We start from the raw sequence: 57,671 nt of genomic DNA on the forward strand, positions 1-57,671 counted from the left end.
AGACAGTATTGATCTGACAGCGGATAGTGTAAATAATGCTGCCGGAGCTATCCGGACAAACCGCCAGTTAAAGGCACAGATTGGCAGCAGCCTGAATAATCAGGGCGGAGAATTCGGCAGTGGCGGAGATGTGTTGCTCAATAGTGAAGGCGAAAGTCATCTGGCTGTTGATAACAGTGAAGGCGGAAAAATCATAGCCGGTAAAGATGCCTATCTGAATACAGAAAGTATTAAAAATAATAATAAAGGGATAATAAGTAGTGAGAATCTGAATCTGAAAGCAGCACGTGCAGAAAATACGGCAGGGGGTATTATTCAGTCTGGTAAACAGTTAAAGGCGCAGATTGACGAAAAGCTGGATAATACGGGAGGAAATATTGCAAGTAATGAAGAGTTACTGCTGAATGCTGATGGGCTGAGCAATCTGGTATTGAATAACAGCGCAAATGGTAAGATTCAGGCCGGTAAAGGGGTAGTTATTCATGCATCAACACTGGATAACAGCAATAATGGCAGTATAGATGCAGACAGTATCGATCTGACAGCAGACAGTATTGATAACACTGCTGGTAACATCCGTGCCAATAAGCAGCTAAATGCACAAATCAATCAGAAACTGCTTAATCAGTATGGACAAATCAGTAGCGCAGACAATGTAAATATTCATGATCAGCTGCATAATACTTTGGAAATTGATAATACCAATAACGGTAAAATTCTTGCTGGAAATGATTTAAATTTACAGGCCAAAAAACTGGATTATGCCAGTACTGACGATGCTGGTATAGCTGCCGGTCATGATGCATCTATAGATTTAACAGATGATTTTAATATTAACGGGAATATAAGTGCTAATGCTGGTCTGAAATTGCATAGTAATGGTAAAATAATTAATAATCATAATGTTATCGGTGATAGTGTTATTATTGATGCCAGCCGGATAGATAATCAGGCAGCCGGTACTATTCAGAGTAATAAGCATACAGAATTAAATGTGCAGGACAGTGTAATTAACCGAGGTCTGATAAACAGTAATGGTCTGACTCTGATTCAGGCTGGAAACCTTGTAGATAACGTTGGTACCGGACGCATTTACGGAGACCATGTGGCGATAGGTACCGGCAGTCTGTTAAATCGAGAAGAAATAACAGGTAATGAAACTAAGGCAGCAATTATTGCTGCACGCCAGCAGCTGGATATAGGTGCCAGAGATATAGTCAATAAGGAGCAGGGCTATTTACTCAGTGAAGGTGATCTTGCTATTGGCGGAAAGCTGGACAAACAATATCATGCTACCGGAATGGCCGATAGTCTGATAAACAGCAGTGCGCGTATTGAGGCAAAAGGTAATGGAAATATTGCTGTAAATGAATTACGTAATCTGAATAATCATTTTACTCTTGAAGAGTATCTGGCAAATCCTGAGCAGCATATTCAACAGTATTTATTCCCCGGTCAGACAGAGAAATGGACAGAGGGAGTGGACGGGCATTACAATGAAAGAAAGAAGAAAAATGAACATTCTGAATTTTATTTTAATGATGGTCGTCCTATGGCCAGAGAGGAAAAAACTGGTATCACATGGTGGGATTTTAACCGCAAAACTTATAAACAGCGTGTCAGTGAAAGCAGACCGGGTGAAATTATTATTGGCGGTAATTTAAATATAAGCGGCAGCCATTGGGAAAATAATAACAGCCGGATTCTGGTAGGCGGTAGTCTGATTGGTGCAGATTCTTTACAGTTGGATAATATTGAAAGTAAAGGTCAGCAGCGTGTGGTTGATACCGGTACATTAGGCGGATATAAAAAAAGTAAAAGTGGTAGCTGGCCGAACAGGCGTACTGAATATAAGCGTAAAGTAAGAGGTCAGATAAACGAGACCACAATCACGACTATTGATCTTGAACAACCTGTTAGCATTATCCAGCAACATATGAAAGTTGATTCTACAGACAATACCATTATTGGGGTAAACAATAATACCGGTAACATAGAGAATGCAGGAAGTGTATATACGGGTAGTTCATCTATTGGCAGTTCCAATAGTAAGCATACAGATACAGTCAATGTTACGAGCAATAATTCAGTTAAAGATAATGTCAATGCTGATAAGACAGGCAGTAACGATTACAATATGTCAGCTAATAATCAGCCTGTAGATGATAATAAGACTGATAGTGCAAAGGTTCCCAGTATTAAAACACTTACCAGTCTGAATAATAAATTACCTAATAATAGTTTGTATCATATTGATCCGGATAATAAAGGTTATCTGGTTGAAACCGATCCGGCATTTACCAATAAAAATAAATGGCTTAGTAGCAACTATATGTTAGAAGCGCTGGGTCAGGATCCGGAAAAAATACAGAAGCGCTTAGGGGATGGTTATTACGAACAAAGACTGATTAATGAACAAATAGATCAGTTAACCGGTTATCGCCGCCTTGCAGGATATGACAGTGATGAAGATGAATATAAGGCATTAATGGATGCTGGTGTAAGCATGGCGAAAACCATGGGACTGGTACCGGGAATCGCTCTGAGTGCCGATCAGGTAGCACGCCTGACCAGTGATATTGTCTGGATGGTAAGTCAGACTGTTACTATGCCTGATGGAAGTCAGCAAACTGTACTGGTCCCGCAGGTATATCTGATGGTGCGTGACGGAGATTTAAATACTGCCGGTGCATTAATCAGTGCTAATAATATCAGTCTGCATACTAATAAGGATATTAATAATCAGGGTACAGTGGCCGGTCGCAGAATTGTAGATCTGGGTGCACATAATCTTAGTAATAGTGGTCTGATCAGCGGGCAAAATGTGCTGCTTAATGCAACTGACAATATTGATATTAATGGCGGTACCGTTCAGGCACAGAATTTTCTTGGTCTGCAGGCAAAACATATAAATGTTAACACTACCACGGCAACTCACGGTGATGAGCGCAATGGCGGTACCGTGATTGATCGGGTGGCAGGACTGTATGTAACAGGCAATAAAAATGGGATTCTGGCAGTTAATAGTGTAGAGGATCTGAATTTTCATGGTGCCAATATTGTGAATACAGCAACCAACGGTCTGACTCAGCTGGCCAGCAGCAACGGAAGTGTCAATCTGGGTACGGTTCAGACTGCAAGTCACACCGGTTATGGTGAACTCAGTGCCAGGAACCATCTGGCACTGGATCATAAAGATGAAAGAGGAACTCAAGTTATTGCCGGAGGTGATGTTACATTATTTTCTGGCAATACTGTTAATATCCGGCAGAGTGATATTAACAGTACTAATGGTGATATTAATATTTATGGTAATAAAGGGGTTAATATTACCGAGGGCAGAGCAAAAACAGATCTGGATGAGGCTCATTACAATAAAACAAGAGGAACTTTTTCCACTAAAAAAAGTATAGATAAATATCAGAAACATAATGATGAAGCAGTAAGCAGTAATATTACCGGTAGCAATATCCGTATTGGTAGTGAACAGGATATTAATATCCGCGGCAGCAATGTTATTGCAGATAATCAGACTTTATTACATGCCGGTCGTGATATTAATATCGAGGCAGCTGAGAATCAGTATCAGGTACAGGAATATCATGCCAGAAAAAAATCCGGTCTGATGGGTAGTGGCGGGTTTGGTTTCTCTATTGGCAGTCAGAAACAAACCGATGACATTGCCGGAAATTCCCTTATTCATAGCGGCAGCAATGTTGGCAGTCTGAAAGGTGATACGATTATTGTTGCCGGTAATCGTTATACGCAAAGTGGCAGTACAGTTTCTTCCCCTGGAGGTAATGTTGCTGTTGTAGCTAAACAAATAAATGTGCAGGCAGCTCAGGATCAGTACAGCACCGATTATGTGCATACTATGAAGCAAAGTGGTATTACAGTAGGTGTAAACATACCTGTAGTTGGTGCTATTCAAAAAGCCGGAACTGCAATTGAGCGTACAAATAAAAGCAAAAATGATCGTATCAATGCTATGGCTGCCTTTAATGCCGGTATGGACACATATAAAGCAGGTAGTGCTGTTGCGGATATTGCCAATAATCCCCAAAATGCTATGAATGCTAATGTCGGTATAACAGTTGGTCAGCAGAAGCTTCGTATGGAGAGTCACACGAAAGATACTGTAGCCTCTGCTAGCCGCATTAATGCTGGTGGAACAGTCAATTTACTGGCAACGGGCGCAGGCAAAGACTCTAATATCAACATCATCGGATCAGATGTGGCAGGCAGCAGAGGCACACACTTACAAGCAGATAACGAAATTAACCTGCTTGCAGCAGAACAAAGCCACAGCGAACGCAGCAGTAATAAATCCAGCGGCTGGAATGCTGGGGTGGCTATCAGCTATGGCTCTGGTGGTGCATCTCTGGGTGTTACAGCCGGGGGCAATCTGGGTAAAGGCCATGGTAACGGAGACGAAACCAGCTACCGTAACAGCCATGTCGGCAGCAGCAGCGGGAGTACCAGTCTCAGTAGTGGCGGTGCTACCAACATCATAGGTGCACAGGTAATCGGAAAAGGCGTAAGTATAGATGCAGCCGAGCTGAACATAGCCAGTCTGCAGGACAAAGCCAAATATGACAGTAAACAGCAGAATATCAGCGGGCAGGTTACTGTAGGCTACGGTGCATCGGGATCGGCCAGCTATAGCAAGAGCAAAATCAAGGCCGATTATGCCAGTGTCACTGAACAAAGCGGTATAATAGCTGGAGATGACGGCTATCAGATTAAAGTCAAAGGCAATACAGATCTGAAAGGGGCCATCATAACTTCTGCCAGTTCCGCAGAAGCAGCAGGTAAAAACAGCCTGATTACCGGCAGTCTTACCAGCAGTGACATCAAAAATCACAGCGATTACAGTGGTAGCAGCATTGGTATTGATGTCAGTGGCAGTATAAGTGCATCTAAACCAGAGCGAAGTCAGTCAGACAAAAAAGATAATACCAATAATAAAGATAGTAATAACAATAACACTAATTCCGATAAGAAGTGGTCTGACAGTAATAACACCTCACTTGGACTTGGTCATGATAGTGATCACGACAGTAGTACTACTCATAGTGGTATCAATACCAGCAATATCATCATTACAGATGAAACAGCGCAGCAGCAGAAAAATGGTAAAACCGTAGCAGAAGCCATAGCAGCTATTCATACTGACACCAGCAGCGAAGATTATGCTGGTAAGGCTGGCTATTTGGCCAACAACTTTGACAAGGAAAAAGTGCTTAATGAATTAAATATTCAGGTAGAAGTTACTAAAGAATTCCGTCAGAACAGCCTTGGATTAATTAACTCTTATATCGATTCCAGACAGGCAGAGCTGAGGAAAAAAATCAAAGAAGAAACATCAGAAGAAAATAAAACAGAACTGTATAAAGAGATTTATAAACTGCAATATCAGCGGCGTTTACTGGAAACAGTAGTCAATATACTGGCCGCTGATCCAACTGCTGCCATTACTCAGGGTACTTTACAGCTGGCAGCCACTAAGTTACGTGAAGAAAGTCTGGCCAATTCCAGAAAATCGCCTGGAATAGTAATTAACAAGGAAACTGGAGAAGTAATGAATAATGTTTCCTATGATAGTGGATATTTTGATGGTGTTAAGCTTGGTGGGGTACGATTGCATTTAGATATTATCTGTGGCAGCGATAATGGACGTTGTGAAACAGATGATATGAACAATCTGAAAAAAGATGAACATGGTAATTATATATTTAAAGGAGATTCTAAGTATCCGACGTTTGCTGATCTAATGAAGGATACAACAGAGGTGGGTGGTATGTTTGGTCTTACCGGCGGCTTCCAGCCGGTGCAAGGTGGCTGGTATCTGCCCGGGCTGACGATTCCGTATAATAAGGGTGATTTCTCTGATGATTTGATAGAATCCTTTGCCGGAACACATGATTATCTTGGCGGACAGATATGGGGCTGGTATGGGGATGACGGAAACACTTCACGCAACCGTAATCCGTTTCAGAATATAGCATCAGATACGACAACATATGTAGCAATACCCGCCTCAGCACCGGCTGCTTTGGCTGATTTTCTGAATTCAGATATGTTTCAGTTATTATACAAATTAGGAAAATAACAATGAAATTTAAAAGATTTGTTATGTTTCCGGGGCTATCAGAAGATAGATGCTATTGGTCATACCAATGTACAACAACAGGAATCTGATGTGATCTGTGGTGTAAGAGATTTAAGGAGCGATAATCTGGATTTAAAAATTCTGTATCGTGATATGACAGAAAATCGAGTTACACCACGTCAGCATGGTTTATAATTTGCTGATATGTAAAAAAATTCTGAAAAATTGTACAAATAAGGAAAGGCTATCCGGATTTTGTAATTAAAAAACATTTCCGATAAACTAACTGAGCATGATTATTGAAAGGATATCAATGAACAGATGCGAGGCTGAGAAAAAAGACAGTAATGATGCCTCGCATAACCATAATGAATTTTAGAATGCTGAAGGATTAAAAAAAGTATGCTAGAAATTTAGCAAAAAGATAATGCATGCAGTTTGTTACAGAAAGCCCTCGGTACAGGAGTAGCAGCTACGGTCTGTAATTATAGTAAAGTGATTCGGATCTCGGATTACCACAAAACTATATATGGCAATACAGTAGTAGCTTCTAATCCAGATATTTACCGTGACTAAGAACCGTCTTTAGAAATGTAGCAGAATAAAATCTGTAATCAGCCTACGGTAATTTGTATGTTGCTGTTAATAATTCGGCTTTAGAAGTTATCTCCGGCCGGATAACGCAAAAAATAATCAGAACCATGCAGATACTGATTCATGAAATCAATGGCAAACGCTATTTTGCATTTGAAGAAAAGCAACTTATGCAGAAATGAATCGCTAAAATCTGTTTACTTATATTTGTCGGTATCGGCGTATGTCTGAGCGATTGCCGTGTAATAAACTTGCAGAATAGTGAATATGCAGAGAGAGCAGTAATAAAACAATTTAAATGATGAACAACATGTTTGTTCTGTGTATGAAAAACGCGGAATACCTACATATGCAACTTACTTTGTAATGCAACAGCAACAATTGAAATTTTAGTTCAAAACAAAAGGTAAAAATTAATAATGTAAGTATTGATAGTCTGATATATCAGTCCTGAATTTAATTTAATTATTTATTCAGAAAATAGTTGAAATTTATAATTCATGGTAGTTTTACAGGATAATATTTTGATCATTATTAAAAATAGCTAAGAATAAAAGTTAAATGACTGAGGAAATTAAAAGAAACTCTATTAAAATAATAACTGTTTTGCGTAAATAAAATAAGAATATTGACATTAAAGCTAATAATATTCTTATATCATAAAAATAAGCTAAGATGATATAATTTAACCTATATGAATATTTTGATAAATTTAAAAAATAAATAAGCTTATTCGGCAATTTGTTTCAACAATTTATTCAATCGTCCTGTGGCATTTTTATAAGGGGAGGAGGTATTAAACTGAATCATGCGTCCGCGTGTGTATTTTTCATGCCAGGGTGAGCCATACAGCTCTTCATTACTAAAGCTATCAATAAGTGAAATCAGATTCTTTTTGTTGGTCTCCAGAAGAGAGAGTAGCTGTTTGAAGTCGGTGATGTCCTGATAATCACGATAAAATTTCTGTGCCAGTAATCCCAGTTGATTCCATTTATATCCTGCTTCCGGAAAGGCAATTTTCTGCCCTGACTGTTCCTGTTTATGCCATGACAGTACCAGTTCTCCCCAGCCAATTAAATAAGACACAAGCTGTGCAGCACTCATCATTGTACCTTTAGCATGGCCTTCCATCAGAGGCAGATAGGCTTTCTGTTCAGGTACAGCAGCCAGCTTTTTGGTCAGTAGTGTATAGTTTTTGTTAATTGCTTCAATTAGTTCCTGTTTAGATTCAGGTATTGCCATTTGGTTCTCCCTACCTTCAGACATTAACTATATGAACTTTGTCGTACAGCATAACATATTTTGTGGCAGATAAATGGAAGTGCTATGGTGATTCGGAAAATAAAACTACGGCAAAAGGCAGCTTATTTAGACAATCATTCTTATGCTCACTGTTATTTTTATTAAATTTTTTATTTATTTATGTATCTATTGGTTAAATAAATATTAAAAATATTTTGATTTAATTTTTGCTTGTTTATGGTCAATAAATTCGATTGTATTAGATGTTTTAATCCTGCGTTTGTGCAGGTATTGATACCTGCTGATTGATGTTTTTATTTATGGGGTTGGTGAAAACAGATGAGTAGGAAAATACCTGAACTGGTGTGCCCGGCAGGTAATTTACCGGCGCTGAAAATGGCAGTAGACCATGGAGCGGATACGGTTTATATGGGGCTGAAGGATGCAACTAATGCACGCAATTTTGCCGGTCTGAATTTTGACTATAAGTCAGCCGCTGAGGGAATTGCTTATGCACATCAGTACGGGCGTAAGGTGCTGATGGCAATTAATACTTATGCACAGGCCGGCGATGTACTGAAATGGCAGCAGGCTGTGGATACAGCGGCTGAGCTGGGCGTGGATGCGGTTATTCTGGCTGATCTGGGGATGCTGGCTTACGCGCGAAAAACACATCCTCAGCTGGCATTGCATATGTCGGTACAGGGGTCGGCTACGAATTATGAGGCGATTAATCTGGCTCAGGAGCTGTTTGGTATTAAACGAGTGGTATTGCCGCGGGTGCTGACTTTATCTCAGGTGGAACAGGTAATTAAACATACTTCTGTGGAAATTGAGGTGTTTGGGTTTGGCAGTTTGTGTGTGATGGTAGAGGGACGCTGTCTGCTTTCAAGTTATGTAACGGGGGAGTCGCCTAATACTTTCGGTGTGTGTTCACCGGCAAAATATGTTCGCTGGGAGCAGCATAACAACGGAATGGATGCACGGCTGAATAATATTCTGATTGACCGGTATGGTGTGGATGAGCCGGCCGGTTATCCGACTTTATGCAAAGGGCGGTTTCAGGTAAATCAGGAAACGTATTATGCACTGGAAGAACCAACCAGCCTGAATGTTATAGAAATTTTGCCGCAATTGCTGGAAATCGGTGTGGCGGCGATTAAGGTGGAAGGCAGGCAGCGCAGTCCGGCCTATACAGCTCAGGTCACTAAGGTATTACGGCAGGCTCTGGATATGGCAATACAAAGTCCGGAACAGTTTAGTGTTAATCCGTTGTGGCAGCAGGCACTGGCCAAAGTCTCAGAAGGCCAGCAGGTAACGCTGGGTGCTTATAACCGGCCGTGGAAATGATAAGGGAATGTAGATGATGCAACAGGGTAAACTGGCTTTATCGTTAGGGCCGATTCTGTTTTTCTGGCATAAGCAGCAGATTGTGGATTTTTACCGGCAGATGGCTGAGCAGCCACTAAAAACGGTTTATATGGGTGAAACGGTATGTTCCCGCCGGCAGGAGCTGAAAGTAGCCGACTGGATTGATTTGGCTCATGATGTGGCTACCAGCGGGCATGAGGTGATTTTATCATCACAGGTGCTGCTGGAGAGTGAATCTGATTTAAAGCGGCTGCGTAAACTGACAGAACAAGCTGATTTTCAGGTAGAGGCTAATGATCTTGCTGCGGTGAGGCTGCTGCATGCAAAGGGAATTCCTTTTGTTGCGGGGCAGGCACTAAATATTTATAACGAGCAGACGCTGGCATTGATGCAGTCGCTGGGGGCATATCGCTGGATTGCTCCGGTTGAGCTGGGCGCAGACCGGCTGGCCAAGATGATTGCGGCAGTGCCGGATATGACCTGTGAGGTATTTGGCTGGGGAAAATTGCCATTGGCTTATTCTTCGCGCTGTTTTACCGCACGGCATTACAATCTGAAAAAAGACAGTTGTGAATTCAAATGTCTGGAACATGCTGATGGTCTGCTGCTGAATACACGCGAAAAACAGGCTTTTCTGACTATTAACGGGATTCAGACAATGTCTGCCGGCTATCACTCTTTACTCGCCAGTTATCAGCAGCTGATGGCTATTGGTGTGAAGTATTTAAGAATTTCTCCGCAAAAAGAGTATATGGCGGAAGTGATTGAATTGCATCAGCAGGTTCTGGACGGAGCAAAAAAGGCAACTTCTGCTTTATCTGAGCTTAAAATGCATGCAGGTGATGTACTGGTGGATGGTTACTGGCATGGTAAAGCCGGAATTAATCAATGCGAAGGGATGATACATGCAGGTGCCTGATAAAGTAATGCCGGTATTTTTGAAAAAGATAATTTCAGTACTGCCGGCAAAACCACCGGCATGGGTATTGGTTAATACCTTAAATCAGTTACTCAGAAGAGAGATATTACTAGCTGATATGTCTTTGCTGGCCGGACGTCATTTCCGGATTGTGGTATCAGATTTGGGGCTGGATTTATGTTTCAGTGCCAGTAACGAGCGTTTTATGGCTGCTGGTACCGCTGATGTGGTGGATTTGTGTCTGAGTGCCAATACCGCCGATTTTATGAAGATGCTGTTGCGCCAGGAAGATCCGGATACGCTGTTTTTCAATCGCCGGCTGAAAATCGAGGGTGATACAGAGCTGGGATTGGTGGTAAAAAATCTGCTCGACAGTATTGACTGGTCGACTGTTCCTGTTATGAAGTCACTGGTAGGGCAGTAGCTACAGGCGGTGATTCAGGAACTGTTACAGCAGCCGGTATCTGGTTATGATACCGGCTTTTTAAACAGGCTGTTATTAATCTAAAGGACGGCGGCAGGCAATCATGTAATTGACATCCAGACTGTCGGTAAGGTGATAGCGTCTGGTTAACGGGTTGTAGGTAAAGCCACTGCTACCCAGCCATTCCAGACCAGCCTGACGACACAGGCGTGCCAGTTCTGCCGGCGTGATGAATTTGCGGTGATCATGGGTGCCGTGCGGCATCAGTTGCAAGATGTATTCTGCTGCAATGATGGCTTGCATATATGATTTGATATTGCGGTTGATAGTGGAAAAACAAACTACGCCGCCAGGTTCAACTAATTGTGCGCAGGCATGCACTACACTGCCCGGATCGGGTACATGTTCCAGCATCTCCATACAGGTAACTGCTCCGAAGCCGGCCGGCATTTCTGCAGCTAAGTCTTCTACACTGACCATACGGTAGCTTACGTTGCCGACATGTTCCTGCATAGCATGTAACTGGGCGATTTTCAGGGATTTTTTGGCTAAATCGATACCAGTAACGCTACTGGCACCGGCTTTTGCCATGGCTTCGCTCAGAATTCCGCCGCCGCAGCCTACATCCAGTACATCTTTACCGGCCAGGCGGGCATAACTATCAATAAAACTGAGCCGCAAGGGATTAATGTCATGCAGAGGTTTAAACTCGCTCTCTTTATCCCACCACTTATGTGCCAGCTGGCTGAATTTGTCGATTTCGCCGGCATCGACGTTGGCGGGTGCGGCCGGCAGACTGGTTTGTTGCTCTACTGGAGTATTCATAATTGTTATTCCTTTGTTGCAGTGGATTTAACCCACAAGGCGATGATGTTGTTTTTTTCGCGCGGACGGGCGCCAGACCAGATTTCATGCCATTCAGGCGGCGGAGTGGTTTTGGAGTCTCTGCTGATTAGACGATAGTTACAGTGCGGATTATCCGGCAGCAGAGGAATCCAGCTATATTGCTGCCATGCAATACGCATGCTAAAGCTATTCTGGTTAACGCTGATGCAGTCATGCATATTAATAAAAGCCTGTTGTTGTTCTTCGCTCAGACTGTTTTGCATTTGTTGGACAACCGGCCGGGCGGATTTGGCTGCATCCAGCCATGGTAAGAACAGAGTAAGCAGCAGTGACCACACCAGTAATACGCCGGCAGCCCAGTTAGTGACTGCCTGTCTGCCGCGGATATGCTGGCGGGTAATGGCCCACAGCCATAATGGTGTCAGTACGCAGGCAACAATTACCGGAAAGTAGTTTACATCGTAGCGGTAGTACGGGCTGAAATAAACTGCCCGTTCGGCCAGTTTGGCCGGCCAGCCGTAATTCATGGCAATAAAGCCCAGCCAGAGAAATACAGCCAGAAAGCCGAAAGCCATAATGCCGAACCAGTTGAGAAATGCTATGGCGTTGCGACGCAGGGCATCCAGCTGTGCTGCTCCTAATACAGCCAGCGGTGGCAGGAGAAATACTAATAAATCCTGATATTGCTGTGGCAGCAGAGCAAATACAAGCAGAGACAGGCTCAGCCAGATAATACCGAGAATACCCCAGCGCAGATTGTTCAGTTTGCAGCGTGTGGCTGTCCAGATGGCTAATGGCCATGCAGGGAAAGCAAACCAGATAAGATTTTTCAGGTAATACCCAAGTGAGAAATGTGCCTCAAAATGGCGGAAACCGCCGAATGGTGCGAGGGCATGGTATTGCCACCACAAATTGAATATATTGGCAGCAGTCTGATGTAAGGCCAGTGGCCAGATCAGCATCAGCGGTAAAGCACAGAGCAGGGAGATGAGTAATACCAGATGGTAGCGCCGGCTTTGCCATTTCGAATGCAGCAGCAGGCTGAATGCAATCAGAATCAGCAATAGCGGCCAGAGTAAACTGCCGGTTAAAGACAGAACTGCCAGACCGCCGCCAAGCATCATGCTGGCCATCATAATACGCCGTTCCGCCAGCGCAAAACCATACCAGCACATGGATGCACCAAGACAGAGAATCATGCTGTCGTTAATAAAGTGTGCCGGTATCAGCAGACCAGTACATCCTAATAAAATCAGTACCGCAATCCGGCCGTAGCCTCGCCCGAGAAATTCGCGCGCAGAACCGCCAATACAGGAAAACGTGAGTACTATGAGGATAACATTGGTAAGACGGGTGGCTTCATAGACATCCATCCGTTTCGGGCTGAATAAATGCTGACATAAGGCAGCCAGCCATGTATATAAGGGAGAAGCTTCCCAGTTTATGTCACCAAAAATAGTCGGAACTGCCCAGTTTGAAGTTTGCCACTGACTGACGGTAGTAAACAGATAAGGTTCACCCGGTGTCCATAAATCATGATGCAGTACACCCGGCCACAGCCACACAAATACCAGTAACAGCAGCAGCCATGAACGTTTTTTGTTCATGTGAGGTGAACTGCCGGATTTTGCGGGGGTATAGGTAAGCATGAGATTCTGACTGCAATAAATGATAAATCAACGGGCTTAATGTTAGCTGAAAATGCAGCAGGCAGCCAGTTGTGGCTGCCTGTAGTCTGTATGATTAATGTAAATACCGGTTTTAATCGATATGTTTGCTGAGATTCACCTGGTCGAGAGGTACTTTACGAGTATGGTAGCGTAACTTGTGATACAGATAGAATGCTGCGAATACCGGCAGCCCCATATAGGTGATGGCAAAGCGCTGCCATTTAAAATCACCATGCAATAGTAACTGGCTGTCCTGTCCGATTATCACCAGAATACACAGTAAAAGCGCCAAAATGGGACCGAACGGGAACCATTTGGCACGATAAACCAGAGAATTCACATCATTACCCTGCCGCACAAAAGCACGCCGGAAACGATAGTGACTGATGGCAATACCCAGCCAGGCAATAAAACCGGTAAGACCGGATGCCGCAACAATGTATTCGTATGCACCTTCATCGACACTTTCCAGCAGGAAAATAGCCAGTACGACAATTGCTGTTGCCAGCAGTGCCAGCACAGGTACACCGCGACGGTTTACTTCAGCAAAGGTGCGGTGAGCCATGCCGTCTTTACCCATTGCATACAACATACGGGTAGATGCATAAAGACCGGAATTGCCAGCAGAAAGAATAGAAGTCAGAATCACAGTGTTCATTATGGCTGCGGCAAAAGCCAGACCGGCACGCTCAAATACCAGTGTAAAGGGCGATTTTGCAACCTGATCCACATCTGCACCAAGCAGAGCATCGCTGTTATAAGGAATAAGCAGACCAATTACCAGCATGGCCAGAATATAAAAAATCAGAATGCGCCAGAAAACCTGTTTGATTGCTTTGGGAATACTTTCCTGCGGGTTTTCTGACTCACCGGCAGTAATACCGATAAGTTCTGTTCCCTGAAATGAGAAACCGGCAATCAGAAATACACCGAGTACGGTAAAAAATCCGCCCGACCAGCCATGTCCGAGAATCGGTGCATCGCCGATAGTGAAATTACTTAAGCCTATATACTGGCCGCCAAGAATACCGAAAATAGTCAGTACACCCACGCCCAGAAACACAATTACCGTAACTACTTTAATCAGAGCAAACCAGTATTCTGATTCGCCGTAGGCTCGTACAGATAAAATATTCAGCAGAAACACGAGAGCAAAAAACAGTAGGCTCCAGCTCCATGCCGGCATAAAGCGCAATGGTTCCCAGTAGGTAATGACCAGTGAAGCTATGGAAATGTCGGCTGCAACGGTAATCACCCAGTTAAACCAGTAGTTCCAGCCCAGTGCAAATCCCAGTGACGGATCCACAAAACGGGCGGCATAGGTAGAGAAGGAACCGGAGGTAGGCAGATAAGTTGCCATTTCCCCGAGCGAGGTCATCAGGAAATACACCATAACCCCAATAGCCATATAGGCGAGCAGTGCTCCTCCCGGCCCGGCATCGTGAATGGCACTGCCGCTGGCCATGAATAATCCCGTACCAATACTGCCGCCAATGGCAATCATTGATAGATGGCGGGTTTTCAGATGGCGTTTAACTTGATTGGAAGAGGAGTTGGCGTCTGTCATTCTGGTATTGAGTAAATAATCTCTGGTATACATGAATGTATGGCAGTATCCGGCATACATTCATTACTCTGATACCGGCATAATGATGCAACGGCACCATCTGAAACAATGTCCAGTGTGCTATACCAAAGTGGATTGCAGATTAATGTATAAACAGCATTTGCCGGAGTTATTATCCTTTTTGCATATACTGTTTTGCTGTAAAAACGTTCATTATAACAAATGTATTGTTGACTGGCAGGATTATTCAGCGATTGCGTTTAGCAGGGCAGTATTTACCACTATTTAACATGATGAGATTTTCCGGCCAGCGCAATGCGGCCAGATGCATCCGGCTGTCTGCCGGTAAGATGGCATTTTTGCGCTCACGCCAGCGGGCACCTATGGAAAAATCCACACAGAATACCTGTTGCTGCTTACCCAGCCAGTGAGTTGGTGGTTCCGGAAACAGATCTTTGCGATGTTCAGCCACGCCTGCTGTGCCATACCAGCTGCGCCAGTAATGCCCAATAATTACCGCCACCGGATCAGTATATTGCTGCCACCACGGTTTTCTTATTGTAAATCGCCAGCGGCCGTTTATATAAAATGGTTGCTGAGTTAAAGCCTGAATACCGCTGGTCAGTGCACGTATGGGATTATGGCAGCTACGTAATAAATCATAATGAGCAACACCGGGCTGAAATGGCATGGTGTAGTTTTCATCTTCCAGTTCTGTTTTTAGCTGCTGTGTTTCCTGTATATAAGATTCGTACCATTCAGTCTGACGAAAATCATCAAAAAAACGGTTCTCCCAGTAGTGATACTGTTTAATCAGAGATTTTTCACCACAATGAATCAGTTTATCAATGCTTTCCGGTAGCCATGCGGCATGTACAATGCGTAAATCGTCGCGTTGCAGAATCAATGGCCATTGTGCCATGGTTTCCTGTAGTTGCCTGCGCTTGTCTTTCGGATAATGCTGCCATGGTGCAAAACGTGTTTCGTCCTGCGGACGGTTGTCAAAATACCAGCCCGAACCGTCTTTAGGATCATCAATCAATAAATTCAGTTCATGATTGCCAATAATGGTAAATGCATTTTCAGCTGCGACTGCTTTAATTACCCAGTCGAGTACAGCCGGACTATCCGGTCCGCGATCACATAAGTCGCCGACAAATACCAGTTTTCTGCCATGTTTATGCTGTCCGTTCTCATCATAACCGAGAAAGTGCAATAATTGCTGTAAAGCTTCCCACTCGCCATGCACATCACCAATAACATCCAGTGCAGTACTGGCAGGAAGAGGACGGATAAATGAACATGAATCAGAATACATATATGTGGCCTGTTAAACAGACCTGACAGCTGTCTGTAGGGATATTTCTTTGTTATAAAACAAAATTTAATGCACCAAAGTTATTAAACATAGCACAAAAATTTTACGTATGCCAAATTTACTGCAATTAATCTCTCATTTTATGTGATTATTACCAGTATGAATAAAAATATGAATAAAATATTTAATTTCATATGGTTGCTTTTTAGAAATAGGCGGAGAATAATTTTTATGTTATATGGGTATAGATTGCTTTTGCCAAACTGTCTGATTTGGGCTAAAATCTGCCACTCTTAATATTTATCAGCATCCATAGCTCAGTTGGAAGAGTGTCGGTTTCCGAAGCCGGAGGTCACAGGTTCGATCCCTGTTGGGTGCACCAGAATTTTTTTAAGGGCTTTTAGTTTTACTAAAAGCCCTTAAATTTTATGTGTATCAATTATTTTTGTTGATAAAGATATTTGATTTTAAATAACCTGTTACATTCTTTAATCATCAAATTATAATTGTTGCTATCATAATGTATTCATAATTATCTATCATATTGTTACAAAGACATTGAGTAATACATTCTGAACCATTTGCCTTACTGGAAAAAATTTATTAATTATTTAATTTAATATCAATAAAAGTTCAAACTGTTTTGGATAAAAAATTCTGATGGTATTTGATTTGTATAAATAGAGAGATTTTTCATGCTAGTGTCAAAAAAAGCCCAGGGGCATTTGATTGCGTTGTTTACGATATTTATCTGGGGGACAACCTATATTTCCACCAAGGTTTTACTGGCTGAATTCAAACCTATAGAAATTCTATTTTTCCGATTTATGCTGGGTTACTTTACTCTGTGGATTCTTGCTCCTCATTTTTTGAGCTGGCAGGGCATCAGGAAAGAGCTTTTGTTTATGGCTGCCGGTTTTTGTGGAGTCACCTGCTATTTTTTATGTGAGAATATTGCATTAACTTATACAACAGCTTCTAACGTGGGGGTAATCGCCAGTCTGGCTCCGGTATTTACCGCCATTTTAGCGATGTTCTTTTTAAAAGCAGAAACACCTTCTCTGCGTTTTTATATTGGCTGTCTGCTGGCAGTTTTTGGTGTGGTCTTAATTAGTTTTAATGGTACGTTTGTTCTTTCTCTGAATCCGCTCGGTGATTTTCTGGCAGTTGTAGCCTGTCTGTTCTGGGCTGGCTATTCGATTTTAACTAAAAAAAGCAGCAGTTTTGATTGCAATATTATTTTACTGACCAGACGCTTCTTTTTTTATGGCTTGATTCTGATGTTGCCTGCATTGTATTTATTTAATTTTGAATGGGGACTGGTACGTTTTTACAAGCCGGTTAATATGCTTAATATCCTGTTTCTAGGAGTAGGTGCTTCTGCAATCTGCTTTGTTTCATGGAATTATGCAGTTAAGTTAGTCGGGGCTGTTAAAATCAGTATTTATATTTATTTAGTACCTGTTATTACAATAATCAGTGCAGTAATTATTTTGAAAGAACCATTTAACTTAATTGCTGCTGTGGGTGCATTGCTGACACTAAGTGGTGTGGTATTGTCACAGGGTAAGAGAAGTAAAAAGCAGTAATTACTATGTATTCTGATAATAATTAGAATTTTACTGTGCCAAAAAAAGCTCCGTGAATTAAGGAGCTTTTCAATTTAAATTGTCAATGCTGATAATTAATAGGTTGGTACACTTGCATCTACTTCATGTGACCATGCATTGATACCGCCGTTGAGATTATAGAGATTTTCAAAGCCGGCTTCCTGCAGATATAAAGCTACCTGCATGCTGCGCATACCAAGGTGGCAATATAAGACGATGGGTTTATCATCCGGTAATTCATTCTGGCGTAACGGAATCATATTCATCGGAATATGTATAGAGCCGGGTATGGCTGCATACTGAACTTCATTATCTTCCCGAACGTCGAGTAAGACAAAATCCTGATTTTGCTGTTGCCATTGCTGTAATTGAACAGCGTTCAATGTTTGGATACTCATATTATAAACTGATGTATGTAATGTCATTTATGGTTCAAATTATAGAAACTGATTTATTTCTCAGATTCTATTCGTACGTATTCAACCATAAAATTGGATAAGTTATCTATCTTAATATATTCTCTTACTATAGTAAGAGTAATTTAAGCTTTTAGATTATTACGATTATATTGCTTAATCAAAAATCTTCCGTTTGTTTTTTGTCTTAAACTGAGTCAGCATTCATAATTTAAAGCTCTTGCTAAAATGGTGATAAAAAATCTTCATTTAAAAGTTTCTGACAAACCATCTTGAAACTCCATCATGGTTTTATCTCTTTTCAGTTTATTCTGTCTGACTTTTTAGTATGTCCTATTTCTAATAAGAAATTCACTGTCTCAGTATGTGGTTTTAGAGGAAAGTAATGCCTATACCGTGCTAATTACGACAATGTTTTGTTAAATGGCATATATATAATCACTATACTTTGTTCTAGTGATGGTTGATAGTAATCAGACGATAACTGAAAGAGGATAAAACCTAAGTAGGTTTTGGTTTGATACATGAAATGTAATATTGACTAGTGCTTTATCTAGCAGGTAAAAGTCTGGCGGGCAGGATGGTAAACGCAATGTGTTCTCATAATTATCATTTGAGATACACACTATGCTTTGGAAAAGAGACTTACACTTGCATCCCGACAGTGTAATTAAAATAGAATCAACAAATTGATTGCCTTAAATGCAGGTTTGTGCTGCTTTTTTGTCGTTTACTCTTGCAGATTATTGCTGGTGGTATTAAGGCAATCACAAAGATTATTTGGGCTGCCACTTGCCATCTTTACCTTTATGGTAAGTTTTTTCTACTGCCGCCCACGCAACTTTATATGCAATGGTTTCGGCATCGCTGTTATCGCGGCGTTTTTTCGGATCCTGATATTCCTGAATTGCGTGATTAAAAGCTTCTTTGAAAATATCCTGTGCATGTTCAGGTAATGCCTGTTTTACTGCTGCCGGTAAATCTGCGCGGGTTTGATAAGGCATGATTCTGCTCCTGAAGATAAAATTATTTTAAATATTACCAGAGCAATGAAATAAGTATTCGAAATTTTGGAATATCTTTTTTATTTTACAGTTTTTAAAACAAAGTGTTGCCGTTTTTCAATATACCGGCTTATGGTTGCCGAGATTGCTATTCAAAGTAGTATCAGGCAAAAAGATAAAAAATAAATTTATCTGTTAAATACTGATATTCATTAAAGTTTGCGGATGATTATTGATAACCTGTTAAGTGTATATTGTCTTAAAAAAGAATTTTCTGATAGCAGCACAATTTTCAAAATGATAAATTGCGCTGCTTATTTTGAATTAAAGTTTGTTCAGAATTTAAACTGACTTGGTGCAGGTATTTCTAAGCTATGTAGAGCCGGTGCTACAGTTTCAAATAATACAGTTTCTCTAAGCTGATTATTCTGGCGTTCAAATAAAATAGCACGCATTACCGGCGCTTCACCGATAATAGCAACCATGCGACCATCCTCTGCCAGCTGATCCAGTAATAAATCAGGTAGTTTTGGTAATGAACCGCCAACATAAATGGCACTGAATGGTGCGCCGGGGAGTTTGTCCGCCAAGCCATCACAGGTTTTATAGCTGATATTAGTATAGTCCATATCACTAAGTATTAACTGGGCGCGCTGTTGTTGTTCAGCATCAATATCAACACTGATTACTTTACCGGCCATTTTTGCCAGTATGGCTGTAGCATAGCCGGAACCTGTGCCGATTTCTACTACAGTGTCCGTCAGATTAAGTTTCAGTGCCTGAATCATTCTGGCTACGACTTTGGGTTCAAGCATTTTGCCACCGTTAGCCAGCCCAAGTGACTGATCTGTATAGGCTACTTCCTGCTGCTGAGGCAGAACAAAACGTTCACGCGGAATGTCGGACAGGACATCCAGTAAATCAAAATCTAATACGTCCCAAGGACGGATTTGCTGCTCAACCATGTTATAGCGGGCGGTATTGAAATCCATGTCTGCTCCGAAATGCTGATACCCGCCGGGCGGGTGGAATAGTAAGTAGGTTTAGAAAGCAATATGCTCTGTTATTAGGCTATTGTATACGAATATAGTTTAAGTGAATTATAAAACTATTTACGGTGCGGCAGTAGGGTATTGGTGAATCAATTCTGCTGTTCAGATTACAGGTAGTCAGACAGAATCATGTCTGATGCTTTTTCTGGCATGGAAAAAAATCATACGGCTATTTATTCAATACGATATAAGATAATTGTTTTTAATTTGTTTTAATCTGTTTTTTGGGGCAGATAAGTAGATTTCCTTATGGCTGTTTTCTATTATTTTCTTTCTATTAAAGATATAAGGCCGAAAATATCTTTAATAGATTTAATCAGCCTTAAGTGAAAATGTATTTACAATATAAATAGAGATGAAATGTTGAGAGTATGAATGCTTACCAACTCTTACCGGCATGCTCTTTTGCTTTGAGCTCGTTCTCTTTTTGCATTTTGTATTGCGTTTGAGACTGTACGAAGTATTTTCCATACTCTTTTGAGTTACCTTCATCTTTGGCCTTCATGGCCATTGCATAATATTGGTCACCTTGCTTTTTATTATTTTCAGCCCGTTTTTTGAACATATCCGATTGATTTTCATAAAATGCCATATTTAACTTCTCCTATCTTCTTTTGTTTTTTCAATAATATCTGCCATTGAGTTTCTAATTTCGTTACCAGTACTTTTTAATTTACCGATCCTCCCTTTAAACTCATTTTTATCTCGCCTAAAGCTTTTAAATAATGAACGAATGTAAAGTATGATCCCAAAAAGAATAAATCTGGTCAACAGTATTATTTTGATGAAGTTGTGACAATATTTACCTTGGGTTAAATGTATATAGTTGCAGTTAAACATGTGCTTAATTCTGAGTAATGACAAGGCACAAATGGTAATTTTCCGTTACAATGCCGCCATTTTAAAGCTGAAGCTAATTTATGGCATGAATAATAGCTTTCTGTCATAGCCATACGCTCAGGTTTGGCATGTTATTTGTCTTAAGGGAAAATATATGTGGCAGCAAAAGTGGGTAATAGGTAATTGGAAAATGAATGGCAGTAATGCAGCTAACCGCACGCTGCTGCAAGGATTACTTCAACCTGTAAACGTGGCTGCGGCACAGGTATATTGTGGTATTGCCGCCCCGAATGTTTATCTTGCCGGTATCAAAGAATTTGCTGCCAATACAGCACTGGCTGTAGGCGCGGAAGATGTCAGCCGGTTTGCTGTTAATGGTGCTTTTACCGGTGAAGTAAGTGCACAGATGCTGGCTGATGTCGGAGCACAGTTTGTGCTGGTCGGACACTCTGAGCGCAGACAGTATTTTCAGGAAGATAATACTATTCTGCTGGAAAAGATGCAGAACAGTATTGCAGCAGGATTGCTGCCTATTTTGTGTGTAGGCGAAACACTTGCCGAACGGGAAGCCGGACAGGAAGAGCAGGTAGTAGCTGCACAGTTGTCTTTGCTGGCAGAGGCAGATCTGAGTGAAATAGCGGTGGCATATGAGCCGGTATGGGCTATAGGGACGGGGAAAGTTCCGGTTACAGAACAGATTGCCGCCATGCATGAGTTAATTTACCGGCAAATCTTGTCTTTATGTGGTAAAGATGTTAAAATCCGCGTCCTTTATGGCGGTAGTGTCAATGCGGGCAACGCGGCTGAAATTCTGGCTGTGTCACATGTTGACGGTGCTTTGGTTGGCGGTGCCTCATTGCAGGCTGACAGTTTTGCCGCTATTATTCAGGCTGCATATGCGCCTGCTTGATAAAAGTTGATATCATGGAAGCATTTAAAACCCTTATTTTAATCGTGAATATTTTCGCGGCGCTGAGTGTTATTGTGCTGGTGCTGATGCAGCAGGGCAAAGGTGCTGATGCGGGCGCAGCATTTGGTTCCGGTAGTGCTCAGGGTGTTTTTGGTGCAGCCGGCAATGCAAATTTCCTCAGTCGCAGCACAGCAATTGCTGCTACTGTATTCTTTGTTACCTGTTTAGCTTTAGGCTATATTTCCACACACCGGCACAGCGGGCTGGATTTTAGTAATGTGAAACCGAAGCAACAGGTAGTAGTACCGGCAGCCACACCTGCCAGTGCGCCAGCCGTACCGGCAAAACCGGCACAAAAACCGCTGATACCGGAATAAACAGTTTTTACAGTTAATTGCCGACATGGTGAAATTGGTAGACACGCCATCTTGAGGGGGTGGTGACCTCAGGTCGTACGAGTTCGAGTCTCGTTGTCGGCACCATATAAAAATTAACAATTTATATTTTGTACATCGTATATACGAATGTGTGTTGCTAGTAAAAAGCATAATGAAATTATATTGTTGATTTTGCTAAAATAATAGGGCAGCCTGTCTGGGCTGCCCTATTTGTTTATATTTATATCTGTATACCGTCTGATTCGTCTGGCCAGATAAACAGTCTGCTATATCAGAAGTGTTATATGGATTAAAAGATATAAATTATTGGAAAAATAAAGATGACAGATGCTGATCCTTTTGTGCATTTTGAAGACCTGGATAGTGAACTAACTCAGACTTTTATTCACAAGGCAGATGCAGCTGCTCAGGCTGAGTTTGCATCGAGTGATGAATATACAGCGGTGCGTGATGATATTGTGACTATGTTGCAGGATGAGCAGCAAATTCCTTTTTGTCAGGAACACCGTGCACGTATGTATCATTTTTATCAGTCAGCGGAATTTCCGAAGGGTGTGTACAGGGTATGTTCTGCGGCCAGTTATCGTGCAGGCTTGCCTGAATGGGAAATTTTGTTTTCAGTAGCTGATTTTGATTCTCTGCTTAACGATGATGTGTACTTACAGGGAGTGGCTCATTATGTGCAGGCACCGGAGCATGTATTAATCAGTCTGAGTGCGGGCGGATCTGATGCTGCTTATACAATTGAATTTAATCTGGCTGAGCGTAAAGTTGTCGAAGGCGGTTTTCATTTTCCGCTCAGTAAAAGCATTATTAGCTGGCGTGATACTGAAAGCGTATGGGTATGTCCGGCCTGGGATGAGCGGCAGTTAACGCAGGCGGGTTATCCCAGACAAGTGTGGCTGATGCGCCGCGGACAATCTTTTGCAGAAGCACTGCCGATACTGGAAATGGCCGCAGAAGGCATGATGGTTAATGCCTGGCGTTATCTGGATAGTCAGGGCGCACCGATTGATTTACTTGAAGCAGCAGAAGGGTTTTATCACAAACAGTATTATCAGGTACTGGCTGATTTTAGTGTTAAACCGCTGGGATTGCCGGATGATTGTGAATTGATGGGTTATCTGTACGGGCAATTGCTGGTGCAGTTACGCAGTGACTGGCAGCGGGCAAATAAATCCTATCCGGCAGGCAGTCTGGTGGCAGTGAAGTTGAATAAAGGTGAGCTTGGTGCGGCTGAGCTGATTTTTTTACCAACTGAAACTCAGGCTATTGAAAATATTGAAACTACACGACGGTTTGTGCTGGTGTCCATACTGGATAATGTGCATAGCCGCTTGCTGGCATGGCATTTTGCAGATAGCCGCTGGCAGGAAATTACTTTGCCGAATTTGCCGGAAGGTGCACTGGAAATTACTGATCAGCCGTGGGGCGGTGATGTGGTGTATCTGGCTATCAGTAATTTTCTTGAGCCTCTGACTTTATATACGCTGGATATACATCTGGGTGAGTTGTGTGTTATGCGCCGCCAGCCACGGCAATTTAATCCGCAAGGAATGCAGGTACGGCAATTTAATGCAGTTGCAGCTGATGGCACATTTATTCCTTATTTTCATGTTGGTAAACAAATCGGTGAGGATACGCCAACAATTGTTTATGTGTATGGTGGTTTCTCTATGCCGCAACTGCCGTATTATCTGGGCAGTATTGGTAGGCACTGGCTGGCCAGAGGCTATGCTTTTGTGCTGGCAAATGTCCGTGGCGGAGGTGAATTCGGACCATTATGGCATCAGGCTGCTCAAGGGATTAATAAACATATCAGTGTTGGTGATTTGCTGGCTGTGCTGCATGATTTATATAAACATCATCGAGCTGTGGCGGCACATACAGCGATACAGGGCGGCAGTAACGGCGGTCTGGTGGTAGCATCTGCTTTCTGCCGTGAGCCGCAGAGTATGGGGGCAATGGTGTGCGAAGTGCCACTGACAGATATGTTGCGTTACCCTTATCTTTCAGCAGGTTCTTCGTGGATTGATGAATACGGAAATCCTGAAAATTCTCTGGAAAGACCGGCATTAAAGCTGCTTTCTCCTTATCATAATTTGGGTGATTTGCAACACTATCCGCCGGCATTGATTACTACTAACCGGCACGATGATCGTGTGCATCCGGCACATGCACTGAAATTCTATGCGCGTCTGCGGCAGCTGAAGCAGAGGGTATGGCTGGCAGCACCTGATACTGGCGGGCATGCCGGTGGCGGAACACAGGAAAATACAGCAGCGGAGCTGGCTCTGATTATGAATTTTTTATATAAAACTATTGTTAATAATGATTCAATATAAATCATATTGCTTGTCGCAAAAAATCAGGCTGTGCTAATATGGCTGCCGCTTGCTGTTAAATTTGCACTTGGGTGATAAGTAAAAGTGCGGTGAAAATCACTGAAAACCACGGAAAAGACGGCAAAAAACAATTTAAATGGAAAACTCTATTTTTATTAGGTACAATAATATCAACAACTAAAAAAGTTGATTTATTCAATTAACCCTGTCCGCACTTACTGCCGGGCAAAGAAAAGAAAGATCAGTCAATGGATAATAATATCGAACAACGTGTGAAAAAGATTGTTGCAGAACAATTAGGCGTGAGTGAAGCTGAAGTAAAAAATGAATCTTCTTTCCAGGAAGATCTGGGTGCTGACTCACTGGACACCGTTGAATTGGTAATGGCTCTGGAAGAAGCTTTTGGTTGCGAAATTCCGGACGAAGAAGCTGAAAAAATTACTACCGTACAACAAGCTATCGACTTTGTTGGCGCTCACTTGAATTAATTCCGTGTAGTGTTGGTCAAATTCAAATTCCTCTGTCGAAATAAGGCGCTTTTTTCGTCTGATTCGGTAGAGGTTTTTTTCTTACGAGCAAAATTATGAGTAAAAAAAGAGTAGTCATTACCGGCCTGGGTCAGGTATCTCCTGTGGGTAATGATGTAACCACAGCATGGCAAAATCTACTTGCAGGTAAAAGCGGCATTGGCACTATTACCCATTTTGATGCTTCGTCTTTAGTTTGCCAGATTGCCGGTGAAGTTAAGAATTTTGATGTAACTCAGTACATCAGCGCAAAAGAAGCACGCAGAATGGATTCGTTTATTCATTTTGGTGTAGCTGCTGCGATGCAGGCAATTGCAGATGCTGGGCTGGATGACATACCAGGGCTGGATAAAACCCGGGTAGGGGTGAATATCGGTGCCGGTATCGGTGGATTACCTGCGATTGAAGCAACAGCACGGACTGTTGTGGAACACGGGGCACGTAAAATTAATCCGTTTTTCATTCCCAGTTCTCTGATTAATCTGATTTCCGGTCATGTTACTATTCTTAAAGGCTATCAGGGACCGAGCTATGGCATGGTTTCAGCCTGTACCACCGGTGCGCACAGTATTGGTGATTCTGCCCGTCTGATTAAGTATGGTGATGCGGACATTATGATAGCCGGCGGGGCAGAGGCGGCTATTTGTGAGCTGGGTGTAGGTGGTTTTGCTGCAATGAAAGCATTATCAACCCGCAATGATGATCCGGCTACAGCATCCAGACCATGGGACAAACAGCGTGACGGTTTTGTGATGGGTGAAGGTGCCGGGGTAATGGTGCTGGAGGAATATGAGCATGCACGTAAACGCGGTGCCAGAATCTATGCTGAACTAGTGGGTTTTGGTATGAGTTCAGATGCATATCATATTACTGCGCCCAATACTGAGGGACCGGCACTGGGTGTGACCCGTGCTCTGAAAGACGGTGGTTTAAATCCTGAAGATATTGATTATGTGAATGCTCATGGTACATCGACCCCGCTGGGTGATGTAAATGAAACCAATGCATTAAAACTGGCTTTGGGTGAGCATGCTAAAAAACTGGTTGTGAATTCAACTAAATCCATGACCGGACATCTGCTGGGCGGTGCCGGCGGTGTGGAAGCGGTATATACAGTAATGGCTATTCATACCCAAAAATCTCCGCCAACAATCAATATCTTTGAACAGGATATTGAAGCGGGATGTGATCTGGATTATTGCGCCAATGAGGCGCGTGATTTGCCGATTCGTGCAGCTATTTCCAATTCGTTTGGTTTTGGTGGTACGAATGGTTCACTGGCGTTTAAACGCTTTGAGGATTAATCATTTTTAAATGTATTTTATGAGCACAGGTTGTCTGACAACAGGCAGCCTGTGTTTTTCTATTCATGCAGCTATGATTGAATTGAGCGGATTGATACCCGAACGCTCTTTGCAGACTGGTGCATGATGTGAATCAGCTGTATTCTGCTAATTTGGTACGGTATTTCAGGCAGCCTGAGTCTGAGTTTTTGGATACAATATGTTTCGTTAAAGCTGTTTGTGCCGGTAATGAATGAAATGTTGTCTTTGTAAGTTGTCTGGCTTCTGAACGTATTGAGAAACAGGGCAGTTATTTGCTGATAGTTTGTTAAAGGGAATATTTGACATGAATATTGGTGTGCTGGGTGCCGGAGCGTGGGGAACGGCTCTTGCCATTCACTTTTCTCTGCATGCACACAAGGTCTGGTTATGGACACACAATATCCGGCATGTGCAGCAATTACAGCAGGAGCGGGTAAACAAACGGTATTTGCCTGATTTTGTTCTGCCAGAAAATCTTTCTGCTGTTGATGCATTTGCGCCGGCAGATTTAATCATTATTGCCACACCGGTATCTGCTTTGCGGGAAAGTGCCCGGAAGCTGGTTGAGGCCGGTATGGGTAAAGTACCTGTTATTGCAGCCTGTAAAGGATTTGAACAGCAAACCGGCTTGTTACCGCAACAGGTACTGGCAGAGGTTATGCCCGAGAATAACTGCATCGGTGTGCTGTCCGGACCAAGTTTTGCACAGGAACTGGCTCAGCAGTTACCTTGTGCTGTTACGCTGGCATCGGAAAATTTTGCCTGGATTCAGTCCCTGGCGGCTGCACTGAATAATACTGTTTTGCGTTTATATGCGAATGCTGATGTGATCGGGGCGGCAGTAGGCGGGGCGGTAAAGAATGTCATGGCTATTGCAACGGGGATTGCAGATGGTCTGCACTACGGGATTAATGCCAGAGTGGCATTAATGACACGGGGTATGGCAGAAATATCGCGTCTGAATCATGCTCTGGGTGGTCAGGCAGCAACGTTAATGGGCTTGTCCGGTATGGGGGATTTAATTCTTACCTGTACGGGATCACTGTCGCGTAATCGCCGGGTAGGTTTATTGCTGGCAGAGGGTAAATCACTGCCTGAAGCATTAACTGAACTTGGACATGTTGCCGAAGGTGTATATACTGTAGAAGAGGTTTGCAGGCAGGCGGATTCACTGGGGGTAGATATGCCGATTGCCAATATCCTGAAGCAACTGTTTCATGGTCGTACTGAAGTACAGGCAATGGCAGAAATTCTGATGGAAAGAGCGCCTAAAGCGGAATAATAATTATTTGTTATAACGAAAAATAACCGGATTAGCAGTATTGATAAATCAGGTAATTCATGCTGCATTAATTAAGGACGGAAGCGGGTAGGGAATGGAAAATCAATTAGAACAACTGGAAGATAGTGTTAAGCGGCTGGTAATACAATTCAATTCTCTTTTGGCAGAAAAACATCAGCTGACTCAGCAGCTGGCAACTGCGAAAGAACAATTACACAAACAAAATGAAGATTTTCAGTTAGAACGTGAACGGATACGTAGTCAGCATGAGAAGGAAAAGTTTCATTTACAGGAAAGCATGCAAACTACGATTGACGGGCTGATTGCTGAAAAGAACCGATATACTTCGGTAGTGAAAGCATCCAGTGATGAGCTGCGGCGGTTGCTGCAACGGCTACCTCAAATGCAGGAGGATTTAAATGGATGAAATTCAACAGGTTCGTGTGGAAATTCTTGGTCGTCCTTTTAATATAGGCACGCCCAGAAGTGAACACGAAACGTTGATGCAGGCAGTAAAAATGCTGAATGAAAAAATTACTGCTATTCAGAGTTCCGGAAGAATTGTTGAAACAGATAAAATTGTAATTATGGCTGCGCTCAATCTGGCTCACGATTTGCTCAAACTGACCGTGCACGGAAATTTGGCAATTGGCGATTATGAGCGTAAAATGCAGGATATGATACAGTTGTGTGAAAGTACACTCACACTTGTGGTAAAATAAAGTTTTCTTCCCCTGCGGTGTTCGTAAGGACATATATTCCTTTGAACCAATAATTCGCTTTTTTGGCGGTTGGGTAATGGTGGGCGTGAGCATTCCCTGTGAATGAACCCGAAGCCATTCGATACTGCCAGCCTTGTCCTCAAGGTTCAAGCGGATGGCGTCCAAACCGGCACCTGCGGGGGAAACTTTCATAAACAGGCTGTCTGATGATTCAGGCAGCCTGTTTTCATTAGCTGATTTGCCGGATGTATCGGTTAGCTGCGTAGCGCTCGCTGAATTTCCAAGTTTCGGCGGTTCAGTTAAATGACAAAGGTTTTATGGGTAGTTTGGTGGCCGGATATATTTCTTTCAACTATAGAAGTCTGAATTAATGGTTTTTGGTCTGTATATTTATATTACTACCTGCTTTACTACTGCTGAATAATCAACTAGCCAGTTTTTACCCGGATTATTGCTGTTCACTTGAACAAATCAGGTAAAATTAACGCTGCAATAATGTGCTTGTGCACTGGCCGATACACTGAATGCTGTTATTTGTAATTTTCAGTATATTGCTTAGAAAGCTGAAAGTTCAGCCAGCCGGTTTTCTCTTTTTTTATTTCGGATAAACCAGATAACAATTGTTCTGGTATGAAAAGTACTATGTCCAAAAATTTTTCCTATGTTCCATTGCGTCTGCATACTGAATTTTCTATTGAAGACGGTATTGTACGGATTAAAGAGGCAGTTAAAAGAGCCAGTGCTTTGGGAATACCTGCATTAGGTATCAGTGACCTGATGAATGTATTTGGCATGGTGAAATTTTATAAGGCATGCCGTAATGCGGGAATCAAGCCGATTATGGCGGTAGATGTGCGTCTGGAGAATCCGGAACAGCCGGACAAGCCTTTTCGCCTGATGCTTGTGGTCAAAAATCATGCAGGTTATTTGCGTCTGAATGAGCTACTGACAAATGCTTATGTGGGTGAAGACCGCAATCCGCATCAGGCAATAGTACGTCAGCAGTGGCTGGCAGAGGGAGACAATACTGGCTTAATCTGTTTATCCGGAGCACAGTATGGTGAAATTGGTCAGGCTTTACTGTCACAGAAACCTGAGCAGGCTGCACAAGCTTTAATTAAATACCGGCAATGGTTTGGTGATGGTTTTTATCTGGAAGTGCAGCGTTTACCTGAGCGGCCGGAATGGGAGGCTGTGGTAGCCGGTAGTGTGGCACTGGCGGCTGAGCATCAGATAGCCGTGGTGGCAACCCATCCGGTACAGTTTATGGATACTGATGATTTTCAGGCACATGAAGCCCGGGTCTGCATTGCTAGCGGATATGTACTGGCTGATAAACGCCGTCCGCATGATTTTATGCCTAGTCAGTATTTTGTTACGCCTGAAGAGATGGCGGCACGTTTTGCCGACATACCTGAAGCTTTATCTAATACGGTGGCTATAGCTCAACGCTGTAATCTAACGCTGACACTGGGGAAAAACTATTTGCCGCTTTTTCCGACACCGGAAGGGATGACGCTGGACGATCTGCTGGTTCAGCTGAGTAATGAAGGATTACGTGAGCGCATGGCATTTCTGTATCCGGATGAAGCAGAACGGGCACAGAAAATGCCGGAATATCAGCAGCGACTGGATTATGAACTGGGAATTATTATTCAGATGCAGTTTCCCGGTTATTTTCTGATTGTGCAGGACTTTATTAACTGGGCTAAGCAAAATGGCTGTCCGGTAGGTCCGGGACGTGGTTCCGGTGCCGGTTCGCTAGTGGCGTATTCATTGAAAATTACTGATTTGGACCCGTTGCGTTATAACCTGCTGTTCGAACGTTTTCTGAACCCGGAACGGGTATCAATGCCAGACTTTGATATCGATTTTTGTCAGGAAAACCGTGGTCGGGTTATCCAGTATGTACGCCATAAGTATGGTGTGCCTGCGGTCAGTCAGATTGTCACTTTCGGTACGATGTCGTCGAAATCTGTGGTACGCGATGTCGGGCGTGTGCTGGATTTACCGTTTGGTTTGTGTGACCGTTTGTCCAAACTGATACCGGTTGAAGCAAATAAACCACTCAGCCTGACAAAAGCAATGGAAGCAGAACCGCAAATCCGGCAACTATTGCAGGAAGAAGAAGCTGAAGAGCTAATGACGCTGGCGCTGAAACTGGAAGATCTGACGCGCGGTTTGGGTATGCATGCAGGCGGGGTGTTGATGGCTCCGGGAAAAATTGCCGATTTTTGCCCGATTTATCAGGCAAGCGGTGATGATGCGTCTCCGGTTTCGATGTTTGATAAGGATGATGTTGAGCAGATTGGTTTGGTGAAATTCGACTTTCTCGGACTGCGCAACTTAACCATCATCGAAATGACGCAAAAATTTATTCTGGAAACCACTGGTCAGAAGGTTGATGTTAATCATATTCCGCTGGACGATGCAGAGACGTATGCCAGTATTTTTGCCAGAGGTAATACAACAGCAGTATTCCAGTTTGAGTCGGTGGGTATGAAAAAGATGCTGGTGACAGCACGTCCGACCAAATTTGAAGAAATTATTGCGTTTGTGGCTCTGTATCGTCCGGGGCCGATGGATCTGATTCCGGATTTTATCCGGCGTATGCATGGTGAGGAAAAAGTAGAGTATCTGCATCCCAATCTTGAACCGGTATTAAATTCTACTTACGGGGTGATGGTTTATCAGGAACAGGTAATGCAGGCGGCACAGGTTTGCGGTGGCTATACACTGGGTGGTGCCGATTTGCTGCGTCGTGCCATGGGTAAGAAAAAAGTTGAGGAAATGGTGAAGCATCGTGCCATTTTTGAGGCTGGTGCCGCTGAAAAAGGCATAGATAAGCAAACGGCCAATGAAATTTTCAATTATATGGAAAAGTTTGCCGGCTATGGTTTCAATAAATCGCATGCTGCAGCTTATGCTCTGGTGTCTTATCAAACTGCATGGCTCAAATGTCATTATCTGGCTGAGTATCTGGCCGGTACGATGTCCAGTGAATTGACTAATACGGATCAGCTGAAAATTTTTGTTGATGATGGTATTGAAAACGGGATTACTTTCCTGCCACCGAGTATTAATGAATCCTTTTACCGGTTTACTCCGAATAATAAAAAGCAGATTCGTTATGCACTTGGAGCAATTAAGGGAACTGGCGAAGGTGCCGTAGAGGCCATTGTACGTGCGCGCGAAACAGGTGGTGCATTTACAGATTTATTCGATTTTTGTCAGCGAGTAGATCGCCAACATCTGAATCGCCGTACGATTGAGGCTTTGGTACGCGCCGGTGCCTTTGATGAATTGAATCCGAATCGGGCTCAGTTGCTGGCCAATATCGGTCTGGCGATGGAGAATGCTGAGCAGGTGGCTGCCAATGCGAATCAGGGCGGGCTGTTTGATATGGTTGAAGATGCTATAGAGCCTTTACAAATGGAAAAGGTAGCACCATGGTCACTGGCGGTAAAGCTGGCTGAAGAGAAACAGGCAATGGGTTTTTATTTTTCCGGCCATCCGTTCGAACCATATGCTGATAAAGTACGTGCACTGGTTAGCAGCAAACTGGCAACACTGAAACCATCTAATAATAAGCAGAAAGTAGCCGGTTTTGTTACCGGTGTCCGCTATATTATGGGAAAACGCGGTAAATTTGCTGTGGTGCAGCTTGAGGATGGTACCGCTAAACAGGAAGTTGTAGTAGCGGGGCAGGCACTGGAAGAATACGGAGCCAGCCTGAAAGCAGATCAGGTATTGATTATGGAATGTAAGGTTGCTGTTGATGAATACAATGGCGGTGACGGATTACGTATCACTGCTGATGATGCATTCACGCTGGCGCAAGCCAGCGCCCGCTATGCACGCAGTCTGCATTTACACATTACTGCAGATACTCCTGTCGGACAATTGGCCAGATTACTGGAACCATACCGTGAACAGCAGGCTCATGTGCCACTGAAATTTTGCTGCCGGCATCAGCAGGCATATGGTGAATTGCGTGCGGATAGAAACTGGCTTATCAAGCCTGAGGCTACCTTATTTGATGAACTGTATACCTTGCTAGGCGATGAGGCGGTACAGGTGAGTTTCTGAGTGTAAACCGAAAAATTGAGCGTATTTATGTACGATAAGTACTCTCTTGTCTGAGTGTATGATAAAAATAATTATTTTAAATTTTATGTGTTATTGGTAAATGTTTAAGGACATCGGCGAAGCGCGGCCAGGTGTTCGGCCTGTATTCAGTATCTGTAAAATTTGAAATTATCGGTTTTTGCTTAAAATCATATTATTTTATTGCTGTGAATTAAGTGTGTTTATTATTAACACGCTGTATATCATAATTTTTACCGGAGTTTGGAATAACTGAATTTCAATCAGTCCGAGATTGCGGTTTATACTGAACTATGAAGCTGATTTTGTCTGCATCTGTTCTGAATGCATTACCACCCTTACCTCAGACAGATGCTGATTGGGCTGTCTATTTTTTATACTGTGCTAATGATACATTTTATTGCGGGATAACTAATCGGCCGTTAAAGCGCTGGCAGGCGCATTATGCGGGTAAGGGGGCAAGATATACACGCATGTATCCGCCACTTGAGATGCGTCTGATTTGCCGGAACATTACTAAAGCCGCTGCAGCACGATGTGAATATCGGCTGAAGCGGCTTAAATCTTCAGACAAGGCAGTTTTATGGCAATTGCTGGAAAATTATCTTCCTTAAAACTGAGTTTATATATCAGTTAAACTGCTAGTCCGATGTTACATCAGAGAATCAAAACCCTCATCGGATGAGGCAGGAATGGTAGTAATTGGAACCTTCTTTACTGATGTGGGTTGTTTTTTTGCAGGTGTGGTGGTTGGATGTAACGGAGTAATATTTTGTTGCTTAGGTGTTTCGTCCGTGTCCTCATCTACTTCAATACTACTGCCTTCCGGTGTGATTTCCTGTTTAGAATTGATATTGTCTGGATTAACGTTTTTGAATTCTACAGTTTCACCTTTACCGCTTGTCCACTGTAGTGAGCTCAGATTGCCGCTAACTTTGGTTTTGCCCGTACTGCAGGTAAGACAAATCAAAGTATTGGCCGGTTTGCCCAGAGCATTGTTTAAACGTTGCTGGTCAACCCGAAGCTGATGCTGTTCTGCCCATGAACTGATACTCTGGTTTAAGAGCTTTCTGTTCAGGTTTCGTTTATTATAAGGATCGCGATAAACGGCAATCCAGATATCATTTTGTTCATCTGTGTTAACTGATACCTGCTGGTAAATGACGGCAGCATCAGCACCGCTTTGTACTGTTGCGGCAAAATCCAGTGCATTCGGGCTGCGTAAACGCACACAGCCATGACTGCGTACACCAGGTACGCTGCTGGGTACATTGGTACCATGAATGCCAAGCCCCAGCCGCGGTTCACCGAGACGGACAAATACGGGACCAAGCGGGTTATTCGGGCCGGGTGGTACAGATTTTTGTACGGCTTTACCGCTTGCCGCCATTTCTTTTTGAATACTGCGCGGAACACTCCATGTAGGATTAGATACTTTGGCACCAATTTTGTATTCACCCAGCGGTGTTTGTGTGCTGGCTTTACCTACAGTTATCGGATAAGTTTTAATTAATTTTCCGTCCTGAAACAGAAATAGCCGCAGTTGCGGAACATTCAGGATAACTTGCTGTCCCTGACTGGGTACTGCGTAATCAGGCATGGGAATGGCAGCATATGCACCTGTGGAGATGAGGGTAGTGGCCACTGCATAAAGTATTGGTTTTAACATTATTCTTAAAATCCAGTATGGCAATATGGATATAATCATAACGTAATTTGTCTGTAATGTGAGAAATTAAATACAATTAAATTTATTTAAGTTCATTTCTAGCTTGAGGTTATAGCTTGGAACAACGATTTACAGCACAAATTACAGACTGGAATCAGGAAGGGCGCGGCGTTGCCCGGGTAGACGGTAAGGCGGTATTTATTGATGAGGCATTACCGGGTGAATTAGTAGAATGGCAGCCGGTGCGGATAAAAAAATCCTATACTGAAGGTAGGATTAGCCGAATACTGATGCCGGCTAATGCTCGTGTACAACCGCCTTGTGATTATTATGCTCATTGTGGTGGTTGTAACAGCCAGCATATTGAGTTTACTGCTCAGGTGGCACTAAAACAGCGTGCATGGCTAAGTCAGATGCGGCGTCTGGGTAAGGTTCTGCCTGATGAACTGATGCCGCCTGTTTATGGCTTAGCATGGCATTATCGCCAACGAGTGCGATTACGTGCAGTCTATGATAAAGGCCGGTTAAAGCTGGGTTTTCAGGCCAGACAAAGCCATGCAATTGTAGATATTGATTATTGTCTGGTATTACCTGAGGTAATGTCGAAAGCTTTAAAACCAATTAAGCTTTTTTTACAAAACTGGTCTGCAAATACGGTTAAGGGCATTATGCTGCATCAGGGTGATGATGCTATCGCACTCACTATACAGGCTGATGAGTTAAATCAGGCCAAGCGTATGCAGATTGATGGTTTGCTGCAACAGTTACAGCAGCAAAGCGGTTATGTGTGGCAGTGCTGGTTACAAAAAGGTAATAAAACCACTTTAATATCTTCATCTGCGACTTCGGTTCTTGCTTATCGTCTGCCTGAATATCAAATTGAGATTCCATATCAACCTGAAGATTTTACTCAGGTTAATCATGTGACTAATGCGCTTATGGTACAGCGGGCAATGCAATGGTTGCAGCCATGTGCCGGCGAGAGAATTATTGACTGGTTTTGTGGTTTAGGGAATTTTAGTTTACCGATTGCACGGATGCAGGCAGAGGTGCTGGGTATTGAGGGTGTTGCTGACATGTGTCAGCGTGCTGCGCGTAATGCCAGGCATAATGGTTTGGCTAAACTTGTACGTTTTCAGCAGGCTGATCTTTTTGCTATGAGTACACAGCGTCTGCGTGAGCTGGGTTATGCGCATAAATGGTTGCTTGATCCGCCACGTGCAGGTGCTCAGGCATTGATACAGTCTTTAAATGAAATTGAAGAGCGGCAGTTACCACGCCGGATAGTTTATATTTCCTGTGATCCGGCTACTCTGGCACGAGACGCAGGTTTACTCGTTAAGCGCGGTTACCGTTATCGTGCCGGCGGTATTATGAATCTGTTTGCGCAAACTGCACATGTGGAGTCGATCGCTGTATTTGACTGGTAACACAATAATAATGAAACAGGTAAAATTATCTGTTTAGTTAAAAGTAGATGAATATCCTGTAATTATTTCATGATAAGAAATAATAATTTTACTCTTTGAGATGTTGTTATCTGGTTATTCACGTTAATATTGTTGCTGTCAGACAAATGTTTAGAGGTGTTTCTTCATGAATAAATTGGCCAGTATTTTGATGGCAGCGTTGCTGGGAATAACCGTGCCGGCTGTAGCTGCAAATTATAAAATCGATCCTTTGCATGCTAATGCCCGTTTTACACTTGATCACTTTGCAACCTCCAGTAATGTGGGTGGTTTTTATAATCTTAATGGTGAACTTCAATATGATGCAGGTGCGAAAACTGGCTCTGTAGATATAACCATCCCGCTCAGTACTCTGGATACTGGTCGCAGTGAGTTCACGAAACACCTGCAAAGCGAAGCTTTTTTTAATGCGGCAAAGTATCCGAATCTGCGTTTTTCTTCACAGGACTGGATTTTTGATAAGCAAGGCAAGGTCAGAGCATTACGTGGCCAGCTGACTATGGTTGGACGAACTCATCCTGTGACATTACGGGCAACTAAATTTAATTGTTATAAAAGCCCTATGACTCAGTCTCAGGTATGCGGCGGTGATTTTGAGGCTATTATTGATCGCTCACAATGGGGGATCGATGAATATCTGACGGACATACCAGCCAGCCGGTATGTTAAAATTAATATTCAGATTGAAGCAGCCAGACAGTAAACTAACTGGGTAATTTACTCGGATTATCTGTTTTAATAGCAGATAATCCGTTTGTGCTATGCACAATATTTAGTTTTTAGCCGGTTAGGTATTTAATATACCGGATTTGTAATACTTAACCGAGGGCATTTTGATTAAAAGGGTTGCTTCTATTGAAAATAATATTAGATCACAGAGCGGATTTTAAGCTAGAAACTGTTATAAAGCTGAAATATTGATTCAAAGATTTGATATTGGTACTTTGTTAATATTATGATTAGAGTTATGGTGTGAATAATCAGATATTCGTTCTTAATGTAAAAGGTGGAAATCGTTATGTGGTGTATCAAAAAATTTAATGAAATTTCATCACACGATTTTTTTCATATTGCTCGCTTGCGTATCGATACTTTCATAGTAGAACAACAACGTATTTATCCTGAGTTGGATGATTGGGATTTGCAGGCTAAACATGTTTATTATCAGCGGGACGGGCAGATACTGGCATATGCACGAATGTTTCTGGCTGGTGTTCACTTTACCTTTGGCCGGTTTGTGATACATCCAACGGTACGCGGTACCGGATTGGGTGATCAGCTGGTTAAGCTCATTCTGCATTACGCAAAAAATCATTATGCTGAATATCCGGTTAAAATTGAGGCTGACCGGCGAGTACTTAAATTTTATCAGCGGCATGATTTTCAGATACAGGGAACGCCCTATATTTCTAATGGAGTACCTTACGTACAAATGCTGTATCAGCCAAAAAAAGCGACGGGCTGAACAGAGTCGGTTATTAGAACTTGTTTATCGCAGTGATTAATATTCTGGCAATAGAAAAAACCGGTACGATTGTACCGGTTTTATTTTTCAGCAAAACTTATTGATCATTCAGACTAATACCATTTTTTTGTAAAAGCTGATTAATTTGTTCCTGTACCTTTTGCTGTTTGGCCTGTTCACGCAATTGCTCTTTAATCTGATTAAATGCAGGTGCGTTAGGAGCCTGACGCATACCGGCTACTTTCAGCAGAAAAAAATGACCATCAATGTTGATAACATTAGGTGATATCTGACCATTTTTCAGCTGAGAAGCTAACTGAGCAAATTCAGGCGGCAACTGTTGCGGGTTCATCCAGTTGCTGGCAGGAGCTTCCGGATTAACCTGTTTGTACAGGGTTTCGTAAGCCAAACCTTTTTTCAGTTTAGTTAAGCCTTCTTCAGCCGCTTCTTTGCTTGGAAAAACAATTGGCAGTAAATTGATTTCCTGACTCACTTGTTCATATTGCCGGCGCAAATCACTGTCGTTGATTTCAGTTTTGGCAGCCAGATAATCCACATACTGGGCAGCATAAAATTGTGCCTGTACATTTTGCCATGCAGCCTGAGTATCAGGTTGTTTATCGAGCCCGGCCTTAATAGCTTCAGATTTTAATATTTCAGCTGATTGCAGGCGCAAGGTGATTTCTTTCTGAATTTCTGCCTTATCTGGTGCCGGAGCATCTGGCTGAGTCTGCATCTGACGCTCAATCTGTTTCAGCATAACGTTAATACGCTGGCTGTCAATTTTGGGCGCATCAGCAAAAGCGAGCCCGGCCGCCATGATACTCAGCCCGGCCAGCCAAGGAATGCTTTTTTTCATGTTGAGTATTCCTTATTTTATCTTCTGATTAGTCAATCAAACCAGAGTTAAATTATTATTTGATTGTTGCATTTTTATAAAGCTGATCAATTGCCTGTGCTATTAAAGCGCTTTGCAGACGGCGTGACAGAACAGGTGTCATTTCTTTCTGACTCGGCAGTTTAACATTGCGCTTATCGTTTACATAGAATACAGCATATATATTGCTGTTACCCTGTACTGGTGTGGCAGTGTACTGACCTTTTTTCAGGTCTTTAATTGCGTTATAAACCGGAGTGGCACTTTCCTGTAAATCTTTAATGGCAACGTAACCTTTAGGAATGCCTCCGTTTTCGCGACCGGCAGGATCAATAGTGTATTCTTTAGCTACAGTGCTAAAGTTTTTATTCGCTTTTAACTGAGCAATGGCTTTATTTGCAGTATCTGCATCACGGGTAATGATTTCACCTAATTGTACTTCCTGTGTGCCGCTGTAATACTTCACCATGTCGTTATATGCGTTACTTACATCCTGAGGTTTTACCGGATTGTTTTTTGCCACGTTGGCCAGATAGGCCTGAGTCAGCAGATTGTCTTTAAAGAAAGACCATTCTTCTTTGAAACCCGGTTTCTTATCATCGCCCAGACGTTTGGCTTCAGCTTCAGCCTGACTTAATGCTTTCAAGTATTCAGGATCTTTATCCAGATTCTGGTTTTTTGCAGCCTGAATCAGCAAAATACGGGTAATCAGCCGGTTGGTAATATTTTTACGCAATTCAGGGGAATCCTGAATTTGATTCTGGCTTTCCTGTACCAGTATGGTTACCTGATTATCGACTTCTTTGCTGTCAATTTTGGTTCCGTTAACAGTGACTACTGTCTGGGCGGCAGCAATACCGGTTAATCCAAACATAATGGCAGCAGCAATAAATTGTTTTTTCATGGTTAACTCTCTTTTAGTTTAAGTAGATAAAGTAGATTATTATCTGGTTAAATATTCAATGTTTGTGCATGCCCTGATGCTTAAAGCATGAATGGTATTTGTTCTGAATAAATCTTCAAGTAATTGATGGATCTTACGCTGTCGGGCCAGGCGTGATAAACCGATAAAAGCATCGCTGACAATCAGCAGGCTGTAATGTCCGCCACCCCTGTGACCTTTATGTCCTGCATGTAAATGACTGTCATCGGTCAGTTCCAGTTGCTGCGGAGCCAGTATTTGCAGACGCGTTTGAATAATAGTTTGAATATCAGTCATTTGACAGAATTTTTTTAAAAGGACGGATGAGAATTTCTTCAAATACTCCGGCATCAACATAAGGATCCTGCTCAGCCCAAGCCTGAGCTTCATCCAAAGATTCAAATTCGGCAACAATCAGACTGCCGGAAAAATGGCTGTCGTCGTCCGGAAGGGGGTTGGGGCCGGCCAGAACCAAACGGTTTTGTGCCTTTAGCTCTTCTAAACGCGCCAAATGTTTTGGCCGTGCTTTCATACGTGCTTCGTGACTGTTATCGGCATCAGTGGCCATTAACATAAACAGCATTACAACTCATCCTTTTTAGTATACTGACTAATATATACTGCTTGTCCAATAAGAAATAAAAATAATATGGTGGTACTGCCAAAGAGTTTGAAATTAACCCATTGTGCTTCTGTAAAGGTATAAGCCACCCAAAGATTAAGCGAACCCAGTGCTAGCAGAAATACTACCCAGATATAGGTAAGTTTACGCCATGCAGGTTCAGGCATATTTATTTCTTTGCCAATGGTACTTTTCAGTACATTTTTACCACACAAATGTGAAATCATCAGACCGGCGGACATAACCCAGAACAGGACGGTCGGCTTCCACATAATGAAGTGCGCATTTTTTAAAATTATAGTCGCTCCGCCCAGTATGACGACCAGTAACAGACTAACCCACTGCATTGTTTGCAGGCGCCGGTATTTAAACAGGCACCACAAAGCCTGAATAATACCTGCTGCGACGGCTACTTCGGTGGCAAGGATAATATTTTTAGTTAAGGCATAGGTAGCAAAGAAAAGTATGACTACCAAAAATTCAAATGCAGCTTTCATTATCAGGACTGGATATCTTTATTTTCCGGTTACGGGTTAAATTAAAGGTGACAGATAGTTGCCATGATACCCTGAGTTTTTACACTTGGCACGTGTTAAAGCAAGGTATTAAACAAAATTTAACTATTGTTGTATATTGGTTTCAGACCTTCCTGAGTGCGGTTCATATGAAAATGTCCACAGATAAATACAGTTAGAAAGCAAATCAGGTACAGGTAAGTTGGCATTAAAGTGTCGCAAAAGCTATTATAGCGTGAGATAATATAAAAACAGGTTTAGTGAAAGTTAAACGCCAATTGCATTTATTTAAGTATACTTGTAGAAATTTTCATAATGAATAGGCACACGCCTGACGGCATTGGTGCATTACCGGTGAGGGTACGGGATTGAAAAACGCAAATAATTTAAAGATCATCGCACTGTCTTTATGTATGTTGGCCAGTGCACCTGCATGGGCAGGTCTGGGTAGCTTACAGGTTAATTCGGCGCTGGGAGAGCCGTTCTCAGGTAGTATTGTGGTAACTGGTGATGAAGCCAAAGCAGCATTGCACGGGCGACCTGCTGTTTCCGGAGCTCCGTTACAGGTGCGTGTATCAGCACAAGGACAAAATGCCGTAATTCATTTGCGCTCCAGTAAACCTGTGCATGATCCAATGCTGACTTTCAGTCTTGTTACCGGCAGTCAGGGGCGGCAGTATACTGCGTTGCTGGATCCGCCTGAACGCCATCATTCAGCAGGAAAAAATAAAGCAGCCGGCAAACATCATAAGCCTGTACATTCTGCACCAGTGCGTTCTGCAAGAGAAAAATCTGCAGCACGGGCTGCTGTAGCACTGCAAAACGGCCTTGCTTCCGAAAATGCGGTAGTGAAATATAATGTCGATAATAATGAAACCTTGATGGATGTTGCGCGTAAGGTACGGCCGCAGGGACTGAGTTTAGAGCAGACTATGCATGCTATACAGGTTGCTAACCCGAATGCTTTTCGTAACGGTAATCCTGATTTGATGTATCGCAATATTAGTCTGGATATTCCTTCTACTTCACAGCTGAAAAAGTTATCCAAAGTACCACTTAAAACAGCTGTAAAACCGGAAGTGACACAAAATACAACACCGGCGGTAACAAAAGAAAATCCTAAAGTAGCCGCTAATACCGGAAATACCGCCGCGTCGGAAGCTCAGACTAAAGAAAATACTGTTAAAGCAGAAATATCAGCAGCGTCTTCAGTTCCTGCTCAGGCTTCAGCCACTATTCAGGCTTCAGAAGTTGCTCAGGCTTCAGCTCCGGCTGCAAGTGCGGCATCTGTGGTGAAGGCAGTACCAGTACAGCCTAAGGTTAATACACAACCTGTTCAGCCTGCAGAAGAACCGGCTGAAGAATCCATGCTGCCTTCATGGTGGCCATATGCTCTGGCCGGTTTGGCCGGTGTTCTGTTAATTGCTGCCTTACTCTGGCAACGAAGCAGAAAACGCAACAGTATAGAATACAGTACTGAGTATGATGAAGATTACTCTTCTGATGATGAAGATGATGATGTGGTATTTGAGACTGAACCTTCTGTAGTCAGTCAGTCTACATCTACATCTGTACCAGCTACTACAGCTAAAACAGCTGCGGCTGCTACAGCAGTAACGACTACAGCCAGTGCTGCTGCAGATGACGACGACTGGTCATGGCTGAATGATGCCGCAGCATCGGATAAACCGGCTCAGGCAGATAATAAATCTGCTCCTGCTAAGGAAGTACATTCAGAGCCTGTATCACAGGTACCTGATAAAAAAGTAACAGAAGCCAAGCAGGAAGAAGACGATACTGACTGGCTGAATTTCAATTTCACTGATGATACACCTGCAACTAGCGCAGATACGGCTGCACCGTCATCTGCTGAGCTGGATAGTAATGACGATTTATCATGGCTGGATCAGATTGATGAAACTGAACAGCCCGAAGTTCTGACTTCGCATGAACCGGCTGTTACAGAACCTCAGGAAGAGGTGGCAGACAATACGGATTTTGAATGGGTAGTTGCAGAAGAGCAACATCCGGATGAATCTCAGGCTGAAGCACATCAGGATTTTGTGTTACAGGATAACGCATCATCAGATAGTGATTTACAACCGTCAGATATATCCTTCAGCTCTGATTTGGATGTCGTACAGCCCGAACAGCAGTCTAAACCGGCAGCATCAGAAGATGATTCATTAAATTCTCTGGCTGATTTGCAGTGGGATGAAGACTTTAAATTTGATGATGAATCTAAACAGGATACTTCTGCCCCTGAAGAAGTGCATTCTTCTATTGAGCAGACTTTGGCTCCGCATGATCAGCATGCATTTGCAGCAGAAGATGATGCTATTTCCACAGATATTGATTGGGATTCATTAGGAATAAGCGATGATTCCGACAATCAACCTGTTGTTGCTCCTGAGGCCGACACGGAAGAAATTGATATTCCGTCCATGGACTTTGCGCTTGAAGACGATAAATCTGAACCGGCACCAGCTGTTAATGCAACTGCTGCACCAACAGGGCCGACCTCTTCATTTGCTACCGGTGATGGTGGGCAGGACTGGCTGGAACAATCAGCTGAACCTGAGCAGGTTGATAAACCTCTGACTCCTGAACAGCAGGCTATTCCATTACAAGCCAAGCTGGAACTGGCAAAAATGTATCTGGAAATGGATGATGCAGTTACTGCTCGTCAGACGTTGCGTGAATTGGTTGATGAAGCTAATGGCGCGATACTGGCAGAGGCACAAAATCTGTTACAGCAATTAGGTGGCTAATTCTCCTTGCTTTGGTTGAATTGTCAGCTGCATTAATTTCTGTATATGAAACACTAAATAGCCGAATTCTGTTTATGGAATTCGGCTATTTTATTTGCTGTAAATTTGCCGTATTTTTTAATATATATCACGCATATAAATTTCAGTTATTAATTGATTTTATTGCAGGTTATAAATTTGCTTTTAAGGTGTATCAGCTTATGAAACAAGCTGAATATAATTGTTAAGAAATAGGGTAGTGGTGCGTAATGGCGCGCAGAAACGGGCATTGCAGCCAGATAAAATCATTCTGAACTAATATATATTCTGATTTGACTGGACTATTAATAATGTAAGCGATTTATTACCAGGCAATTTTTTATTGCTGCTTTGCAATGAGCAATTACATAGGTTTCAAATATGAAAGCAGTTAACGGCTATGCGATAATATTGTATGTGGTTGATGTGATTTATTTGGATTAGAAACAGGCATGGTTGCTAACAGAGAAGAGAATCAGGTAATTACGCATGAAGGTAGTTTGCCTGTGCAGCGCTGGGCATTAACTCTGGCTTATGATGGGCGTGCCTTTCATGGCTGGCAAAAGCAGCCGGATGGTTTGTATACTGTTCAGTCGGTTCTGGAAGATGCTTTGAGTTCCATTGCTGCTGAACAAATCAATGTTGTGGTAGCAGGACGTACCGATGCCGGTGTTCATGCAACGGGGCAGGTGGTACATTTTGATACGTGTGCGCTGCGAAGTGCCGAAGCATGGTTGCGCGGTACGAATACAGCGATGGATAAAAATATTCGTATTATCAAAGCACAACCGGTAGCCGCTGAATTTCATGCCCGTTTTGACGCATTCGGGCGACGTTATCGTTATATGCTTGAATCCAGCAGGGTACGTATGCCGCAACTGCGTAGCCGTGTCGGCTGGACTCACTATCCGCTGAATATGGCGCTAATGCGTGAAGCTGCGGCAATGCTGGTGGGAGAACATGATTTTTCCAGTTTCCGCTCCAGTGACTGTCAGGCTAAATCACCGGTAAAAACCTTATATAAATTAGATCTTGTCGGCAGCCCGGAATTAATGGCGATCGATTTTTATGGCAGTGCGTTTTTACACAATATGGTACGTAATATTGTTGGTGCTTTGGTGTATGTGGGTGCAGGTAAATTGAGTGTGGCCGGCTTTGCTCAATTGCTGGCAGCCAGAAGCCGGCGGCTGGCACCGCCAACATTTATGCCGGACGGATTATATCTGACCGGTATTGATTATCCGCAGCAATGGGGTGTGGAAACAGCTGCTTTACCCGTATGGCTGTGGCCATATCTGGATTAATGCCAATATTGCGGGCAAGTTTCTAAAGGGGCAGAGGATGAAAATTCGAAGCAAGATTTGCGGGATGACCCGCGCTGAAGATGCAATACTCGCTGCCCGGCTTGGGGCAGATGCAGTCGGACTGATATTTTTTTCTGGCAGTAAACGCTGTGTTTCTATTGAGCAGGCGCAGGCAATTACTCAGTGTATACCTCCGTTTGTAACAGTAGTCGGGTTGTTTGTTAATGCTGCTACAACTGATGTACAGGAAGTGCTGAGGCATGTGCCTCTGGATGTTCTGCAATTTCACGGAGATGAAAATGCTGAATTCTGCCGTCAGTTTCAGCGTCCGTATATTAAGGCAATAAGAGTAGGTGAAACAGCTGATATTGAAGCTGCAGCAGCTACATATACAGATGCCCGTGCTTTGCTGTTTGATGCAGCTGTTGCCGGGCAGTATGGCGGTACAGGTCAGACTTTTGACTGGCAGATGCTGCCAGACAGGCTGGATATTCCATGGATACTTTCTGGTGGTCTGAAGCCGGAAAATATTACTTCGGCAATCAGACAAAGCAAAGCTATGGCTATTGATGTATCCAGTGGTGTGGAAGCATCGCCCGGAATTAAAGATGAGCAAAAGATGCGGGCTCTGATGGCGGCAGTTAATCAGTTTTCTGAATAAGTAATAATCTGATTTTATAATAAAAAATAAGAATTTTTATGCGGTATTTATTATTGCATAGGAACTAAAAGCAATATCCGCAAGTCTGATTTTTATTCAGTTTATTACTGAGCAATAAAAATATATTTATAAGGAAAGTGCGGTTCTGGTTTTGAAGATGAAAAGCCGGAGAGTGAAATCATCCTGTTTGAATATTATTTTTGTACTCAAACAAATATGGCTGAAATGATTGAACTTGTGGATATTCTGGTGCTGAAACTGGCTATTTTACGTTTTATTGACAGATTATCATAACAGACCCGATAAAAATAATACTAACCAGTACGACTGATTTATTTTTCTGTTTTAAAACAGAAAAATAAAAGAAAATTTTGTATCGTGATTCTATTTTCCCGGATTTTTATTGGAAGTAATGTCTTGATGTTGGTGCTAGATTATCAGACAGCCGATATTGGTTTTATTAAGATTGGGTTTTTAAATAATGACAGCTATATCAATAAGCATGTAATCAAGTTCACGTTGTTATTTGAAACAGCGCTTATTTATGAATTTAACAACCTGTATTTTTATTGGTTTTCGTTTTTAATATTGTATTGTCTGATACAAAGCATTTATGCTGTTCTGCCGCGGTATGCTGATATCTTTCTGGATAGCAGGGTTTATATTGGTGATATCGGGATTTTTTATTAACACAGAAGCAGAACTCTTTTATTTATTCCGGATTAAGTATGGATAACGGGATAATGGATTTAAAAGGTGATAATATGACCGGATAGTTTTACTTTGCGGGTAAATTGTCGCTCAATGGAAAAAAATATGGAAAATTATCACTATCCTGACGAACAGGGCTTTTTTGGTGAGCACGGCGGGCTGTTTGTATCGGAAACACTGATTGCAGCTTTGACTGAATTAAAACAGGTTTATTATGCAGCGAAAGCTGATCCGGCATTCTGGGCACAGTATCATGAGGATTTAAAATATTATGTAGGCCGTCCCAGTCCGGTTTACTATGCACGGCGCTTGTCTGACTATCTGGGCGGAGCGCGGATTTATCTGAAACGGGAAGATTTAAATCATACCGGTGCACATAAAATTAACAATACGATCGGTCAGGCTTTGCTTGCACAGCGAATGGGTAAAAAGCGCGTTATCGCTGAAACCGGTGCTGGTCAGCATGGTGTGGCCTCTGCTACGGTAGCTGCACGTTTCGGTCTGGAATGTACGGTATTTATGGGTACTGAGGATATCCGCCGTCAGGCACCGAATGTGTACCGGATGAAGCTGCTTGGTGCTCAGGTAGTTGGGGTGGATTCCGGCTCATGTACGCTGAAAGATGCCATGAATGAAGCATTGCGTGAGTGGGTGGCACGGATGGATGATACCTATTATATTATTGGTACCTCAGCCGGTCCGATGCCTTATCCGGAAATGGTGCGAGATTTTCAGTGTGTTATCGGAAATGAAGCAATACAGCAGATGCAGGAAGCTATCGGTCGCCAGCCTGATGTAGCAGTAGCCTGTGTCGGCGGCGGTTCGAATGCGATTGGTCTGTTTTATCCTTATATTAATGTGACTGAAACTCGTCTGGTAGGGGTTGAGGCAGGTGGTCTGGGCTTATCCGGTTCTCAGCATGCCGCGCCTATCAGCTCGCACAGCCCGATGGGGGTATTGCACGGATTCCGGGGTTATCTGATGCAGGACGAAAACGGACAGGTGATGAATACTCATTCTGTTTCCGCCGGTCTGGATTATCCCGGTGTGGGTCCGGAGCATGGTCTGCTGCATGATATTGGCCGGGTTGAGTACGAAGCCATGGGTGATGAAGCTGCGATGGAAGCATTTCATTTGCTGTGTCATAAGGAAGGTATTATTCCTGCACTTGAATCCAGCCATGCGCTGGCATGGGCAGTAGCCAATGCACCGAAAATGAGTTCGGATGAAGTCATTCTGGTGAATCTGTCCGGCCGAGGGGACAAAGATATTAATACGGTTGCCCGGCTGGACGGAATCAGTCTGTAGTAAATATTTGTTGTATGTATGAATAAGAGTATTAAACTGTCTTCCGGTCAGATTTTTATGATGGCTCTGGCCATCGGTCTGGCCGTAGCCAGTAATTATTTTGTCTTTCCGCTGATAGAAGTAACTGCACGCTATTTTGGTATGAATGTTGCCAGTAGCGGCATGCTGATTACGCTGACGCAGCTTGCTTATGCGCTGGGGCTGATTTTTCTGGTACCGCTGGGTGATTTGCTCGATAACAAAAAGCTGATTGTATCGCTGTATGTTGTAGTAGGTATCAGTGCGCTGCTGATAGCATTTGCTCCTGATTTATGGCTGTTTATTGCCGGTCTGGTGATGGTCGGCGCCTTTTGTACAGTGGCTCAGGTGCTGATGCCGCTGGCCGCCAGTCTGTCAGAACCCGAACAGCGCGGGCGGGTAATCGGTACGCTGATGAGCGGGCTGTTACTGGGTATTCTGTTGTCACGTACTTTTTCCGGTATGGTTGCCCATTGGTGGGGCTGGCGTACGGTATATATGCTCGGTGCGGCAATGCTGCTGTTAATGGCACTGATTTTGCAATGCAAACTGCCTCATGTCCAGCGTGAACACAGTACTCTGGGTTACTGGAAAACGCTGGTATCGGTTTGGTCGTTATTATGGCGTACACCGTTATTGCGGCAGCGTGGTGTGCTCGGGGCGCTGGATTTCTGTTTGTTTTCAGTGTTGTGGACACCATTGACGTTATTGCTCAGCCATGCACCTTATCATTTCAGTTTGAGTACAATTGGTTTATTTGGTTTATTTGGTGCGCTGGGGATTTTTGGTTCCAATGTAGGTGGCTGGGCTGCAGATAAAGGCCACACTTATGCGATGACAATAGTTTGTGCCTTACTGTTTTTGCTTAGCTGGTCACTGCTGTATGCCGGAGGGGTGCATTTATGGGCATTGATCAGCGGGGTAATTTTGCTGGATTTTGCGATTCAGGCATTGCATATCAGTAACCAGTCGCTGATTTATCGTTCTGATCCGGCGCTCAAAGGCCGGATTACTTCCGGTTATATGAGTATGTATTTTATCGGTGGTGTACTCGGCTCACTTGCTTCTGCTATGGCTTATGCACATTATGGCTGGAACGGGGTTTCGTTGCTGGGCGGAGGAGTGGCAACGCTGATTTTGCTGTGTGCACTATTCTTTAAATGTGAACGTATATCTTAAATCTGTGCTGCTGAACTGATCTGGCTGCCGGCCGGCGACGGATTAGTTTCTGTGGTTGGTAATAATTATTATTGTGAATAGGATTATTTATGTCTAATCATGCTGTGATGACAGTGATTGGTAAAGACCGTATTGGTATAGTTGCTGAGGTAGCCACGCTGCTGGCAGAGCATCAGGTTAGTATTGTGAATATCAGTCAGCAGTTAATGGATGATTATTTCACTATGATTATTCTGCTGGATGCGGAAAAATGTACTTTACCGCGCTTAGAGTTCAGTAAATTTCTGGATAGTGAAGGCGAAAAACGGGGATTGCACATCCGTGTGCAGGATGAAGCATTGTTTAATGCCATGCACCGGATTTAGGAGTTATTTATGTCTTTTTCTATTCAGAATAATGAAATTCTGGAAACTGTACGAATGGTATCCGACCAGCATTTCGATGTGCGTACGATAACTATTGGCATTGATTTGCATGATTGTATTGATACAGATATTAAGCGCCTGAATGAAAAAATTTATGCCAAGATTACCCGTGTCGGTAAAAATCTGGTACAGACGGCAACTGAGCTGTCGGCTAAATATGGTGTACCAATTGTGAATCAGCGCGTTGCTGTCACACCTATTGCTCAGATTGGGGCTGCTACCGGTGCTGATTCTTATGTATCGATAGCACAGACACTGGATAAAGCGGCAAAAGCCATTGGTATTTCGTTTATCGGCGGTTTTTCTGCATTAGTGCACAAAGGAATGAGTGCTGCCGATGAGATATTAATCCGATCAATTCCTGAGGCTATGGCCTGCACAGATGTCGTATGCAGCTCGGTAAATATCGGTTCTACCCGTGCCGGTATTAATATGGATGCTGTACGGCTGATGGGGGAAACCATCCGCCAGACTGCGGCAATCACGCCGGAAGGTTTTGGCTGTGCCAAACTGGTGGTTTTTTGTAATGCAGTGGAAGATAACCCGTTTATGGCCGGTGCCTTTCATGGTGCGGGAGAAGCAGACTGCGTCATTAATGTCGGTGTATCCGGACCGGGCGTGGTATGTGCTGCGTTGCAGAATACACAAGGGCTGTCCCTTACAGAAGTTGCCGAGCTGGTGAAAAAAACCGCATTCAAGATTACTCGCGTGGGTGAACTGATCGGTCATGAAGCCAGTAAAATGCTGGGTATTCCGTTCGGTATTCTGGATTTGTCTCTGGCACCTACTCCGGCAGTGGGGGACAGTGTTGCTCGGATTCTGGAAGCGATGGGGCTGAGTGTCTGCGGAACGCACGGCACGACTGCGGCGCTGGCATTACTGAATGATGCTGTGAAAAAGGGCGGTATGATGGCTTCAAGCGCAGTAGGCGGACTGAGCGGTGCGTTTATTCCGGTATCTGAAGATGAAGGTATGATAGCAGCGGTAGAAGCCGGTGTGCTGACGCTGGATAAACTGGAAGCTATGACGGCGGTGTGTTCGGTCGGGCTGGATATGATTGCTGTGCCGGGCGATACTCCGGCCAGTACATTGGCGGGAATTATTGCTGATGAAGCCGCTATCGGCCTGATTAATAGTAAAACTACTGCAGTACGGGTGATTCCGGTTACCGGTAAGGATGTCGGTGATTACGTAGAGTTTGGCGGTTTACTTGGTCGAGCTCCGGTTATGCCGGTGAAATCCGGTTCCTGTGAGGTATTTATTAATCGTGGCGGACGAGTACCGGCACCGGTGCAGTCAATGAAAAATTAAGGAATGTGCTGTACCGCATGGTATGATGCAGGCTATGATAATCAGCACTGGCAGTGTTGCAGGCAGATAAAATCTGGCTGTCCGCAGGGAGCGGCAGGATGATGGCTGCCTGAATCAATACACTGCTAAAGTGTTCGGAAATGAGTTGAGAACATAATGAGTAGAATTCAACATACGTTTGAGCAGCTGCATGGACGGACTGCTCTGGTATCGTATATCACTTGTGGTAATCCGGATCTGGCTACAACAGTACAGCTGATGAAAACGCTGGTAGCCAATGGTACAGATATTATTGAACTGGGTGTGCCTTTCTCTGATCCGATGGCCGACGGGCCGGTGATTCAGTCAGCTGCCGAGCGTGCTTTACGCCAGAATGTGTCTCTGAATGATATATTTCAGGTGGTCAGACAGTTCCGGCAGGAAAATCAGACGACACCAGTGGTGCTCATGGGTTATCTGAATCCGGTTTATCATATGGGTTATAAACGTTTTGCCAGTGCTGCTGCGCAGGCTGGTGCGGATGGTGTGCTGACTGTAGACTGTCCGGCCGAAACAATTGATGATTTGCATGAGCAGCTCAGGAAATACGGGCTGGACTGCATTTTTCTGATTGCCCCTACTACCACTGATGAGCGGATTAAACTGATTGGCAGTAAGGCCAGTGGTTTTGTTTACTATGTATCACTTAAGGGAGTGACCGGTTCATCACAGTTGGATACGGCCGAAGTTTCGCGTAAAATTGATCATTTACGCCAGTTTATACAGGTGCCTATCGGTGTGGGTTTTGGTATTCGCGATGCCGACAGTGCCCGCCGTATCGGAGCAGTAGCGGATGCCGTAATCGTTGGCAGCCGCTTTGTGCAGACAATAGCCGAGCATATTGGTCATGAGGCCGAAGCTCTGGCTCCTGTTGTCGCTGAGCTCAGACAGGCTCTGGAATAATCTGTGTAACATCCTAATTCTGTATGGCGGCCTGTTCCGGCTGCCGGCAATAACCGGGAATAAAAGAATGAGTTGGTTAGATAAAATCCTGCCGCCTAAGATTAAAAAAGATGCAGCGGTTAAATCCGCAGGTATCCCTGAGGGATTGTGGCAGAAATGTCCGTCCTGTGCGGCAACTTTATATGCCACGGATTTGAAAAAGAATATGGAAGTGTGCCCGAAGTGCGGATATCATAATCCGGTGTCAGCACGGGAACGTATCAGTATGATGCTGGATGAAACCAAACAGTATGAAATTGGTAAAGACATCAAACCAGTTGATATTCTCAAATTCCGTGACAGCAAGAAATATACTGACCGCTTAAGTGCTGCCCGTAAGCTGACGCAGGAAGATGATGCGCTGCTGGTGGTACGCGGAACCATGAATGGTGTACCTGTGGTTGTGGCTGCTTTTGAATTCAACTTTATCGGCGGTTCAATGGGTTCTGTTGTGGGTGAGCGCTTTGTTCGCGGCGTACGTGAGGCGGTAAAACATAACTGCACCTTTATCTGTGTGGCCGCTTCCGGTGGTGCACGCATGCAGGAAGGTCTCAATTCATTAATGCAAATGGCTAAAACCTGTGCTTCATTACATTTGCTTGCTGATAAATCACTGCCTTTTATATCAGTATTAACCAATCCGACTATGGGCGGTGTGTCTGCCAGCTTTGCGTTTATCGGTGATGTTGTTCTGGCTGAGCCGAATGCTCTGGTTGGATTTGCCGGTCCGCGGGTAATTGAACAAACTGTACGTGAAACTTTACCGGAAGGCTTCCAGCGTTCGGAGTTTTTACTGGATAAAGGGGCAATCGATCAGATTGTTGACCGGCGTGAATTAAAAGATCGAATTGTTCGACTGATTGGTTTGTTACGCTCAGAAGCCAGTGCGGATGCCGCCTGACACAGTTTGTGTATCTGTATAATAGAATAATGGTTATAGCAATGCCCTGATATGTTTTTCAGGGCATTTTTATTGATAGAGACTAAAAGAATACATCAGTTAATTTTGAGCTATGCCTGTAACTGTGCCAGTAATACCGGTACATGGCTGCGGGCAATATCTTTGGCCGCCGTAAGCAGCCATAGTTGCTGATGCTGCTCATGCAGTTGCTTCAGTGTACGCAATGCTTCCTGTTGTTGTGGCAGGCTGAGTTCCTGCTGATACAGCCGGCAAAATTCCTGATAATGATTTTCAGGATTCTGGTGCAGCCATTTTCTGAGTGGGCCGGACGGGGCAACAGCTTTAATCCACTCAACTCCGCTTAGTCTGATTTTACTGATACCGCGTGGCCACAGGCGGTCTATTAATACTGCCGGCTGCTGATGCTGATAGGTATATATACGTTGAATGTTATACATGGCGATTGATCTTAACTCTATAAATTATCAATCATAATTTTCAATATCTGTATCGGCAAGCATGGTAGTGTACCAGTAGCAAAATGGGTAGGCTGATGTGGTAAAAAACTAATAATCAATATCGGCCAGCGTCATGGTTCGAATGTAATAATCAGTATTGTGTATCGTAACAGAAAATTAAAAAGCAGCCGGTACGGCTGCTTTTTTCTATGAATAATGCTATTTCTGATTTTTATTCAGTTCCTGCTCTAATTCATTTTTAAGCATTAGCCCGGAAATGGTTTTACCATTCGGGAAAACCAAGGTAGGTGTGCCATCAAAGCCATATTTATTGCCCAGTTTTATGATGTCAGCTACCGGATTATCACAATTGGCAACAGTGGCAGGTTCTTTGCCCTTGCGCATCCACTGAGTCCATGCGGTTGTACGCTCTTTCTGACACCATATCTGCACAGCCTTTTTCTGTGCGTTCGGATGTAAATCAGGTACCGGCATCAGGAAAGTATAGACAGTAATATTGTCTATCTGGGCAATTTCTTCTTCGAGTTTTTTACAGAACGGACAGTCAGGATCAGAGAATACTGCCATTACTCGCTGACCATTACCGCGAACCTCTTTAATTGCTTTTTCTAATGGCAATTCTTTAAAGTCTATTTTGGACATATCGCTGACTCGCTGTTCGGTAAGATTTTTCCGGTGTTCCAGATCAATCAGATTACCAATCATAACATAGGCAGCATTTTCATCAGTATAAATAATCTGATTGCCGGTAATGACTACTTCATAAATACCTTGTAACGGTGTGGTATATACACCCTGTATATTTAATTCAGAACCCTTGAGCATTTTGCTCATTTTACTAGCCAGATTGGCATTTATTTTTTTACTGATTTCCGCATCAGCCGGGCGACCTGCGTCAGTTACATTATTGGCTGCTGATACAGATGCAGTTGTACTACCTGAGGCCGACTTTGCCGCAGAATCAATATTATGTACAGGTGTACCGTCGCATGAAGCAATTAGCGGTATGGCCAGTAAGGGTGCAAGCCATTGCCATAGATAAGATTTTTTCATATTGAAATTCTTTTTCTGTTTGTTAATGTATGCCCTGACTGAGAAAGGCATAAAAGTATCCAAGTGGGAAGTTTTGCTATTTTATCGCTAAACAGGATAAATCCGGCAGAACGCCAGACTAGCTGAAAACAACGAAATCTATAGTCTGTTTTATCTGCTTTTATGCAAGGCCTGTCCGGCTACGCGTTAGTATAAAGCAATCATGTTATAAGTGTAATGTTGTTTTGTAGTTAAACGGCTGGCGCAGCCAGTAGCTTCATGCCACAATACTTATTCGATAATTAATGTGAATTCTTGCTATGACTCCGATTTTGGCTTTCGACATAGAAACTGTGCCGGATGTAGCCGGCATTCGTGTTCTGAATCATTTGCCGGCAGAGGTCAGTGATGCTGATGTGGTGGAATTTGCCTTGCAGCAGCGACGAGCCAAAACCGGTAACGATTTTATGCAGCTGCATTTGCAGCAGGTAGTGGCTATTTCCTGCTGTATGCGCTGGGGCGCAGATAAAATTCATGTGGGCAGCATCGGAACACCGGAAGACAGCGAAGAAACTTTAATTGCGCGTTTTTTTGAGCTGATTGAAACCCATACACCTCAGCTGGTGAGCTGGAACGGTGGCGGCTTTGATTTACCAGTATTACATTATCGTGCTTTGATTTATGGCATCAGTGCGGCACGCTACTGGGATATGGGCGAGGGTGATTTTGGCGACAGTCGTGATTTTAAGTGGAATAACTACATCAGCCGCTATCATGCACGCCATTGTGACTTAATGGATTTACTGGCTTTATATCAGTCCCGTGCCTGTGTACCTCTGGATGATATGGCCAAACTATGCGGCTTTCCGGGAAAGCTGGGTATGGACGGTAGTAAAGTCTGGGCAGCTTATCAGCAGGGCGAGCTGGCACAGATCAGACATTATTGCGAAACCGATGCAGCCAATACTTATTTAATGTATCTGCGCTTTAATCTGTTACGCGGTTTCCTGGATGCAGACGAATATGAGCAGGAAATCCGTTGTCTTAAAGGTTATCTGAGTACGCAACAGGCGGCACACTGGCAGGAGTTTCTGAGTGCATGGGGCAGATCGGTCTGATTATCAAAACAAATAAGCCGAAAACTGAAATGATGATTTGTATGAGATGTTTTCTGAGATGAATATGCGCAGGCTGGTGCTGGTCGGAGTGGGGCTGATTGGTGGCTCTCTGGCACTGGATTTAAAACGTGCCAGACTGGTTGCTGAAGTAGCCGGCATTGATATCGATGCCGATAATCTGACTCGTGCACTGGAACGGCGGGTAGTTGATTATACCTATACGCAGATTAATGCAGAGAGTGTGGCAGAAGCCGATATGGTGCTGATAGCCACTCCAGTGAATACTTTACCGGCAATTTGCCGTCAGCTGGTTCCCTATTTATCTGAGCATTGTATTGTTACTGATGTGGGCAGTACCAAGCAGCTGGCATTAAAAGCCTTTGCTGCTGAATTACCGCATCATTATCCGCGCTGTGTGGCCGCTCACCCGATTGCCGGTTCAGACCGGCATGGTGCACTGGCGGCGCAGTTTGGTTTATTTGCCGGAAAAAAATGTATTGTTTGCGCTCATGAACAGCAGGACGAAGCTGCATTACATACAGTTGTTGCTATGTGGCAGGCTGTACAGGCGCAGATTTATCATCTGGATGCGGCACGACATGATGCAATTTTTGCCGCTGTCAGTCATTTACCGCATATGCTGGCTTATGCATATGTACACCAGTTGGCCGAAGCAGCAAATGCCGATGAATTGTTGCAATTTGCCGGCAGCGGATTTCGGGATTTTACCCGCATTGCAGCCAGTAATCCGCAGATCTGGACAGATATCTGTCTGGCTAATCGTCAGGTACTGGCTGGTTTACTCCAGCAGCAACAATATGAACTGGCATATTTACAGGACTGTCTGCAACAAGGAGATGCACAAAAATTGACTGCTTTTTTTGCAAAAGCACAGAAAATACGCGAAGACTGGCATAATTAGTGTTCATGAACCGAAGTCAGCGGTAATGTTGTCTGACGATGGTTTGGTTTGGGCTAAGTTATGGTTAGATAAAGTGTTTTTTTATGCTGTTTGCGGGAAAAGATATGTGCAGTTAATGAATTTTGCGGTATTTTTAATTAAAATAACTATATTTTGTCGAATTAATACAAAATATGACTTGCTATGCATGCGTAGTTGAGGCATAATTCGCTTCGTTAAATCAGCTCCTAGTTGGTTTAACAGTTTCTCCTCTATTTCTCCTTTGTAGACTTGGCGCACACTTAATCGTGTGCGCATTTTTTTATCTTTTTTTCTTTATGCTAATGGAATTTTAAAGCAGATGGTGTGTATTAATATTTTTTTGATGGCTGGAGTAAATATAGCCTGATGTTTAGTTGCTTTCAGCTTCGGTGACAGAATTGTTCATTACGGCCTGAGTAAGTGAATTTACCAGACAGATATGAATACTGGTAAGCAAAGGTATTCGGTGCTGTCATGCAAATAGAATTAATGCCAGGATAAATTCTTTTGACCAGTTTAGTCATTAGATGACCGGTTTGATTGTTTCTGAGGATACTTTGATATGGACGCTAATATCTCTGGTGAAAGTAATCTGCAAATTTTGCTGCAATCTGCTTCACCGCAGCATAATCCGGGCAAATATGTATTTTGTACTGTACAGCAGCCTGCACCAGCATTGCTGACCGCTGCTGTGGCGATTATGCAGGAAAACGAGGGTACTACGCTGGTTTTACCGCAGGCAGTTGCTGATGAGTATCAGCTGAATTATGAATATATTGCCGGCTGGATTACATTAATGGTGCATTCTTCGCTGGCGGCTGTCGGGCTGACTGCTGCTTTTGCGCATGCACTGGCACAACAGAATATCAGTTGTAATGTTATAGCCGGTTATTATCATGATCATATTTTTGTAGCTGATGATGATGTGCAGCAGGCTTTGGTTATTCTGAATAATCTGGGTCAGGCATCATAGTCAGCTTATGCAATAGATAAAACTATGAATGATGATGTTCAATAACAGCGTTGGTGGTTTTGTTAAGCGGAGAAAGAAAATAATTTTGATTGTTTCTATGCTTTGGTAAAACCAAGTACAGGTATTCAGGGTCTTATCAGTACGTAACCAAGCTGCGTAGCTGTAACACTGACTTGCATTCGTTCTTTTAACGTAGGGAGTGTTTTTAAAGTTTGGGCAGCAATCGTATCGACCCATTGATGCCATTCGGCATTAATTTTAGGATGATCATTCCAAAGGGGGGCGCCAGATACTAAAGGTTGTAATGCCTGACTCACTGTTGATGGATTTGGAAAATGTTGCATAGCCACTTCTGCCGTGTTCGCAAGTGTTGTTTGTACAAAAGTTAGCATAAACATTAAAGCCGTCAACTTGAATTTTATTTGTGATCCTTTTTATCTATATGAGATTGATTAAGCAAGATTGCCTGTTGCTTTTTTATATAAACTAAAACACAAGGCGGTAATGATGGCACCCATAATACAAATAATCGTGGCCGTGATAAAAATGCCACTAAACCCTAATTGGTCAAAGGTCATTCCACCAACACCAGCCGCTAAACCAATGGAAAATTGAATCGCGGCAACCGATAATCCACCAACCAGTTCAGCTTTATCAGCAAGCGTTCGAGTGATCCACGTTGACCAACCAACAGGGATAAATCCAAACACAAATCCCCAAGCAATCACTAATGTAGTATCCATAGTCACATTATCAGAACTTAAAAACCTATATTTAATAAATAAGAGCATGGCTATAGCGGCTAAAACTAAATGAATGGCGATCATCACAGGTCTAAAAAATCGACCAAGTAATAAACCCGCAACAAAGGTTCCGATGCAATTAGCGATACCAAACACCAATAAAATAAGGGTTAACGGACCGGCTTGTAGTGCTAAATTGTGCTCTAAAAACGGTCGCAGATAAGTAAAAAAGAGGTGATAACCTCCATAACTAAAAATTGTCCCGATAATGCCAAGAAAACACCAACTTTGCTTAAATAGGGCAAACATATTTTTAAAATTACTGCTTTCACGCGGCGGTAAAGATGGTAGGGTAAGCCGTTGCCAAACTAGCGCGATAAAACTTAATGCCGCAGCAATAAAAAACACATTACGCCAACCGACTAAATGACCTAAATAACTGGCAAGAGGCAGTGAAATAATCGTTGCAACCGACACTCCGGCATAGACAATACTTAATGCTCGGGGAATATCTTTACTCGGCGCTAATTGTAATACTACAGCAGATGCCATTGACCAAAATCCGCCAACACAAATCCCTAATAGCGCTCGACCAATCAGCATAATGAAATAATTAGGCGCAACAGCAATGAACAAATTGGATAATACTAATAAA

The 57,671-nt window shown here is 43.2% G+C and carries 50 protein-coding genes, 2 tRNA genes and 1 other RNA gene (1 of these 53 only partly in view); 34 read left to right on the top strand and 19 right to left on the bottom strand.

All coding sequences use genetic code 11. The annotated features are described in order from the left end of the window. Together H3V00_RS03490 and H3V00_RS03495 are read left to right on the top strand one after the other, a co-directional pair. Window positions 1–6,112 (top strand): hemagglutinin repeat-containing protein (locus tag H3V00_RS03490; RefSeq protein WP_198207134.1); only part of this gene is annotated, 6,112 nt, incomplete at its 5' end. Window positions 6,113–6,130: 18 nt separating this feature from the next. After that, entirely contained in the window at window positions 6,131–6,307 is a 177-nt protein-coding gene (locus tag H3V00_RS03495; protein WP_158500020.1) for a hypothetical protein, read from the top strand. Window positions 6,308–7,435: 1,128 nt separating this feature from the next. Here H3V00_RS03495 and H3V00_RS03500 read toward each other — a convergent pair. After that, window positions 7,436–7,948 (bottom strand): ClbS/DfsB family four-helix bundle protein, encoded by a 513-nt coding sequence (locus H3V00_RS03500; protein ID WP_084551719.1) that lies wholly within the window; start codon window positions 7,946–7,948, stop codon window positions 7,436–7,438. A 339-nt stretch (window positions 7,949–8,287) separates the two neighbouring features. Between H3V00_RS03500 and H3V00_RS03505 the strand changes: the two genes are divergently transcribed. The 3 genes from H3V00_RS03505 to H3V00_RS03515 are packed head-to-tail and all read left to right on the top strand — an operon-like array spanning window position 8,288 to window position 10,662. Next, on the top strand, window positions 8,288–9,298 hold the full coding sequence (locus H3V00_RS03505; RefSeq protein ID WP_198207132.1) for a peptidase U32 family protein: 1,011 nt from the start codon (window positions 8,288–8,290) through the stop codon (window positions 9,296–9,298). 16 nt (window positions 9,299–9,314) lie between these two features. After that, window positions 9,315–10,238: a U32 family peptidase gene (locus tag H3V00_RS03510; RefSeq protein WP_084563501.1), complete on the top strand. Its 924-nt coding sequence runs from the start codon at window positions 9,315–9,317 to the stop codon at window positions 10,236–10,238. After that, window positions 10,225–10,662: an SCP2 domain-containing protein gene (locus H3V00_RS03515; protein ID WP_100126584.1), complete on the top strand. Its 438-nt coding sequence runs from the start codon at window positions 10,225–10,227 to the stop codon at window positions 10,660–10,662. The genes H3V00_RS03510 and H3V00_RS03515 overlap by 14 nt, the downstream gene beginning before the upstream one ends. Window positions 10,663–10,737: 75 nt before the next feature. On the opposite strand, the gene ubiG is transcribed toward H3V00_RS03515, so the two are convergent. From ubiG to H3V00_RS03535, 4 genes are all read right to left on the bottom strand, one after another. Continuing rightward, window positions 10,738–11,487 carry a bifunctional 2-polyprenyl-6-hydroxyphenol methylase/3-demethylubiquinol 3-O-methyltransferase UbiG gene (gene ubiG, locus H3V00_RS03520; RefSeq protein ID WP_198207130.1) on the bottom strand — a complete coding sequence of 250 codons (750 nt, stop codon included), beginning with the start codon at window positions 11,485–11,487 and terminating at the stop codon, window positions 10,738–10,740. A 5-nt stretch (window positions 11,488–11,492) separates the two neighbouring features. Next, window positions 11,493–13,115, bottom strand: a complete 1,623-nt coding sequence (locus H3V00_RS03525) for a glycosyltransferase family 39 protein (RefSeq protein ID WP_232335934.1) — start codon at window positions 13,113–13,115, stop codon at window positions 11,493–11,495. Window positions 13,116–13,269: 154 nt separating this feature from the next. Next, window positions 13,270–14,682 carry an amino acid permease gene (locus tag H3V00_RS03530; protein WP_363119075.1) on the bottom strand — a complete coding sequence of 471 codons (1,413 nt, stop codon included), beginning with the start codon at window positions 14,680–14,682 and terminating at the stop codon, window positions 13,270–13,272. A 310-nt stretch (window positions 14,683–14,992) separates the two neighbouring features. Further along, entirely contained in the window at window positions 14,993–16,063 is a 1,071-nt protein-coding gene (locus H3V00_RS03535) for a metallophosphoesterase (RefSeq protein ID WP_198207128.1), read from the bottom strand. 306 nt (window positions 16,064–16,369) lie between these two features. On the opposite strand from H3V00_RS03535, the gene H3V00_RS03540 reads away from it, so the two are divergent. Both H3V00_RS03540 and H3V00_RS03545 read left to right on the top strand, forming a co-directional pair. After that, window positions 16,370–16,445: transfer RNA gene (locus H3V00_RS03540), tRNA-Arg, on the top strand. A gap of 313 nt (window positions 16,446–16,758) precedes the next feature. Then, window positions 16,759–17,652, top strand: coding sequence for a DMT family transporter (locus H3V00_RS03545; protein ID WP_198207126.1), 894 nt, complete (start codon window positions 16,759–16,761; stop codon window positions 17,650–17,652). Between the two features lie 95 nt (window positions 17,653–17,747). Here H3V00_RS03545 and H3V00_RS03550 read toward each other — a convergent pair whose 3' ends face one another. The 4 genes from H3V00_RS03550 to H3V00_RS03565 form a co-directional block, all read right to left on the bottom strand. Then, the gene (locus H3V00_RS03550; protein ID WP_025331462.1) at window positions 17,748–18,071 is read right to left on the bottom strand and encodes a rhodanese-like domain-containing protein; all 324 of its coding nucleotides are present in this window, start codon (window positions 18,069–18,071) and stop codon (window positions 17,748–17,750) included. Window positions 18,072–18,865: 794 nt separating this feature from the next. Next, window positions 18,866–19,093, bottom strand: a complete 228-nt coding sequence (locus H3V00_RS03555) for a ChaB family protein (protein WP_025331461.1) — start codon at window positions 19,091–19,093, stop codon at window positions 18,866–18,868. Between the two features lie 335 nt (window positions 19,094–19,428). Beyond that, the gene (locus tag H3V00_RS03560) at window positions 19,429–20,085 is read right to left on the bottom strand and encodes a protein-L-isoaspartate O-methyltransferase (protein WP_084565294.1); all 657 of its coding nucleotides are present in this window, start codon (window positions 20,083–20,085) and stop codon (window positions 19,429–19,431) included. Window positions 20,086–20,524: 439 nt separating this feature from the next. Beyond that, window positions 20,525–20,737, bottom strand: a complete 213-nt coding sequence (locus H3V00_RS03565; protein WP_198207124.1) for a hypothetical protein — start codon at window positions 20,735–20,737, stop codon at window positions 20,525–20,527. Window positions 20,738–21,139: 402 nt separating this feature from the next. Between H3V00_RS03565 and tpiA the strand changes: the two genes are divergently transcribed. The 12 genes from tpiA (at window position 21,140) to H3V00_RS03625 (ending at window position 33,215) form a co-directional block, all read left to right on the top strand. Beyond that, window positions 21,140–21,895: a triose-phosphate isomerase gene (gene tpiA / locus H3V00_RS03570; protein WP_198207122.1), complete on the top strand. Its 756-nt coding sequence runs from the start codon at window positions 21,140–21,142 to the stop codon at window positions 21,893–21,895. Between the two features lie 14 nt (window positions 21,896–21,909). Beyond that, window positions 21,910–22,272, top strand: a complete 363-nt coding sequence (secG, locus tag H3V00_RS03575; RefSeq protein ID WP_025331458.1) for a preprotein translocase subunit SecG — start codon at window positions 21,910–21,912, stop codon at window positions 22,270–22,272. Window positions 22,273–22,291: 19 nt separating this feature from the next. Next, window positions 22,292–22,377: transfer RNA gene (locus H3V00_RS03580), tRNA-Leu, on the top strand. A 236-nt stretch (window positions 22,378–22,613) separates the two neighbouring features. Further along, window positions 22,614–24,638, top strand: a complete 2,025-nt coding sequence (locus H3V00_RS03585; RefSeq protein WP_198207120.1) for a prolyl oligopeptidase family serine peptidase — start codon at window positions 22,614–22,616, stop codon at window positions 24,636–24,638. Window positions 24,639–24,886: 248 nt separating this feature from the next. Next, window positions 24,887–25,126 carry an acyl carrier protein gene (acpP, locus tag H3V00_RS03590; RefSeq protein WP_025331393.1) on the top strand — a complete coding sequence of 80 codons (240 nt, stop codon included), beginning with the start codon at window positions 24,887–24,889 and terminating at the stop codon, window positions 25,124–25,126. A 95-nt stretch (window positions 25,127–25,221) separates the two neighbouring features. Beyond that, window positions 25,222–26,469, top strand: a complete 1,248-nt coding sequence (fabF, locus tag H3V00_RS03595; protein ID WP_025331392.1) for a beta-ketoacyl-ACP synthase II — start codon at window positions 25,222–25,224, stop codon at window positions 26,467–26,469. Window positions 26,470–26,794: 325 nt separating this feature from the next. Next, window positions 26,795–27,772, top strand: a complete 978-nt coding sequence (locus H3V00_RS03600; protein WP_198207118.1) for an NAD(P)H-dependent glycerol-3-phosphate dehydrogenase — start codon at window positions 26,795–26,797, stop codon at window positions 27,770–27,772. Window positions 27,773–27,866: 94 nt separating this feature from the next. Continuing rightward, on the top strand, window positions 27,867–28,199 hold the full coding sequence (locus H3V00_RS03605) for a hypothetical protein (protein WP_025331390.1): 333 nt from the start codon (window positions 27,867–27,869) through the stop codon (window positions 28,197–28,199). Next, complete coding sequence (locus H3V00_RS03610) at window positions 28,192–28,494, top strand: cell division protein ZapA (protein WP_025331389.1); 303 nt, start codon at window positions 28,192–28,194, stop codon at window positions 28,492–28,494. The genes H3V00_RS03605 and H3V00_RS03610 overlap by 8 nt, the downstream gene beginning before the upstream one ends. Window positions 28,495–28,500: 6 nt before the next feature. Next, a non-coding RNA gene (gene ssrS / locus H3V00_RS03615) (6S RNA) lies at window positions 28,501–28,680 on the top strand. Between the two features lie 456 nt (window positions 28,681–29,136). Beyond that, a complete protein-coding gene (gene dnaE / locus H3V00_RS03620; protein WP_198207116.1) occupies window positions 29,137–32,583 on the top strand; it encodes a DNA polymerase III subunit alpha in 3,447 nt (1,148 codons plus the stop codon). Window positions 32,584–32,906: 323 nt separating this feature from the next. Further along, window positions 32,907–33,215 carry a GIY-YIG nuclease family protein gene (locus H3V00_RS03625; protein ID WP_025331387.1) on the top strand — a complete coding sequence of 103 codons (309 nt, stop codon included), beginning with the start codon at window positions 32,907–32,909 and terminating at the stop codon, window positions 33,213–33,215. A 38-nt stretch (window positions 33,216–33,253) separates the two neighbouring features. Here H3V00_RS03625 and H3V00_RS03630 read toward each other — a convergent pair whose 3' ends face one another. Next, window positions 33,254–34,270 (bottom strand): L,D-transpeptidase, encoded by a 1,017-nt coding sequence (locus H3V00_RS03630; RefSeq protein WP_181415837.1) that lies wholly within the window; start codon window positions 34,268–34,270, stop codon window positions 33,254–33,256. A gap of 116 nt (window positions 34,271–34,386) precedes the next feature. On the opposite strand from H3V00_RS03630, the gene rlmD reads away from it, so the two are divergent. The 3 genes from rlmD to H3V00_RS03645 all read left to right on the top strand — a co-directional run bounded on the left by rlmD (window position 34,387) and on the right by H3V00_RS03645 (window position 37,204). Next, the gene (gene rlmD, locus H3V00_RS03635) at window positions 34,387–35,700 is read left to right on the top strand and encodes a 23S rRNA (uracil(1939)-C(5))-methyltransferase RlmD (protein WP_084587170.1); all 1,314 of its coding nucleotides are present in this window, start codon (window positions 34,387–34,389) and stop codon (window positions 35,698–35,700) included. Window positions 35,701–35,875: 175 nt separating this feature from the next. Further along, a complete protein-coding gene (locus H3V00_RS03640) occupies window positions 35,876–36,442 on the top strand; it encodes a YceI family protein (protein ID WP_370570098.1) in 567 nt (188 codons plus the stop codon). A 315-nt stretch (window positions 36,443–36,757) separates the two neighbouring features. Next, window positions 36,758–37,204 carry a GNAT family N-acetyltransferase gene (locus H3V00_RS03645; protein ID WP_198207113.1) on the top strand — a complete coding sequence of 149 codons (447 nt, stop codon included), beginning with the start codon at window positions 36,758–36,760 and terminating at the stop codon, window positions 37,202–37,204. A gap of 97 nt (window positions 37,205–37,301) precedes the next feature. On the opposite strand, the gene H3V00_RS03650 is transcribed toward H3V00_RS03645, so the two are convergent. The 5 genes from H3V00_RS03650 to H3V00_RS03670 are packed head-to-tail and all read right to left on the bottom strand — an operon-like array spanning window position 37,302 to window position 40,122. Further along, window positions 37,302–38,063 (bottom strand): peptidyl-prolyl cis-trans isomerase, encoded by a 762-nt coding sequence (locus H3V00_RS03650; RefSeq protein ID WP_198207111.1) that lies wholly within the window; start codon window positions 38,061–38,063, stop codon window positions 37,302–37,304. 55 nt (window positions 38,064–38,118) lie between these two features. After that, complete coding sequence (locus H3V00_RS03655; RefSeq protein ID WP_198207109.1) at window positions 38,119–38,985, bottom strand: SurA N-terminal domain-containing protein; 867 nt, start codon at window positions 38,983–38,985, stop codon at window positions 38,119–38,121. Between the two features lie 39 nt (window positions 38,986–39,024). Beyond that, window positions 39,025–39,300, bottom strand: a complete 276-nt coding sequence (locus H3V00_RS03660; RefSeq protein ID WP_025331380.1) for a BolA family transcriptional regulator — start codon at window positions 39,298–39,300, stop codon at window positions 39,025–39,027. Beyond that, entirely contained in the window at window positions 39,293–39,586 is a 294-nt protein-coding gene (locus tag H3V00_RS03665) for a YciI family protein (RefSeq protein ID WP_370570096.1), read from the bottom strand. Before H3V00_RS03665 ends, H3V00_RS03660 begins: the two co-directional genes overlap by 8 nt. Continuing rightward, window positions 39,586–40,122, bottom strand: coding sequence for a septation protein A (locus H3V00_RS03670; RefSeq protein ID WP_198207107.1), 537 nt, complete (start codon window positions 40,120–40,122; stop codon window positions 39,586–39,588). Before H3V00_RS03670 ends, H3V00_RS03665 begins: the two co-directional genes overlap by 1 nt. A gap of 386 nt (window positions 40,123–40,508) precedes the next feature. Between H3V00_RS03670 and H3V00_RS03675 the strand changes: the two genes are divergently transcribed. The 9 genes from H3V00_RS03675 (at window position 40,509) to accD (ending at window position 51,728) form a co-directional block, all read left to right on the top strand. After that, window positions 40,509–42,911 carry a FimV/HubP family polar landmark protein gene (locus H3V00_RS03675; RefSeq protein WP_198207105.1) on the top strand — a complete coding sequence of 801 codons (2,403 nt, stop codon included), beginning with the start codon at window positions 40,509–40,511 and terminating at the stop codon, window positions 42,909–42,911. A gap of 470 nt (window positions 42,912–43,381) precedes the next feature. Next, on the top strand, window positions 43,382–44,233 hold the full coding sequence (truA, locus tag H3V00_RS03680; protein WP_198207103.1) for a tRNA pseudouridine(38-40) synthase TruA: 852 nt from the start codon (window positions 43,382–43,384) through the stop codon (window positions 44,231–44,233). Between the two features lie 37 nt (window positions 44,234–44,270). Next, on the top strand, window positions 44,271–44,894 hold the full coding sequence (locus H3V00_RS03685; RefSeq protein WP_198207101.1) for a phosphoribosylanthranilate isomerase: 624 nt from the start codon (window positions 44,271–44,273) through the stop codon (window positions 44,892–44,894). An 816-nt stretch (window positions 44,895–45,710) separates the two neighbouring features. Continuing rightward, window positions 45,711–46,913, top strand: coding sequence for a tryptophan synthase subunit beta (gene trpB, locus H3V00_RS03690; protein WP_198207098.1), 1,203 nt, complete (start codon window positions 45,711–45,713; stop codon window positions 46,911–46,913). Between the two features lie 18 nt (window positions 46,914–46,931). Further along, window positions 46,932–48,110 (top strand): MFS transporter, encoded by a 1,179-nt coding sequence (locus tag H3V00_RS03695; protein ID WP_084565306.1) that lies wholly within the window; start codon window positions 46,932–46,934, stop codon window positions 48,108–48,110. An 89-nt stretch (window positions 48,111–48,199) separates the two neighbouring features. Then, window positions 48,200–48,475, top strand: a complete 276-nt coding sequence (locus H3V00_RS03700) for an ACT domain-containing protein (RefSeq protein ID WP_025331370.1) — start codon at window positions 48,200–48,202, stop codon at window positions 48,473–48,475. A 9-nt stretch (window positions 48,476–48,484) separates the two neighbouring features. Next, window positions 48,485–49,846: a PFL family protein gene (locus H3V00_RS03705; protein WP_078475379.1), complete on the top strand. Its 1,362-nt coding sequence runs from the start codon at window positions 48,485–48,487 to the stop codon at window positions 49,844–49,846. A 156-nt stretch (window positions 49,847–50,002) separates the two neighbouring features. After that, a complete protein-coding gene (trpA, locus tag H3V00_RS03710) occupies window positions 50,003–50,788 on the top strand; it encodes a tryptophan synthase subunit alpha (protein WP_198207096.1) in 786 nt (261 codons plus the stop codon). Between the two features lie 67 nt (window positions 50,789–50,855). Continuing rightward, on the top strand, window positions 50,856–51,728 hold the full coding sequence (gene accD / locus H3V00_RS03715) for an acetyl-CoA carboxylase, carboxyltransferase subunit beta (RefSeq protein WP_025331368.1): 873 nt from the start codon (window positions 50,856–50,858) through the stop codon (window positions 51,726–51,728). 110 nt (window positions 51,729–51,838) lie between these two features. Here accD and H3V00_RS03720 read toward each other — a convergent pair whose 3' ends face one another. Then, entirely contained in the window at window positions 51,839–52,186 is a 348-nt protein-coding gene (locus H3V00_RS03720) for a DUF488 domain-containing protein (protein WP_198207094.1), read from the bottom strand. Between the two features lie 219 nt (window positions 52,187–52,405). Beyond that, on the bottom strand, window positions 52,406–53,260 hold the full coding sequence (locus tag H3V00_RS03725; RefSeq protein ID WP_198207092.1) for a DsbC family protein: 855 nt from the start codon (window positions 53,258–53,260) through the stop codon (window positions 52,406–52,408). A 299-nt stretch (window positions 53,261–53,559) separates the two neighbouring features. Here H3V00_RS03725 and H3V00_RS03730 point away from each other — a divergent pair, with 299 nt between their 5' ends. The 3 genes from H3V00_RS03730 to H3V00_RS03740 all read left to right on the top strand — a co-directional run bounded on the left by H3V00_RS03730 (window position 53,560) and on the right by H3V00_RS03740 (window position 56,273). Further along, complete coding sequence (locus tag H3V00_RS03730) at window positions 53,560–54,357, top strand: 3'-5' exonuclease (RefSeq protein WP_198207090.1); 798 nt, start codon at window positions 53,560–53,562, stop codon at window positions 54,355–54,357. 58 nt (window positions 54,358–54,415) lie between these two features. Continuing rightward, the gene (locus H3V00_RS03735; RefSeq protein WP_198207088.1) at window positions 54,416–55,279 is read left to right on the top strand and encodes a prephenate dehydrogenase/arogenate dehydrogenase family protein; all 864 of its coding nucleotides are present in this window, start codon (window positions 54,416–54,418) and stop codon (window positions 55,277–55,279) included. A gap of 583 nt (window positions 55,280–55,862) precedes the next feature. Next, the gene (locus H3V00_RS03740; protein ID WP_198207086.1) at window positions 55,863–56,273 is read left to right on the top strand and encodes an ACT domain-containing protein; all 411 of its coding nucleotides are present in this window, start codon (window positions 55,863–55,865) and stop codon (window positions 56,271–56,273) included. Window positions 56,274–56,398: 125 nt separating this feature from the next. On the opposite strand, the gene H3V00_RS03745 is transcribed toward H3V00_RS03740, so the two are convergent. Both H3V00_RS03745 and H3V00_RS03750 read right to left on the bottom strand, forming a co-directional pair. After that, entirely contained in the window at window positions 56,399–56,665 is a 267-nt protein-coding gene (locus H3V00_RS03745; protein ID WP_144235869.1) for a hypothetical protein, read from the bottom strand. Window positions 56,666–56,725: 60 nt separating this feature from the next. Continuing rightward, window positions 56,726–57,671, bottom strand: the 3' portion of a protein-coding gene (locus tag H3V00_RS03750) for an MFS transporter (protein WP_037474902.1). 263 nt of this gene lie beyond the right edge of the window; the window shows 946 of its 1,209 coding nt (coding positions 264–1,209); its start codon lies beyond the right edge, outside the window; its stop codon occupies window positions 56,726–56,728.

The organism is Snodgrassella sp. W6238H11, from assembly GCF_016100525.1.
Lineage (GTDB): Bacteria > Pseudomonadota > Gammaproteobacteria > Burkholderiales > Neisseriaceae > Snodgrassella > Snodgrassella alvi.

Coding starts and splice junctions, on each gene's coding strand:
- H3V00_RS03500 (WP_084551719.1), bottom strand. CDS start 7,948: ATGGCAATACCTGAATCTAAACAGGAACTAATTGAAGCAATTAACAAA.
- H3V00_RS03505 (WP_198207132.1), top strand. CDS start 8,288: ATGAGTAGGAAAATACCTGAACTGGTGTGCCCGGCAGGTAATTTACCG.
- H3V00_RS03510 (WP_084563501.1), top strand. CDS start 9,315: ATGCAACAGGGTAAACTGGCTTTATCGTTAGGGCCGATTCTGTTTTTC.
- H3V00_RS03515 (WP_100126584.1), top strand. CDS start 10,225: ATGCAGGTGCCTGATAAAGTAATGCCGGTATTTTTGAAAAAGATAATT.
- ubiG (WP_198207130.1), bottom strand. CDS start 11,487: ATGAATACTCCAGTAGAGCAACAAACCAGTCTGCCGGCCGCACCCGCC.
- H3V00_RS03525 (WP_232335934.1), bottom strand. CDS start 13,115: ATGAACAAAAAACGTTCATGGCTGCTGCTGTTACTGGTATTTGTGTGG.
- H3V00_RS03530 (WP_363119075.1), bottom strand. CDS start 14,682: ATGATTGCCATTGGCGGCAGTATTGGTACGGGATTATTCATGGCCAGC.
- H3V00_RS03535 (WP_198207128.1), bottom strand. CDS start 16,063: ATGTATTCTGATTCATGTTCATTTATCCGTCCTCTTCCTGCCAGTACT.
- H3V00_RS03545 (WP_198207126.1), top strand. CDS start 16,759: ATGCTAGTGTCAAAAAAAGCCCAGGGGCATTTGATTGCGTTGTTTACG.
- H3V00_RS03550 (WP_025331462.1), bottom strand. CDS start 18,071: ATGAGTATCCAAACATTGAACGCTGTTCAATTACAGCAATGGCAACAG.
- H3V00_RS03555 (WP_025331461.1), bottom strand. CDS start 19,093: ATGCCTTATCAAACCCGCGCAGATTTACCGGCAGCAGTAAAACAGGCA.
- H3V00_RS03560 (WP_084565294.1), bottom strand. CDS start 20,085: ATGGATTTCAATACCGCCCGCTATAACATGGTTGAGCAGCAAATCCGT.
- H3V00_RS03565 (WP_198207124.1), bottom strand. CDS start 20,737: ATGGCATTTTATGAAAATCAATCGGATATGTTCAAAAAACGGGCTGAA.
- tpiA (WP_198207122.1), top strand. CDS start 21,140: ATGTGGCAGCAAAAGTGGGTAATAGGTAATTGGAAAATGAATGGCAGT.
- secG (WP_025331458.1), top strand. CDS start 21,910: ATGGAAGCATTTAAAACCCTTATTTTAATCGTGAATATTTTCGCGGCG.
- H3V00_RS03585 (WP_198207120.1), top strand. CDS start 22,614: ATGACAGATGCTGATCCTTTTGTGCATTTTGAAGACCTGGATAGTGAA.
- acpP (WP_025331393.1), top strand. CDS start 24,887: ATGGATAATAATATCGAACAACGTGTGAAAAAGATTGTTGCAGAACAA.
- fabF (WP_025331392.1), top strand. CDS start 25,222: ATGAGTAAAAAAAGAGTAGTCATTACCGGCCTGGGTCAGGTATCTCCT.
- H3V00_RS03600 (WP_198207118.1), top strand. CDS start 26,795: ATGAATATTGGTGTGCTGGGTGCCGGAGCGTGGGGAACGGCTCTTGCC.
- H3V00_RS03605 (WP_025331390.1), top strand. CDS start 27,867: ATGGAAAATCAATTAGAACAACTGGAAGATAGTGTTAAGCGGCTGGTA.
- H3V00_RS03610 (WP_025331389.1), top strand. CDS start 28,192: ATGGATGAAATTCAACAGGTTCGTGTGGAAATTCTTGGTCGTCCTTTT.
- dnaE (WP_198207116.1), top strand. CDS start 29,137: ATGTCCAAAAATTTTTCCTATGTTCCATTGCGTCTGCATACTGAATTT.
- H3V00_RS03630 (WP_181415837.1), bottom strand. CDS start 34,270: ATGTTAAAACCAATACTTTATGCAGTGGCCACTACCCTCATCTCCACA.
- H3V00_RS03645 (WP_198207113.1), top strand. CDS start 36,758: ATGTGGTGTATCAAAAAATTTAATGAAATTTCATCACACGATTTTTTT.
- H3V00_RS03650 (WP_198207111.1), bottom strand. CDS start 38,063: ATGAAAAAAAGCATTCCTTGGCTGGCCGGGCTGAGTATCATGGCGGCC.
- H3V00_RS03655 (WP_198207109.1), bottom strand. CDS start 38,985: ATGAAAAAACAATTTATTGCTGCTGCCATTATGTTTGGATTAACCGGT.
- H3V00_RS03660 (WP_025331380.1), bottom strand. CDS start 39,300: ATGACTGATATTCAAACTATTATTCAAACGCGTCTGCAAATACTGGCT.
- H3V00_RS03665 (WP_370570096.1), bottom strand. CDS start 39,586: ATGCTGTTTATGTTAATGGCCACTGATGCCGATAACAGTCACGAAGCA.
- H3V00_RS03670 (WP_198207107.1), bottom strand. CDS start 40,122: ATGAAAGCTGCATTTGAATTTTTGGTAGTCATACTTTTCTTTGCTACC.
- truA (WP_198207103.1), top strand. CDS start 43,382: ATGGTTGCTAACAGAGAAGAGAATCAGGTAATTACGCATGAAGGTAGT.
- H3V00_RS03685 (WP_198207101.1), top strand. CDS start 44,271: ATGAAAATTCGAAGCAAGATTTGCGGGATGACCCGCGCTGAAGATGCA.
- trpB (WP_198207098.1), top strand. CDS start 45,711: ATGGAAAATTATCACTATCCTGACGAACAGGGCTTTTTTGGTGAGCAC.
- H3V00_RS03695 (WP_084565306.1), top strand. CDS start 46,932: ATGAATAAGAGTATTAAACTGTCTTCCGGTCAGATTTTTATGATGGCT.
- H3V00_RS03700 (WP_025331370.1), top strand. CDS start 48,200: ATGTCTAATCATGCTGTGATGACAGTGATTGGTAAAGACCGTATTGGT.
- H3V00_RS03705 (WP_078475379.1), top strand. CDS start 48,485: ATGTCTTTTTCTATTCAGAATAATGAAATTCTGGAAACTGTACGAATG.
- trpA (WP_198207096.1), top strand. CDS start 50,003: ATGAGTAGAATTCAACATACGTTTGAGCAGCTGCATGGACGGACTGCT.
- accD (WP_025331368.1), top strand. CDS start 50,856: ATGAGTTGGTTAGATAAAATCCTGCCGCCTAAGATTAAAAAAGATGCA.
- H3V00_RS03720 (WP_198207094.1), bottom strand. CDS start 52,186: ATGTATAACATTCAACGTATATATACCTATCAGCATCAGCAGCCGGCA.
- H3V00_RS03725 (WP_198207092.1), bottom strand. CDS start 53,260: ATGAAAAAATCTTATCTATGGCAATGGCTTGCACCCTTACTGGCCATA.
- H3V00_RS03730 (WP_198207090.1), top strand. CDS start 53,560: ATGACTCCGATTTTGGCTTTCGACATAGAAACTGTGCCGGATGTAGCC.
- H3V00_RS03735 (WP_198207088.1), top strand. CDS start 54,416: ATGAATATGCGCAGGCTGGTGCTGGTCGGAGTGGGGCTGATTGGTGGC.
- H3V00_RS03740 (WP_198207086.1), top strand. CDS start 55,863: ATGGACGCTAATATCTCTGGTGAAAGTAATCTGCAAATTTTGCTGCAA.
- H3V00_RS03745 (WP_144235869.1), bottom strand. CDS start 56,665: ATGCTAACTTTTGTACAAACAACACTTGCGAACACGGCAGAAGTGGCT.